Below are 56217 nucleotides of genomic sequence, written 5' to 3'. Positions count from 1 at the left end.
TCTACCGTAGGCCTTCTTGTCTATTGCACCGCTTAGGAGCTTCCCATTGAGGATGTAGGTGAAGCCGTCGTAGGCGAGCTTTCTGACTTCTTCCTCATCTGGGATGAGCTTCTCCTCGATGAGCTTTTCAAGAGCCTCACAGCGCTCGGGGTCGTCGCAGAGCTTGTTCCTGTACCAGATGGTCAAGTCTTCAGGCAGTATAAGCGAGAATATGGTCTTCCCACTCCAGAGCTCAACGCCGTTCTCAATCTTGTCTGGTTCTGGGAGCTTGTCTATGTCCACCCCTGCGAACATGAGCATCTGCTCAACCTCTGAGCGGGTGAAGTATGCCCCCTCGCGCGTCAGGAGGTAGCCGCCGGAGATGTGGTCCTGTATTCCAGCGATGAGCGGCCCACCGTACCTCGGCGAGATGATGTGGTTCTGGACCTCCATGAGTATCTTAGCTTCTGCCTGGGCCTCCTCGGTCTGCGGCACGTGGAGGTTCATCTCGTCACCGTCGAAGTCAGCGTTGTAGGGCGGACAGACGGCCAGGTTGAGCCTGAAGGTTCTGTAGGGCATCACCCTAACGCGGTGGGCCATAATGGACATCCTGTGAAGGGACGGCTGCCTGTTGAAGAGAACTATATCTCCATCGAGGAGGTGCCTCTCAACCGTCCAGCCTATATCGAGTTTCTCAGCGATGAGCTCGAGGTTGTTCTCCATGAGCCTGATTCTTCTTCCTTCGGGGTCTATGACGTAGTTAGCTCCCGGATACTTCTCGGGCCCGTTGAGGACCATCTTCTTGAGCTTCTCGTAGTTGAACTCCGTAACCTTCTCAGGAACGGTGAGCTCCATAGCTATGGCTATTGGAACGCCGACCTCGTTGATGCTTATCATTGGGTCGGGACTGATGACCGTACGGGCTGAGAAGTTGACACGCTTACCGCTGAGGTTGCCCCTGAATCTTCCTTCCTTACCCTTCAAACGCTGGGCGAGGGTCTTGAGGGGCCTTCCGCTCTTGTGCTTGGCCGGCGGAATTCCGGAGGTCTCGTTGTTGATGTAGGTCGTTACGTGGTACTGGAGGAGATCCCAGAGGTCTTCGATGATGAGCTGCGGTGCACCGGCCTCGATGTTGCTCTTGAGCCTGTTGTTGATCCTGATGATGTCAACGAGCTTGTGGGTGAGGTCGTCCTCTGCCCTTATGCCGCTCTCGAGGGTGATGGACGGTCTCATGGTAACCGGCGGAACCGGAAGGACTGTGAGGACCATCCACTCTGGTCTAGCCTTCTCGGGGTGGAGTCCAAGGAGCGGGAGGTCTTTGTCGGGTATCTTTTCAAGCCTGTCCCTGACTTCGCTCGGCATCATTCTGTGCTTATACTCGTTGCCCTCCTCGTCCTTCCTGAGCTCCCAGTAAATGGTTGGCCTCTCGAACTTGATCGGGAACTGCGGGGCACCACAGTGCGGGCAGACCATCCTTTCTTTGGCCTTCTTGTGTATCTCCTTGATGAGCCTGTCCTTGGCCTTCTTCCTGTCGTTCATGACCTCGAACTTTCTCAAGTACTCCTCTATTTCTTCGTCGGTGAGCTTTATCCTACCACACTCGCGGCAGGTACTTTCCAGCACGCGGTGGATAGTCTTAGCAAAGCCGACGTGGATTATCGGCCTGGCGAGCTCAACGTGGCCAAAGTGGCCCGGACAGTCTCCTGCCCTGGCTCCACAGGTCTCACATCTCAGTCCCGGGTCAATGACACCAAGTCTTTTGTCCATTAGACCTCCTTCGATCGGATAACCGTCATCGTCGTAGGTATCTGGGACGGTGATCTCGGCCGCACTCATCTTTCTGATTTCCTGTGGTGAGAGGATACCGAACTCGATACTTCCGATAACTTTCTTCATGGACTGCATGGTTCTCACACCCTGTCAACGATATTGAGAGATGGCCTTATTCCCATCGCCTTCAGCTCGTCCAGCAGCAGCTTGAAGGCGTAGCTCATCTCCACCTTGCTTATTCTCTCCTCCTCTCCACAGACCGGGCAGTAGACCTTACCGCGACGCTTGTCTTCCAGCGCTAAGTGACCACAGTTTTCACAGACCCAGACCTCAGTCTTGTCGCTCTCCTCGAGGAGACGCTCTATGAGCAGCATTGCAGCGCCGTGACCGATGAGGACGTCACGCTCCATCTCACCGAACCTGAGACCACCTTCTCTGGCCCTACCCTCGGTCGGCTGCTTGGTGAGAACCTGCACTGGACCCCTGCTCCTCGCGTGCATCTTGTCGGCGACCATGTGGTGGAGCCTCTGGTAGTAGATGACACCGACGAATATGTCAGCCTCTAATCTTCTTCCGGTTATGCCGTCGTACATGACTTCTCTTCCGCTGTGCTTGAAGCCGAGCTCCTCCAGCTCCTTCCTGAGTCTCTCTTCGGGCTCTCCAATGAATGCGGTACCGTCAACGCGCCTGCCCTTGAGCGAAGCCACCTTTCCGCCTATGGCCTCTATGAGCTGTCCAACGGTCATACGGGATGGGATACCGTGCGGGTTGACTATGAGGTCGGGAACTATTCCGCTCTCGGTCCAGGGCATGTCCTCCTGCGGGACGATGAGGCCTATAACACCCTTCTGACCGTGCCTTGAGGCGAACTTGTCTCCGAACTCCGGAATCCTAAGGTCCCTGACGGTGACCTTGACGAGCTTGGTTCCGTCGCCGGTCTCGGTGATTATGACTTTATCAACGATACCCTTCTCGCTCGGCCTCACGGCAACGCTGGTTTCTCTCCTCTCCTGGAGGATTATGCCACCAAGGCCGCTCTGCTCCTCAAGGAACCTCGGCGGGGAAGTCCTTCCAACGAGAACGTCCTTACCTTCGACCTTTGACTCTGGGAAGATTATACCGTCCTCATCGAGGTGCCTGTAGTACTTCTCGCCGAGATAGCCCTGTATGGTCGGGTCCGGAACCTCGAAGCGGTCGGTCTGTCCACCGAGGTAACGCTTCTCCTCTGCCTCGTAGGTTCTGAAGAAAGTGCTCCTCGCGAGTCCCCTCTCAATGGAGGCCTTGTTCATTATGACTGCATCCTCCATGTTGTATCCCTGGTAGCTGAGCACAGCAACGACGAAGTTCTGACCGGCTGGCCTCTCCTCGAAACCGACTGCCTTCATTATCCTTGAGTTGACGAGCGGGACCTGTGGGTAGTGCATGAGGTGACCGCGGGTGTCAACACGAATCCTGAAGTTGGCCCAGCCAAGACCGAGGCTCTGCTTGGCCATACCGGCACCGTAAGTGTTACGCGGTGCGGCGTTGTGCTCAGGGTAGGGAACAAGCGACGCTGGGATACCGAGTATCGCTGCCGGCATCAGCTCGAGGTGGGTGTGCTCCTCGGTAACCTCCCACGGCCAGGTTGCGACGTAGGCGTTCTCTTCTTCCTCGGCGTCGAGGTACTCTATGACGCCCATCTTGATGAGGTCGCTCCAGGTGAGCGTTCCGTTCTTTATGCCCTCCACATGCTCGCGGGTGAGCTTTGGCTGGCCGTTCTCGACTATGATGAGCGGCCTCCTAACCCTACCGTCGTCGCTGTTGACGTAGATTTCCTTGACCTCCTCGTCCTGGTAGATGGCCACGTTGATAACGTCGCTTATCCTTCCGCTCCTTCTGTCGGTCCTTATCCTCTTGACAAGGCTCTCTCCATCCTCGGCAGTTCCGATGAGAACGCCATTGAGGTATACACGCCAGAGCTCGGGACTTGGCCTCCTCTCCTCTATCGGAACAACTCCGAGTTTGCTCAGGTACTCCCTAACTTCCTCTTCAGGAATGCCCGTGGTTATCTGGGCCATCAGGGCAAGGTTCTTGACGAGACCACAGTTCGGACCTTCTGGCGTTTCCGTTGGACAGATCCTACCCCAGTGGGTTCCATGCAGATCACGGGCCTCGAAGTGTGGCTGATCCCTGCTGAGCGGAGAAGTGACACGTCTGAGGTGAGAAAGGGTGGACATATAGTTGGTTCTGTCGAGAAGCTGGCTCACACCGGTTCTTCCTCCCGGCCATGCACCGGTCGCGAGGGCATGCTCAATTCTCTCGCTGAGGACGTCGGGTCTTATCGAGTTTCTCACGAACCTCTGTATGTTCTCGAAGGTGTAGCGCTCGCCCTTCCTCTGGTAGGTCTTGGTCATCTGGTACTGCATGTCCTTGACGAGCTGGCCGAAGGCAACGCGGAACAGATCCTTAAGGAGGTCTCCAGCAAGCTTGAGCCTCTTGTTGGCGTAGTGGTCCTTGTCGTCCTCGCCACGGAGGCCGAGGGAAAGCTCGAGAACCTTGAGGGCCATCATGCCGAGGTAGTATGCTTTTGCTTTCCTGTCCTTCTCCTCGACGCCCATGTGCGGCAGGAGGTTGTTGTCGATGATGTGCTCGGCCCTGCGAAGCCTGTACTCCTTAGGTTGGCCAGGCAGAGCGAGCTTACCGATGTAGTCGAGCGCTTCCTCCCTTCTCTGGATGTCGCTCGCATCCTCAAGGTTGTCGAAGAGAACCTGCTGTATCCTCGGGTCGTCGCTGACTGCTTCAACTATCTCCTTATCGCTCTCCAGACCAAGGGCGCGCATGACGTAGACGAACTTGACAGGCCTCGGAACGTTGGGGATGTTTACATAAAGAATACCATCCTTTCTTCTCTCAACGGTAATGAGCGCTCTATAACCGTGCCTGTAGGAGAAACACTTGGCAATAATCCTGTTCTGTCTCTCATCTTTCTCGACGAGTGTCTTGTTAGGTGCCAGATCCTCGATAGAAACGATAACCCTCTCGGATCCATTGATGATGAAGTATCCTCCAGGGTCTTTCGGGTCTTCGCCGAGCTTGATGAGCTCCTCGTCACTGAGGCCGTAGAGCCTGCAGGCCTTCGATTTAAGCATTATTGGGAGCTCTCCAATTCTGACCTCGACTGGCTCCTGCTCGATGCCGTTTATAACCGGAATGAGCTCGAGGTAGAGCGGTGCGGAGTACGTCAAGTTTCTAATCCTTGCGTCCATGGGGTAGAGGGGCTTCCTCTGTCCCTGGGCTTCTTGGAACTCAGGCTCACCAAGGCGAACCTTCCCAAACTTCACCTCAAAATCTGGTATGTCGGGCTTTATGCCGCCGAACTCGTCGATGACCTTCTGCATTCCGTAGTCAATAAATGCATTGTAAGAGTCAAGGTGCTGTCTGACGAGCCCCTTCTCCTTCCAGTAAGCCTCCATAACGAGCCAAAGATCGTCGGGAGTAACATCTACAACGGTCGGTCCTCTCATGCTCTCACCTCAAGAATCAGTCCTCCACCACAAGGCGGTAGTAGTAATAGTAGCCCGCCGTTGGACTCTTCCTTTTGATTTCAAGAACGTCTCCAGGCTTTGCGCCGAGCGCAACGACCACAGGGTCTGAAGCCTTGATCTGAGGAAGCTGTGAAAGCCTAATCCGGTACTTCTTGAGAAGCTCCTCTTTCTCTTCCTCGCTGAGGATTCTGTGCTCGGGAACCAGCTCATGAGCAAATATATCAAACTCTTTTTTCGCCGCCACCGAGAATTGCCCCCTTAACGTTTTTATAGAATGATTACCACTACCTCCCCACTGTGGGTTTCGGTATATAAGCTTTTCGAGTGATAACTCGACCGTAGGGGTTTATATCGCTTACGAAAAGTTTAAGAACCGTTTTTCGCGCCGAAAATCGGCTTTGGTGTACTAGTATGTTCACCAATACTGAGAAAAGCTTAAAAAGTCTCAGCGTGGGTTCGGAATTCGAACCTGGCAGAAAATCAGAAGTTCTCGCAAATTGGATGTAATTATGACATATAAACTCCATGCATATTGTCATAATGTCAGAACCGAACCGGAATGTTTGCAAGATTTAACAGATATATGGGCCAAAAATCCGTCAGAATTCGGACAAAAAAGACGCCTGTATTGAACGTAGATTCGGATGTTCGGCGATTTTGAGGCTTTTTCCGCGGCAACCTTTGCCGTAAACAAACTTTGCTGGGCAAAGTTTGATCAGAGAGTAACTTTCTTCAAAAAAGCCAGAATGAGTTCGTATGTCTTCGCGAGTAGAGTCAGCACTCTTGAAGAAGTTTCCTAATTTTTTGGTGCTCGAAGAGCGTCTGGGAAGTAAAACCCCATAACACTGCAGTTGACAATGAGGAACCCTAAAACAGCGAGTTTTAGAAGGGACATACGAACCTTGATCAAATTTCGCGAGGTGAAGTTTATAGAACTGGTGGGCCCGGGGGGCTTTGAACCCCCGACCACGCGGTTATGAGCCGCGCGCTCTGACCAGGCTGAGCTACGGGCCCATTACTGGCGCCGCCGCCCGGATTCGAACCGGGGACCACTGGATTAACAGTCCAGCGCTCTACCGTCTAAGCTACGGCGGCACGACCCAATGTAGGGAATACAGGGTGGATTTATAAAGATTACGGTGGCCCCTCCAGGCATTCTGGGTTAATGCCCTCACAAGATTTCGGGAATTTCCACCGGTTATTTTGCCCATCTGGCCAAAAGAAATCCAGAATTGGCAAAATATGGTCTTTTTGCCTATCGTTAACTCAGACGAGCTCTTACATCAGATATTGTGTATTGGATCGATTATCACTTGTGAATTCAACCGCCAATGGAATTTGTATAAAAGGCTCCAATACTCCCGTGAGATTCGATGTCGAAAACTTTATATTCCTCTCTTACAGCCATTAAACCGTGCCCCGGTAGCCTAGCCTGGCGGGGCGGCGGACTTGTAATCCGCCGGTCGCGGGTTCAAATCCCGCCCGGGGCTCCACAACTCTCAGCTTGGCTCTTCAAAATCCACCTCGTGAATTGGCCATACCCTATAGCCGTCCTGGATGTAGACCTCAATTGTTCCTTTGCCTTTGTACCTGACTTCCCTTATGAGGAGCTTTTTCTGTGCCTTTCCCCTTAATACAGCTTCGTTAATGTCCTTTGGCAGCTCTACCGTCACGGGAATTATGCCGCCTTTGATATAGACACCCTCAAGCTTTCCACCCTTGAAGAGGAACCCCCTGACCGGGACTTCAAACTCCTCAACAACCTCACCATAGTGGACGAGTCCAGACTTTTCTACAGCCTCCGCCATCTTCATCCCCACGTGTAAGTTTTTTGTTACATATTTATTAGGACTCTTGTGGAACGAACGTTCCAGGGAAATCAGGGCTTACATAGAACTGTGCTAAGGACGAAAAGCTCCAAGAACCTATAATCCAAACCGAGAAACGCATTGAACCGCCTAACAGAAAAACAGACAGATTTGAAGCTCGGAAAAGAGAGTAAAAAGGGTTCAAATATCTACCTCTCCCCTCTCCTTCAGCTCCCTGTACATGCGCCAGGTAATTATTGGTCTCTTCGCAGCGAGGACGTCATCAACGCGCTTAACTGCGGTGTTATGTGGTGCTTCCTTGACAACCTCGGGGTTGTTGTATGCTTCCTCACTTATCCGCTTGAGCGCCTCAACGTAGGCGTCGAGCTCCTCCTTGCTGACGGTTTCCGTTGGCTCTATCATCAGGGCCTCATGGACAATCAGCGGGAAGTATATCGTCGGTGCGTGCAGGCCGAAGTCGAGCAGGCGCTTGGCAATGTCGAGAGCCTTAACTCCAGTCTCCTTCTTCATCGGCTCGGCACTGAAGACGACCTCATGCTTCCTGAGCTCCTTGTGCGGTAATTCATAGCCCCTTGTTCCCTTGAGCTTCTGTGTGAGGTAGTTGGCGTTGAGAACCGCTATTTCGCTGGCTTCCTTCAGCCCGTCCCTGCCCATTATCTTAAGGTAGGTCAGCGCCCTGACGATGACTGCGAAATTGCCGTAAAGCTCCTTGACCTTGCCTATGCTCTTGGGCACGTCGTAGTCGAGGTAGTACCTTCCAGTCTTCTCGTCGTAGCCAACCAACGGAACGGGCAGGTAGTCCTTCAGGAAGTCCTTAACACCAACTGGGCCACTTCCGGGCCCGCCGCCGCCGTGTGGCGTCGAAAAGGTCTTGTGGAGGTTTAGGTGCACCACGTCGAAGCCCATATCACCGGGTCTTATCTTTCCGAGAACCGCATTGAGGTTGGCTCCATCGTAGTAGAGCAGGCCTCCGGCCTTGTGGACTATCTTCGCTATCTCAACAATCTCGTCTTCGAAGATTCCGAGGGTGTTGGGGTTGGTGAGCATTAATCCAGCTGTTTTCTCGCTCACGGCGTTTTCGAGGGCCTCCAAATCCACAGTTCCGTTCTCATTGGATGGAATCTCGATGACTTTGAAACCCGCCATGGCGGCTGAGGCAGGATTGGTTCCGTGAGCCGAGTCTGGAACAAGCATCTCCGTCCTCTGGGTCTCACCGCGGTCGAGGTGGTAGGCCCTGATGATCATGACTCCAGTAAACTCGCCGTTGGCTCCGGCGGCCGGCTGGAGGGTGAAGCGATCCATTCCAGTGATTTCCTTTAACCACTGCTCCAACTCCCACATGATTTTTAGCGCTCCCTGCACAGTCCTTTCGTCCTGATATGGGTGAATGTAGGCGACTCCAGGATGTCCGGCAACTTCCTCGTTTATCTTTGGATTATACTTCATCGTGCACGAGCCGAGAGGGTAGATACCGCTGTCAACGCCGTAGTTCATCTCACTTAGTCTGGTGTAGTGCTTGACCACCTCAGGCTCGCTCAGCTCTGGAAGGTCGAGCCTTTTTCTCCTGAGCTTTTCAGGGATTTGAACTTCAATATCCTCTATCGGTTTTGGAAGCGTGTAGCCAATCCTACCCGGACGGGAGAGCTCGAAGATGAGCGGTTCATTCCATTTAGCCTGCCTGAACATTCAGGCCACCTCCCTCAGGGCCTCGATGAGGGCATCAACCCACTCCTTTCTCGTCGTCTCGGTTACCGCAAACAGCGCGCTCTCGCCGAGCTCCTGGAAGTGGGGCTTGAGATAATAGCCGCCGTGAATGTTCTTAGCGAGCAGGGCCTCGTGTATCTCCGGATAGGGTCTCTCAAAGCGAACGGGTACGTCCTTGAAGTTTATTCCCTCGAAGACTACCTCGGCAACTTCGCCTATGCGCTTCTTGAAGTAGGCTGTGTTCTTGAGTATCGTTTCGCCGAGCTCCCTAAGGCCCTTCGGCCCCAGGGTTGCCAGGTGTATCGCGGCAGCAACGGCCACTAATGCCTCGTTTGAACAGATGTTGGAGGTCGCCTTTGCCCTTCTGATGTGCTGTTCCCTCGTCTGGAGGGTCATCACGAAGGCCCTCTTCCCGTCTGCATCCTTTGTCATTCCGATTATCCTTCCCGGCATCTGGCGAATGAGCTTTCTGTCATCTCTAATGGCGAATATGCCTGCCCTTGGCCCGCCGAAGTTCATTGGGTTTCCGAAGTAAGCTGCCTCACCCACCACTATATCGGCGCCGAGCTCTCCCGGGGCCTCTACTATTCCGAGTATCGTTGGGTCAACGCCGACGACAAAGAGGGCCTTGGCATCGTGGGCTATCTCTCCCACCGCCTGGATTTCCTCCTCTATGAGTCCGAAGAAGTTGGGCATCTCGACGTAAACTCCGGCCGCTCCCTCGACCTTTTCTTTGAGCTCCTCAAGGTCGAGCTGGCCGTTCTCGTTCCAATCGACGTACTCTATCTCTATGCCCGCACCGGATACGTATGTATGGAGAACCATCTTCTTCTCTGGGCTTATATTCCTCGGAACGACGAATTTGTTCCTCTTTGTAACCCTCGCACTCATTAGAGCCGCCTCTGCCATAGCCGTTCCCCAGTCGTACATCGAGGAGTTAACTATCGGAAGGCCGACAAGTTCTCCGATAAGGCTCTGGTATTCGAAGAGCGCCTGGAGCATGCCCTGGCTTATCTCCGGCTGGTAGGGAGTATAAGCTGTCAGAAACTCGCTCCTCTCGATGAGGTATTTTACGTGGGCCGGGATGTAGTGGAAATACGTTCCCGCTCCAAGAAAGCTTGGCATCTCAAGGACGGTCTTATTCTTTGAGAGAGCTTCATTCATCTCAAAGAAGACCTCGTACTCGCTCTTGCCTTCTGGAAGGTTGAACTTCTTGACCATGCCCTTAGGAACATCCGAGAAGAGGTCTTCGATTGACGTGAAGCCCATCTCCTTGAGCATTTCATCTCTGTGGGCCGAGTTCGGCAGGTAGTGCCTTCCCATGCCTACCACCTTCTGAGCTTTAAGACAGTCGTGGAAAATAGGTTCGGCGGATTATATGCTTTGTGTTTCAAACGGGAGGCAGAATAAAGAAATATCCACTGACGATTGGAGATTAAACCGAAAACTTTGAGGTTGCCCTTTGAATTTATACTCTAAACCCCGGTTAATGAAGCATTCGATGTTGTAAAAAATGGGGGCTAAAAAAGACGGGAGCATCACGAAAGACCAACATCCTCAAAGAACTTCTCCATGAGGCCTGCGACGAGCCTGATGTTGTACTGCATGCTCTCGTAGACGGCCCACTGGACGTTGCTGTAGGTTCTGCCGTCGAGGGCCGCTTGGGGCATTCACATCGAAGTCAGCGTGGAGCTCGATGAAGTACCAATATGAGAAAAAGCTTAAAGGCCGTGAGGCCTTCATTCCGGCGGGGGGAGAATGGTGATAATTGCCTTTGATTTCGACGGAACGCTCGCGGATACTTACTCGTGCATTGAGGAGGCCTTTAAGCGTGCACTGGAGAAGCGCTACCGTTGGCTTCCATTCAAAGGATTCTGGGCAAAGGTGCTCACCAGAATCGAGATGTACTTTGAGAGACCCACCTTTGGGAGTCATAAAAAGAAATCAAAGCCTCCCTTCTTCCTTAGGACGAAGTTCATGGAGACGTGGTTTGAGGAGAGAGCTAAGCTGACTAGACCGCTGGATGATTCTCCTGAGCTACTCAGAAAGCTCAAGGAGGAGGGCCACATTGTAATCTCCTTCTCGGCGGAGGACTTCATAGACGGGATGAAGGTGAAGAGGCTGAAGACCCTCGGAATATACGACCTCTTTGACGATGTTATTGTATTTGGAAGGGAACTGACGATAGACGAGGCCTTTAAACTGGTTCGGAAAAAATATGGAGATGAAATTTTCATCTGGGTCGATGACAAGCCTTGGCGCTTCATTGGACACGGGGACACCAACACCGAATACGTATGGTACTACTTCCCACCCACGGCGAAGTTCGTGGAAAAAGACCGGGCGAAGCTTGTGCTGATCCCTCATCTTCACGTGATAAGGGATCTCTGGAGTCTGTTTGACGTGATAGAACGGGTAAAACAAGAACGCAGCCTGGAGTAGCTCAGTCGCCGCTGAGGTACTCCATGGTGTCTTCCACGAACTCGTCTACGTCCTCCTTCTGCACCTCTTCAAGCCTAAGCTCGAAGACCTTTCCGAGATTCCACCTGATGGCAACCTCTCCCCTGTTCGTCTCCGCGATGACGAGGCCGAATGGCGCATCTCCCATCCAGTGGTGCTTGGAAAACCTCACCTCAAAGCCCCTCCTTTGCAGTTCATCTAGTATCCTCTTATACGTCTCGGCCGGCCCGTAATTGCTCTTCGCAAACCCAATGAACGGCATGCTCTCACCAATATACGCTTCGGGTTGGAACTTAAAACTTTTTTGGTTCGTCTAACAATATTCGTTAGTTTTAAAAGCGTTAGCTTCATAATTTCCCACCATGAGGCCAGAGCCCCTCCCGGACAAGGCGCTGAAGCTTGGGGATGCCGTCATAGTTGCCGACATCCACCTCGGCTATGAGGTCAGCATGGCTAGAGAAGGATTTTACCTGCCGAGGATATTCCACGAAGTCGTGGGAAGGCTGAGATCCCTGCTTGAGAGGGAAAGACCAAAAAGGCTCATCATCAACGGGGATTTGAAGCACTCATTCATTCCAGAGTGGCGCGAACGTGAAGAGCTTGAGGCCTTCGTGGAGGAGGTAGCACCTCTCGTTGATGAGATAATCCTCATAAAGGGCAACCACGACGTAGGAACCCTGTGGCTAAGGGAGCTGGGGGTTGAAATCCTCGATGAGCTTGAGCTCCACGGCTGGATGCTTGCTCACGGGCACAAGCTCGTTGAAGGCGAGCGCTTCATAATCGGCCACGAACACCCGTCGATAAGGCTCCGCGACGAGGTCGGGGCAATTGTTAAGGTTCCTGCTTTCCTTCTCAGCAAGGACTTGGTAGTTCTCCCGGCTTTCAGTCCGTGGGCCTACGGCAACGACGTCCTGAGGGAGATAGTCTCCCCATTCCTCAGGGCCCATGACGTGAGCACCTCGAGGGTTCTCGTGCCCCTTGGGGATGAGCTCCTTGACTTCGGAACCCTGGGGAAATTGGTGGAGATTCTCGGGAGGATGTAGTGATACTAACCTTTTAATACTCCGAGCGGAACCTATCCTAGGTGATGGAATGAGGAAGTTCTACCTCGGAATTCTCCTTGCTCTAATGGTACTGAGTGCGGGGTGTATCTCCTCTGAAGGAACGAGCACAACTACTACATCCACTACTACGGCACCCCCGAACCTCCCGTTCACTGCTCAGGACCTGGAGAACGCCGTGAAGAGTTTGAAAAGCTACGAATACACAATGACTGTGGACAGCTACAACGGCACTAAGCTGGCGTTTCAGCTTAAGACCACCGGAGCGATTGATTTCGAGAGGGAGATCAAATCAACGGTTACGGTATCCAACGGCACCCTGAAGGGGCCGGTTTACTACAAGACCTACTACTACACCACCGCCACTGGCTATGCAACCCTAACCGACAGGAACGGGACCGTTGTGTGGGGGGCAAGCTGCTATGGGCCGGGGCAGGGGCCGAACCTTACCACCTCGATACTCGACAACGTCTGGAAAGTCCTGACCCTTCCTGGAGTGCAGGTGGAGGACGAAGGGGACTACTACATTATCAGCGCAAACTTAACTGGAGGAACCTTTGAGGTTGGCACCGAAAATATGGACGTTTACAGGGGTCAAATAGAGGTCAAAGTAACCAAGGAGCTCATACCCGTCGAGATCAAGCAGACTGCCTACTACACCAGAGGCGACGAGAAATGGGTCGATGTGATAACCATCGAGATTATGAACGTCAACAGCGCCAATGTGGAGCCCCCGGAGGGTCTCGTTCAGTATCTCAAAGAACAGGGGATAGACCTTGAAAAGCTTCTCGCTCAATGCTAACCTTTAAATTTTCAAATTTCCCACTTCTTTCTGGTGAGCCCTGCTATGGACGTGTTGAGTATACTAGTGTTCTTCGCATATGCCCCGGCCCTTGTGATGCTGTGGTACTTCTATCACGCGGACAAGTTTGAGCCAGAGCCTAAAAAATACGTTATAGGCACATTTATCCTTGGGGGAACTCTCTCCGTTGGAATAGCGTACATCCTGGAGATGTTTCTTACTATCGGCGGCAGGGTGGAGCCAATACTCCCAACGACTGCCTTCTATGTAGCCCTCGTCGCAGGCATCGTGGAAGAGCCTGCCAAGGCTCTCGCGATAAGATGGCCATTCAAGGCTGGCCAGATGGACGGCATAATGGACGGGTTAGTTTATGGCGTCGCTGCAGGTTTAGGTTTCGCTGCCACGGAGAACTTCCTGTACGGGCTTGGATACGGTGTCGCAGTGACCATTACGAGGGCCTTTCTAACCCCAATCGCCCACGGGGCATGGAGCGCTATAATCGGCGTCGGCTACGGCATGAAAGCCGAGGGCAGAACCTCTTCGGTGGCTCCATTCTTCCTCCTCGCTATCATCATGCACTTCATCTGGGACTATTACGCCTTCTTGAGCGCCTCGGTTCCCCAGTACAACGTGATGCTGATCCTCTTCCTCCTTATAAACCTCGCAATACTGCGTTACTTCCTCATAACGGGGCAAGCGGAGGATGCGAGCAAGAGATGGTACTACTGGTTCAGGAGGGGTAACTATGAGTAGCAAACTTGAGAAGGCCCTCTTCGAGGTGAGACCGTACGTTGAATACTACGACAGGCTCAAAGAACTCGTTGAAAAGCTCTGGGAGGAGGCAACCACCGAGGAAAATTTCATTGAACTCTTGAACGCGGAGATAAACCGCGCTGAAGAACCCTTCAAGACCGACCTCAGGATATTCCTACAGAAGTTCGAGGTGCTTTGATTTTTCTCTTCTCCCTTCTAGAGCTGGGCACCTAAAGCTTTGGCAACGGGCAGATAAGCGAAAAGAGAAGAAAGTTAAGCTTCCCTCGTGGCCACTATTTTTATTCCTTCGAACTCCGCTATAGTCTGTCCAACGCGAATCGGTCCCTCGACCTCGAGCTTTGCCAGAAACTTCATCAGCTCAGGTATTCTGGCCTTTGGAACTGGCTCGGCGGTCTTAACGCTTACCGTTGGCAGTTTGCCGTTCCTGACTTTGACAACGCTCATAACGACCCTCTTGGGGTTCATAACTTCCTCAATGGCCCATTCCCTTCCCCTGGGACAGGTGTACCCTTTGACCTCTTTGATTTTGTCTCCGTCCATTTCGACCTCGAGGGTACATCCGAGGGGGCAAACAATGCACGTGAAGCGGTAGACCCTGCTCGTCATAGCGGCACCACCTCCATGGTGATGCCGTCCTTGGCTTTGGCGATATCTTCCTTCCTGAGCTTGAGCCTGAGCATCTCGGCGGGCTTAACAACCGGCAGCCTGAGCCTCTTGCCTATCTCCGGGAACCTGACCTCCACGTTTTCCATCGGCCGTTTAACGCGGGCGTAGATGAAAACGTCCCTCTCGCCGCTGAGGTAGTGTGGGATGAGAAGCCTGACATTTTCACCCTTTCTCAGCCTGATCCAGTGCTTTGTGGGTATCCCGCCGTTCTCTATGAAGAGCTTTGCACCATAGGCTGCCAGTTCTCCCTGCTCTGCGACATAGTCGACAAGATCGTTGATGAGGACCGTGTTGCCTGCGGCAAATATTCCCGGGATGGTGGTCTCGAAGAGGTCGTTGACGATAGGTCCACCCGTTGCCGGGTCGATTTCGGCCCCGATGTTCGTGAGGAGTTTTACGCTCGGGATCAGGCCGGCTGAGATCACCACCGTGTCGCATTCGATCCAGAACTCCGTCCCGGGTATCTCATTCAGGTTCTCATCGACTTTGATGACCTTGACGCGCTCCACCCTGTTCTTCCCCTTAACCTCGACGACTTTGTGGCTCAGGTAGAGGGGTATATCGAAGTCCTTGAGTATCATGATGTTCCTGGCGAGTCCACCCGGGTAGGGCATCAGTTCAATGACGGCTTTTACCTTGGCCCCCTCAAGGGCGAAGCGGCGCGCCATTATCAGGCCAACATCGCCTGAACCGACTATAACAATCTCCCTGCCGGGCATGATGCCGTAGATGTCCATTAGAGTCTGAGCCTCTCCCGCGGTGTAGATTCCTGCGCCCCTGTCTCCCACAATCCCAATTTCAAAGGCGTGCCTCTCCCTCGCTCCAGCGGCGTAGATTATCGTCTTCGTCCAGACCTCAAAGGCCCCTTTGGGTGAGCTGAATATAACGACCTTCTCAAGGTCGGAGTAGTTTTTGATCTCCAGAACTCTGGCGGCGGTGTAATAGTCCACGCCGAGCTCAAGGGCCCTCTTGGTGAGGCGGTATGCAAACTCGGGTCCGGTCAGCTCTTCCTTGAAGTAGTGGATCCCAAAGCCTGGATGGATGCACTGGGGGAGTATTCCGCCGAGGTACTCATTGTCGTCGAGGAGAAGAACATTTAACCCGAGTTCTTTGGCCTTAACGGCCGCGGCCATGCCCGCCGGCCCACCGCCGATAACCACAACGTCGTACTGGATCATGGGAAGTCCTGACATCACGCCTCATCCCCCCTCACGAGGACCTTGACGTCTCCTATTCCAATCTCGCTGCCGCTTCCTTTCAGTGTAACCTTCCACGGCGGGATGTTGTACTCCTTTGCGAGGAGCTGGATTATCCTGGGCCTGCAGAAGCTTCCCTGACAGGTTCCGGTTGTGGCCTTCGTGCGGAACTTGACGGAATCGACGCTCGGCGTCTTCACGCCTATGAACTTCATCCTTTCTATGGCCTCGAGGACGTCACCTTCGCTCACACGGTTGCATCTGCAGATCACCTTTCCGTAGGCGGGGTTCCTCTTGACGAGCTCGTTTATTTGAGCCGGCGAGAGCATGAAGAAGTGGGTGATTTCCTTCCTGTAGGGATTCCACTTAGTCTTCTCCACCAAGCCTACTCCGAGGTCGCGTTGAATTATCTCGGCCACCTCGTAGGCGATGGCTGGGGCGCTGGTTAATCCCGGAGAGCGTATTCCGGCCACGTTGATGAAGCCCCAGACCTCCTCTTCGGCCTTTATTATGAAGTCCCCACCCGTTGGCTCTGGCCTGAGGCCGGCGAATGTTCTGATGACCTTCCACTTCGGCGGAAGGTTGGGCCAGAGCTTTTTAGCTCCTTCCCAGACCTGCTCAAGACCCTCCCTCGTCGTTGCGAGGTTCTCTTTTTCCTCGGGCGGCAGGTCTTGGGCGTTAGGCCCTATCATCAGATGACCGCTTATCTCGGTTGTGACCACTATGCCCTTGCTTATCGGTGTTGGAGTTGGGAAGAGAACGCGCTTTGGTCCGGGTATGGCTTCATCAAAGAGGAAGTATTCGCCCTTCCTTGGATGTATCTCAAAGTAATCTATCCCAGCCATGCGCGCTATTTCATCGGCATAAAGTCCAGCGGCGTTGATGACTATATCCGCCTCGATGAACCCGTTATTGGTTTCGACACCCTTAACTTCCCCATTCTCGACTTTTATTCCTCTCACTTCAGTCTCAAGGTGTGTTTTAACCCCGTTGGCAACGGCGTTCTCCACAATGGCTATGACCGCTGGAATAGGGCCTATCTGTCCGACTATCGGCACCCAGAGGGCTCCAATTGCTTCCCTCGTCAGGCCGGGTTCAAGGTGAAACAGCTCATCTCTATCAACCATCCTCATCTCTGGAACACCGTTCTCCCTTCCACGCTCGAGGAGCTTCTCGAGCTCGTCAAAATCTTCCTCTTCGGTGGCGACTATCAAAGCTCCGTTCCAGATGTGAGGTATCTGGAGCTCCTTAACCCACTCGTGCCACAAGCGGTTGCCTTTGATGCACAGCTTGGCTCTCATGGGATATTTCTTTGGGTCATCGTCGTAGCCCCCGTGTATCAGAGCGGTGTTAGCTTTACTGACTCCCCAACCCACATCAGGGGCTTTTTCGATCAGATGCACTTCGAGGTTCTCGTATCTGCTGAGAACGCGCGCTATGCTTGCTCCGCTTATACCGGCGCCGATAATGGCGACCTTCGTCTTCATCATGATTCCTCCTCCCTGTATATTCCGAATGGAAGAAAATCCTAAGATTTAAGGTTTTCCCAAACCTAAAGTTGGACAACCTTTGCCCACCCTATCGAACGTCTGACGGCCTCTTTCCACCCAGCGTATAGCCTTTTTCTCGTTTCTTCGTCCATATTCGGTTCAAAAATCCTCTCGGCCTTCCAGAGCTCCCTTATCTCCTTTAGCCCTTCCCAGTAGTCCACGGCAAGACCGGCCAAATATGCCGCACCTAGGGCCGTCGTTTCTTGTACAAAGGGTCTAATGACACGCTTGTTGAGGATGTCCGCCTGGAACCTCATGAGGAAGTTGTTCCTCGTGGCTCCTCCGTCAACGCGAAGCTCTTTAATCTGCACCAGCTTTTCCATTTCATCAACGACATCGCGCGTGAGATAGGCTATCGCCTCGAGCGTGGCCCTCGCGAGGTGCTCCCTTCCCGTTCCCCGCGTTATTCCGATTATCAGTCCCCTCGCGAACTGGTCCCAGTACGGTGCCCCAAGACCCACAAAAGCGGGGACAAAGTAGACTCCCTCGTTCGAGGCCAGCTTTTCGGCCATCTCCTCTGTCTCGGCGGCATCTTTGATGATTTTAATCCCGTCACGGAGCCATTGAACTGCCGCTCCAGTTATGAACACGCTTCCTTCGAGGGCGTAGGTGACCCTTCCATCAAGCCCCCAGGCTATTGTCGTCAGAAGGTTGTCTGAGTAGAGGAGCATCCTTCCAGTGTTGGCCAGGATGAAGTTGCCCGTCCCGTAGGTGGCTTTAACCATACCCTCCTCAAAGCATGCCTGACCAAATAAAGCAGCCTGCTGGTCTCCAGCGTCTCCACTTACCGGAACCTCCGCGCCTAAGAGCTCTCTCTTCGTGTAGCCATAAATCTCACTCGACTCTTTAACCTCCGGGAGGATGGCCTCGGGAATATCGAAGATTTCGAGGAGCTCGTCATCCCATTCGAGCCTCTTGATGTTGAAGAGCATCGTCCTTGAGGCATTGGAGTAATCGGTGACGTGCTCGCCCGTGAGTTTGTAGATGAGAAAAGTATCGACTGTTCCGAAGAGAACCTCCCCTTTCTCGGCCTTTTCCCTTAGCCCGGGAACGTTGTCGAGGAGCCACTTGAGCTTTGAGGCGGAGAAGTAGGCATCCGGGACGAGGCCAGTCTTCTCCTTGATTACATCCCCGTGTTCCCTCTTTATCTCCTCAACCATCTCTGCCGTTCTTCTGCACTGCCACACTATGGCGTTGTAGAGGGGCTTTCCGCTCTTGTCCCACACGATCGTAGTCTCGCGCTGGTTGGTTATGCCTATTGCAGCTATCTGCTCTGGGGTAATTTTGGCGTTCTTAAGGGCGGTTTTTATCGCCTTAAGCTGGGCCTCCCATATCTCCTCGGGGTTGTGCTCCACCCAGCCGGGCTTTGGGTAGTGCTGGGGGAACTCGTACTGGCCAACGCCGAGGACGTTGCTCTCCCTGTCGAAAACTATGGCTCTAGCTGAGGTTGTCCCCTCGTCGAGCGAGAGTATGAACTTATCCATCACTGACCACCTCAGCGTATTATGGCACTGGAATATAAAACTTTGCCGCGCTTATCTGTATGGTAGAGTATATTCTCACGCGGAGAACTATCGAAAAGAATTCTTTGGGGGGCCATGGATAAAAATCGACGCAATGCGTAAAAGACCGAGAAGGAAGTTCTTGAGGTGTTGTTCACTTCAGCCCCAAGCCCCTCAGATATTCAATCATCCTCTCGACATCGTTCGCTATGACGATCTCGAAGAGACCCTTTAGCTTGGCCAGGTTATCGTCTTTGTAGAAGAGAACGTCGTTCTCCGTCCAGAGGGCAACCTTGAGGCCGAGCGAGCGGGCCCAGCCGAGCGCTTGTAGGGTCTTCTCAAGGCCGATTATTGGGATGGCCTCCATCGGGACGTTTATCGACCAGAGGTCGAGTTCCTCCTTGAGCTTCGGTATGAGCGGCACAACTTCTTCCCTGTCTATGAGGAGGCCCATGGTGGTCTCTCTGTCGTATTTGCGGTACTCCCTCAGGGCGTCGATTTCGAAGGAGGAAACCATAACCCTCTCGGGGTTGTTCTCCAGGACTATGCGGGCGGTTTCTTTGGCGGCATCAACGTCCTTGAGCTCGACGTTTATCAGGGCATCTTTCGGAAGAACCTCAAAAACCTCTTCCAGCGTGGGTATCTTCTCTCCCATACCTATGTCGGCCTTTTTTAGCTCTTCCAGCGTCATCTCCTTCTGCTTCCCGCTTAAGTTGCTCGTCCTGTTTATGCTCTCGTCGTGCATGACTATGACTTTTCCGTCCTGGGTGAGCCATACATCGAGCTCGATTCCATCGGCCCCTGCCTCGATTGCCTCCTTGAAGGCCAGGAGGCTGTTTTCGGGGTACTTACTCATATATCCCCTGTGTCCAAGGACGATTACTCCTTTCCGTTCCCATGGCATGAACATCGCCCCGAACTGATAAGCCCAGTCACTAAAAAACTTTCCTCAGCTTTGCCGGATCGTCGGAGATGATAACGTCTACGAGGCTCTTTAGCCTCGGAACCCAGAGAAGCTCGTCCATTTGGTAGTTCCAGAGGTAGACCCGCAGTCTCCTCTTCCGAAGTGTCATGAGTAGGGTAATGAGATTTCTGTATCCAATATATCCCACTGCATCTACCGGCACGTGGATAGAATAAAGGCCTCTCAACCTTGCGAGATGGCCGATAGAGGAATAGCCGACTATTGAAAAGCCAACCCTGCAGGATGGGCATTCCTTCATGAGACGTCCCGCGATTTCTCTGCTCTCGGTTGAAAAGACAGTGTTTTCAAGGACTCCAAACCTCTCGGCGAGGGTCACAACATCCTCCACGGCTTCTATCTCCTTCACGTCGGCGTTGAGGGGAACGTCCCTGAATTTCTTGAAAACGCTCCCGACTGTTGGAATGAGCTTTCCATTGGGGTGGAGCCTTCTCAGCTCCCTAAGGCTCAGCTCCCGCAGATAGTGATAGGAACCATCGGCTTGGAAGCCCCTGTCGTGATGGGTCACGAGCTTTCCATCGCCCGTAACCCTCACGTCGAACTCTATACCGTCGGCGTATCGGAGTACCCGCCTAAAGGCAGGAAGGGTGTTCTCGAGCCTCCCTCTGAAGCCTCTGTGGCCAAGGATTACGATCCTCATCCTTACTACCACTCTTTACGGACATTAAAAATCCTTAAAAACCCAGCGTTTTAGTTCATTGAGGACTAAAATAGTCGGGTGATGAACATGAAGGACTTCAAGTACAGCAGGATATTCATCCTTGGCTTTGGCTTCTTTGGGATAAGTATAATTTGGGCGCTCTACAACGCTTACGTGCCTATTTTCCTGCAGGACACGTTCAACCTCAGCAAGACTGTCACCGGCTTCATCATGACGATAGACAACCTCTTCGCAGTCGTCCTCCTTCCATTCCTCGGGGCCCTGAGCGATATGACCAGAACGCGCCTCGGGAGGAGGAAGCCGTACATACTCTTGGGCGCTCCTTTGGCGGCTCTTATGTTTGCACTCATACCCGTGGCCAGGGAGTACGAAAACTTAGCTCTCTTCATGGGGACCATCATCCTGATGAACTTCTTCATGGCCCTCTTCCGCTCGCCGGTCATAGCCTTCATGCCCGACATAACGCCGAGTGAGAAGAGGAGCCAGGCCAACGGGATAATCAACTTTATGGGTGGTCTTGGAGCGCTCTTTGCCTACTTCGGAGGCAAAATGCTCTACGACGTCAATTATGCGCTTCCTTTCTACGTTGGCGCCGCGATAATGCTTCTCGCCAGCCTCTTCGTGGTGCTTTTCGTGCCTGAGCCTGAGAGGTACAGGAAAGCGGGCGAGGCCAGGGTCAAACTGAGCCAGCTTCTCAGGGAGACCAGCCGGAAGAGCTTCGGTGAGCTGAGGGAAAACCTTAAGGATGTCTTTGCCAGCAGGGAAAAGAGTCTGCTTGCGATACTGCTGGCGATATTCTTCTGGTTCATAGCATTCAACTCCTTAGAGACATTCTTTACGAGCTACGCCAAATACCATCTCGGAATCGAGGAGAGCACCGGTGCCTTTATGCTGGGCGTGTTCTCCCTTAGCTTCATGATATTCGCTATTCCAGCGGGCTTCCTCGGCGGCAGGGTTGGAAGAAAGAGAACCATAACCCTTGGCCTGCTCGTGGTTGTGGCAATAATGCTCGCGGCCTATCAGGTCGGTGAAACCTCAAAACCAGCGAGCAGCTCCCTCGGAGACCCCGTTGTGATGACCTTTATGGGGCTCTTCTTCGTGGGTGGTATAGGCTGGGCGATGGTGAACGTTAACTCCCTGCCAATGGTTGTGGACATGACCACCGAAGAAAAGCTCGGCGGCTACACTGGCCTCTACTACTTCTTCAGCCAGGCGGCAAACCTCGTTGCACCGCCCCTCTCTGGAGCCTTCATAGACGTTGCGGGCTACAAGACGCTGCTGCCATTTGCGACGGTCTTTTTCGTGCTGGCCCTCATAACGATGCAGTTCGTCAGGAGAGGCGACATCGTGAAGAGCAAGGGGGATGTGTACGACTACGTGCCCGAGATGGACTGATCCTTTTCTCTTTTATAATCTTAAAAGTCCTGCCTTCCGGAATATAGGAAACTTCATTCTTCAAACCAAAAACGTAAAAACAGATTTTTCCAGAAACCTATCTCAGCAACTGACTATGGGGGGTAAAACCATGAACAAGAAAAAGTTCAGCTGGAGTGTCGTTCTCAGCCTGGCGTTGCTCGGATTCAGCAGGAGCGTCGGCTGGGCACTGAACAAGGGGCTTTCATTCCCGCTGCTCTCGAGCTACACCCAATCGGCATTCGTGAAAGGAACCATACTGGCTGTTGAGGGTTTTATCGGTCTGTTCATTCCAGTTCTTCTCGGATATTACAGCGATACACTCAAATCAAGGCACGGAAGGAGAAGGCCTTTCATCATGATAGGCGGCATTCTCGCTGGAATCGCAGCGATGATGATGTACACGGCCTACGCTATGGGTGTTCCGCTCTGGGGCTTCGCCCTAACGTTAGCGTTCTTCTACCTGTCGATGCACCTCTATACTGCCCAGTTTAGAGCTCTGATGCCCGACACAATAGAGAGCGGCCAGAGAGGGAAGGCCAGTGGGGTCATCACACTTCTCGAGTGGGCTGGAAACCTCTTCCTTTTCGGCTTGGCTGGTTACCTGATAGCCAAAGCAGTGGCAGAGACCGGCGAGAGCGAGGGAATCAAGGCACTCGCCCAGACCCCCTATCTCAAGATACCGTACATCATCACAGCTGCATTCCTCATCGGAGCGGCGCTCTTCGTTTACTTCATTGTAAGAGAGCCAGAGGCACCGGAGATAGAGGAGAATGAGAGCCTTACCGCATACCTGAAGAGCATCGTCGAGAACAGAGACTTCCTCAAGTTCTACGCGGCTCAAACACTCTGGTGGATGAGCTTCGAGTTCATAGCGATATTCCTTTACGGCATACTGGCCTACATCCTTCACGGATCAGCGAGCGAGGAGAACGTCAAGGCAGTGACCTCTCTCGGCCTTTACCTTATGGCACTCTTCAACATTACTGTTCTCCTCGGTGCCCTTCCTGGTGGCCTCATCTATGACAAGCTCGGCAGAAGGCTTAGCATAATCCTCGGCGGTCTCATATTTGCCCTCCCGCAGCTCTGGGGATGGTTTATCGACACCCAGACCGAAATAGTGATTGCCCTTGGAATAGCGGGAATCGGCTGGGGAATCCTCATGGCGGCTTCTTATCCGGTCATCGGCGACCTGTTGACTCGCTACGAGAAGGAGGCCTTCACGGGCCGTTATTATGGTTTCTTTGAGGCCACCCGCTCCCTTCCAGTGCTCTTGGCGGGAATAGTCGGCGGTGCAATAGTTGACCTGGCAGGGGAGAACTACCGCGTCCTGTTCCCCATCGGGGCGATACTGGTTCTCCTGGCGATGCCGATGATATGGCACATGAAGAACCTTGAGGTCCATACGACGGAGCTGGAGTGAGGTGATAAAATGGGATGGCTTATAGTTATTGCCCTTCTCGCCTTTCTGTTTTTGGCTTTTGTCGCTTTCGTGGGCTACAAGATGGTGAAGCCGCCGAGGCTTATCGAGGACTGGACGCCTAAGGATTTTGGCCACGACTATGAGGATGTCACGATAGAAACGCGCGATGGGCTCAAGCTGAGCGGCTGGTGGATCGACAACGGGAGCGATAAGACAGTGATACCGCTCCACGGCTACACTTCCAGCAGGTGGTATTCCCTCTACATGAAGCCCACAGTCGAGTTCCTGCTCAAGGAGGGCTACAACGTGCTTGTCTTCGACTTCCGCGCCCACGGGAGGAGCGAAGGTAAATACACAACGGTGAGCGATAAGGAATTAACCGACGTCTTATCTGCCATCGACTGGCTGAAGAAGGAGCACCCGGACAAGGCGGAGAAGATAGGCCTAATCGGCTTCTCGATGGGCGCAATGGTGACCATAAGGGCACTTGCAGAGGACGAAAGGATTTGCTGTGGTGTGGCAGATTCGCCGCCGATGGATCTCGACAAAACTGGAGCTAGGGGGCTCAGGTACTTTGCCAACCTGCCGGATTGGCTCTACACCTTTGTCAAGCCATTCACCAAGCTCTTCAGTGGCGGAAGGGAAATCCACCCGATAGAGTACGCCGACAGAGTCAGAAAGCCCCTCCTCATCATAGCCGGTGAAAAGGACCCGCTCGTCAAGGTCGAGGAAGTCAGAGCTTTCTACGAGCGGAACAAGAAAATCAATCCGAACGTTGAGCTGTGGGTTACCGATGCCACCCATGTCAGGACGCTCAAGTCCCATCCCGAGGAGTGGAAAGCGAAGGTCGGGGAGTTTCTGAGGAAGTGGATGGCTTGAGAAGCTTTTGGCTCCCTTTTACCTTTTCCTCGTGAAAAGTGGCCTCGGCTAACCCTCTTTTCCTCACCGCTCAGTGTGGCTAACGCTCGTCATCGGCCAAAAGAACTTCTCCCCAACCTTTAAAAAGAATCCGCCGAAGAAAAGCGGGGGATGAGGAGCGTTTACCGGTCTGAACTCGCGCTCCGTGCGGCACGTGATGACATCGGCACTGGCTGACCCCATCACTTCTTGAGGAGTTCGTGCTCAACCAGGGCGACGATGTCGTTGTGTATGTCCTCGACGCTGGCGAGGGCGTTCACTATCTTCATCTCCGGAAACCTCTCTGCGAGCTTGAGGTAGTTCTCCCTGACCTTCTTCTGGAGCTCCGCTATCTTGTCGAACTCTGTCTTTATGCTTCGCCCGTTTATGCGCTTCATACTTTCCTTGACGGGCAAATCGAGGAGGATTACGAGATCCGGCCTAATGGCGAAGCGGTTCAGGTCAATGAGCCAATCCAAATCGAGACCCCTCGCCCATTGATATGCCAGGGACGAGTAGAAGTAGCGGTCGGAGATGACGATCTTTCCAGCCTCTATAGATGGTTTTATCAGCTTGTGGACGTGCTCCGCTCTATCTGCTGCGAAGAGAAGCGCCTCAGCCTCGTGACTTATTCGAGCGCCGTCTATTATGCCCTCCTTGCCGCCGGTAAGGACGAGCCTTCTGATGAGCTTTCCGAAGGCTGTATCTGTTGGCTCTTTGGTTAGAACCACGTCGTAGCCTCTTTCCTCGAACCACTTCGCCAGAAGCTTTGCTTGAGTTGATTTACCAGCACCATCGATGCCCTCGATAACAATGAACATTCCCACAGATGTCACCCCCAAAATGAACAGAGGGGGTTATCAAGGGCTCCCCTTTTAACGCTTTTCTTTCAGGATTTTTGAGCCGATTTAAAAGGAAAGTAAAAAATCTTAGAGGTTCTTCTTCATGTGGTCGAAGAGCTTCCACATGCTTCCAAACTCGAGTTCTTCCCCATCTTTGTAGAACTCCACCACGCCTTCTGGCCTGAAGCGAAGACCGAAGTCGTAGTCACCCTTGCTCAGCTTGTGGAGGAAGACCTCCTTTGGCTTTGGTGGCAGGTAACTCGTCATCATGTCGTTTATAAGCTCGGCCTCAAAGCCGAAGTGCTCACTCATCCTCGGGAAGAAGAGAACCGCTGGAGTGTTCATGGCATCCACGAGGGCCTTACCCTCGATGCGGAAGTTGTAGTGCTTGAAGATCTCATGCAGAAAGTCGTCGAGCGCGTTCGGATAGTAGACCGTTGCACCTATGTCGTTGGGCTGGGCCTCGATGAAGCTCTTGCTATCCAGGATGGCCTTTATCTCCTCGCCGTCTATTCCGCTGACGTAGACACGAATGCCGCCGTAGTAGTAGACGTAGGCCAAGGGAAGGCCCTTCCTGTAGGCGAAGTCCTTGAGGGCTATGAGGGGTATCAGCCTGACGTCCATTATCGTCGAGCCCGTGCTGACTATGCCGACTACCATTGCCCTTTTCCCGTAGCGCGAGATGGCTCTGCCGTCCCTTCCGACTATTATCGTGCCGTGGGATATCGTTCCTATTGCCCTTCCAAGCAGGGCGAGCTCCTCTGGATTGAACCTCTGGGAGTAATACACCTCCACCTTCACCACCTCAATCTGGCACTATTATACTCTCCTTACCAATCCTCGACTCCACCCAAATCTTGACGTTGGAGCCTATCTTGCTGAAGTCCTCGATGACCGTGCTGTCGCCTATGACGCTCCCGGGCTGGATGATGACCCCCTTCCCAATGTAGACGTTCTCGCCGATTATCGCTTCCCTAATCTCAGCCCCTTCCTCGATGGTAACGTTTGAGAATATCACAGAACGCTCTATTTTAACGTTTCTGCCTATCTCCACATCGTCGCCGAGAACAGCGAAGCCCTGTATTTCTGGCTTTCTGAGCCTGCATCGTTGCCCTGTAATCAAACTGCCTCCGTGTTCGAGGTTTCCCTTCAGGCTCTCTGCCCTGAGCTGTGGAAGTATCAGCCTGCCGTGAAAGATGTCCTCGGTAGCCTGCAGATAGCTGGACGGCCTGCCAACGTCGTTCCAGTACCCCCTGAAGGGGAAGCCGTAGAGGGGCAAGCCGTTCTCGAGCATCCTCGGGAACAGGTCCTTGGAGAAGTCAAAGTTCTTACTCTTGGGAACGAGGTCAAAGGCCTCCGGCTCGAAGACGTAGATGCCTGCATTGACTAAGTCGCTGAAGGCTTCTTCCGGCTTGGGCTTTTCCTTGAAGCGGAGAATCCTTCCATCGTTGTTTATTATGGCTATGCCATACTGCGTGGGGTCTTCGACCCTCGAGAGCGCTATCGTTGCCAGCGCCTTTTTCCTCAGGTGGTATTCGTAGAGCGCCCTGAGGTCGAGGTTTGTGAGCACGTCGCTCGAGACGACAAAGAATGCCTCGTCCATGTTTTTGACGAGCTTTCTCGTGGCCCCACTTGTTCCTAACTTAGCGTTCTCGCTGTTGGAGTAGTGTATCTCTATCCCATAGTCGCTCCCATCGCCGAAGTACTCCATAATGCGCTCTTCGAGGTAGCCAACCAGGACGTAAACTTCCTCAACCCCGGCCCTCAGGAGGTTTTGGAGGGCGTACTCCATGAGGGGCCTGTTGAAGAAGGGTATCATCGGCTTGGGTCTGTAGACTGTGAGCGGTAGCAGCCGCGTCCCCCTACCCCCTGCCAAAATCACCGCCTTCATTCCACGCACCGCTATGTTGTGCTACTAAGGGTTAATATGTTTTGCGCATGGCTGAACTTATAAGTCCACCGGGGCACTTAAATTTCCGACAAACTATTTTAAGGCATTACTCTACTATTCTTGGAGGCGGTAGTATGAACGCTCTCGAAAGGCTTGAGAAACTCCTTGATAAAGAGCAGTTTGAGAAAATTAAGGCAATAGACAACCCAGAACTACACGAGTTTTTGGCCGAGTGGATTGAGTGGCTCGAACCGAGCAAAGTTTTCGTCTGCACCGATAGCGAAGAGGATGAATGGTATGTCCGCTGGAAAGCTCTCTATTATGGCGAAGAGAAGATGCTCGAAACTCCCAATCATACGGTTCATTACGACAACTACTATGACCAGGCCCGCGATAAGGCCAACACGAAGCTTCTCGTTTCCGGCCGGAAGAGCTTACCGTTTCTCAACACCCTTGACCGTGAGGAGGGCCTTAAGGAGATACGCGAGCTGATGAAGGGAGTAATGCGCGGTAAGGAGCTTTTCGTGTGCTTCTTCGTCCTCGGGCCGAAAAACTCGGTCTTCACGATTCCTGCTGTTCAGCTCACGGATTCTGCCTACGTGGCCCACTCGGAGTTCATCCTCTACCGTAAAGGTTATGAAGAATTCAAGCGCCTCGGAAGAAGCGCGCGCTTCTTCAGGTTCGTCCACAGCGCTGGAGAGCTCGACGAGAGGAAGACCAGCAAGAACCTCGATAAGAGGAGGATATACATAGACCTTGAGGGCGAGACGGTCTACTCCGTCAACACCCAGTATGGCGGCAACACGATAGGCCTCAAGAAGCTCGCCTTCAGGCTCACCATCCAGCGCGCCGTTAGAGAGGGCTGGCTCAGCGAGCACATGTTCCTGATGAGGATAAACGGCCCCAACGGCAGGAAGACCTACTTCACCGGCGCCTATCCGAGCATGTGCGGCAAAACCTCCACAGCTATGATTCCATGGGAGAACATCGTCGGCGACGATTTGGCGTTCATCGTGCCCATGAACGGAATAGCACGTGGAGCGAACGTCGAGAAAGGCGTTTTCGGCATAATCCAGGGCGTAAATCCAGAGGACGACCCAATAATATGGCAGGTTCTCCACTCGCCCGTCGAGATAATCTTCTCCAACGTGCTCGTCAAGGACGGAAAGCCCTACTGGAACGATATGGGGACAGAGATTCCTGACGAGGGAGAGAACCACAGCGGTCAGTGGTGGCGCGGAAAGAAGGATGAAGAGGGCAACGAGATACCGCCGAGCCACAAGAACGCGCGCTTCACGGTTTCACTCGAACACTTCCCGAACGTTGACATGGACGCCCTGGAAGCCCCGTGCGGCGTTGAAGTGGGCGGTATGATATTCGGCGGCAGGGATAAGGACACATGGCCTCCCGTTCGTGAGGCCTTCGACTGGAGGCACGGCGTCGTAACTATGGGAGCAGCTCTTGAGAGCGAGACTACCGCCGCTACCCTCGGTAAGGAAGGGGTCAGGGCCTTCAATCCAATGGCCATACTGGACTTCATGAGCGTCCACATAGGGGACTACCTGAGGAACTACCTGGAGTTTGAGAGGAAGCTCAGGAAGGCTCCCAAGATATTCGCGGTTAACTACTTCCTCAGGGACAAGGAGGGCAACTGGCTCAACCACAAGCTCGACAAAGCTGTGTGGCTCAAGTGGATGGAGCTCCGCGTTCACGGCGACGTCGATGCCATAGAAACACCGATAGGATACATACCCAAGTACGAGGACCTGGCGAGGCTCTTCCGTGAGGTTCTCAACAAGGACTACAGTAGGGATGACTACGAAAAACAATTCACAATAAGGGTTCCAGAGCTGTTGGCCAAGATAGAGCGCATCGAAAAAATCTACCGCGAGATTGGAAACGTTCCGGAGGAGCTCTTTGAAGTTCTGGCTCAGGAGCGCGAGAGGCTGCTGAAGGCGAGAGGGGAGTACGGCGACTACATCAGCCCCTTCCAGCTGGAGAAGGCCTGAGCCCTTCTCTTCTTTCCCTTCTCTGAGTGCACTTTTCTGGGCACTCCCAAAACCCTTTTTAACTCTCCTTCCAAATAGTATCACTGAAAATGATACATAGGTGGTTGCCATGGCTGACGTTGAAACCCCCACCCACGATTTAATCAGGGAGAAGCTTCCCCATCCCATAAAGGATTTGGCTGATCTGGCCTACAACTATTGGTGGAGCTGGAACAGGAGGGCAACGAGGCTCTGGGAGTATATTGACCCGGAACACTGGGAGGAACACAATAATCCTGTTAAGCTCCTTCTCGACGTTTCTGAGGAGCGTCTGGAGGAACTTCTGAAGGACGACGACTTCATGAACCTCTACGAGCTTGTTATGGAACAGTTCCGGGATTATATGGATCCAGATTCGACTTGGTTCTTAACCAACTATCCCAAGTGGGACAAGCCCATAGTGTATCTCTGCATGGAGTACGGCATAAGCAGGACTCTGCCCATATACTCCGGCGGTCTGGGAATACTCGCTGGTGACCACGTGAAGACCGCCAGTGACCTTGGTCTGCCTTTCATAGCAATAGGTCTGCTCTATAAGCACGGCTACTTCAAACAGGAGATAGACAGAGACGGAAGACAGATCGAGATTTTCCCAGAGTACAGGCCAGAGGAGATGCCGATAAAACCGGTTCTCGGGAAGGATGGAAAGCCACTCCTTATAGAGGTCCCCATAGAGGACAGAATCGTTTACGCAAGGGCCTCAGAGGTTGAGGTTGGAAGGGTGAAGATATATCTCCTGGACACCGACGTTCCCGAGAACAGCGCGGACGACAGAACCATATGCGACTATCTTTATAACGCCGAGATAGACAAGCGCATAAAGCAGGAGATACTCCTGGGAATCGGTGGAATGCGCCTTTTGAAAGCTCTTGGCATAGAGCCGAGTGTCGTTCATCTCAACGAGGGGCATCCAGCCTTTGCCAACCTCCAGAGGATAGCCTGGTACATGGATGAAGGATTGACCTTTACCGAGGCGTTGAGTATTGTCAGGGGGACTACGGTTTTCACCACGCACACCCCAGTTCCAGCGGGCCATGACCGCTTCCCAATTGAGGAGGTCAGGAAGAGGCTCGCCAAGTTCCTTGAGGGTAAGGACGAGAGGCTCCTGGAGCTCGGCCGCGAGGGGAATGAAATCAACATGACCCTACTGGCCATAAGAACTTCCAGTTATGTCAACGGCGTCAGCAAGCTCCATGCCGAGGTAAGCAAGCGCATGTGGCAGAATCTTTGGCCCGGAGTTCCGCTGGATGAGATACCTATCGACGGTATCACCAACGGCGTGCACACCATGACCTGGGTTCACAGCGAGATGAGAAAGCTCTTCGACCGCTATATCGGAAAGGCATGGCGCGAGCACACGAACATCGAGGGTCTGTGGTACGCCATCGAGAGAATTCCCGATGAAGAGCTCTGGGAGGCCCACCTTAAGGCCAAGAGGGAGTTCATAGAGCTACTGAAGAGGAAGATTAAGGCGAGGAACGAGAGGCTTGGAATAGATGAGCCCCTGCCTGAGATCGACGAAAACGCGCTCATCATAGGCTTCGCCAGGCGCTTCGCGACCTACAAGCGCGCCACCCTACTCTTCACGGACATCGAGAGGCTCAAGAGGATCCTGAACGACCCAGAGAGGCCAGTCTACATAGTCTTTGGTGGAAAGGCCCATCCAATGGACGAGGCCGGCAAGGAGTTCCTAAAGAAGGTCTACGAGGTTTCCCAGATGCCCGAGTTCAAGGGCAAGATATTCGTCCTTGAGAACTACGACATGCGCAGTGCAAGGCTCATGGTGGCTGGAGTTGACCTCTGGCTCAACACCCCGCGCAGGCCGATGGAAGCGAGCGGAACGAGTGGAATGAAGGCTGGGCTGAACGGAGTGCTCAACGCGAGCATCTACGAGGGCTGGTGGGTGGAAGGCTACAACGGCAGGAACGGGTGGATCATTGGAGAGGAGAGCACGGAGCCCGAAACCGAGGCCGACGACATAAAGGACGCAGAGAGCCTCTACAACCTGCTGGAGAGGGAGATAATCCCGACCTACTACGGCAACCGCAAGAGATGGATTTACATGATGAAGGAGAGCATCAAGAGCATAGCCCCGCGCTTCAGCACCCACAGGATGGTCAAGGAGTACATGGATCGCTTCTATTCCAAGGCTATGAGCAACTACATCTGGCTCACAAGGGACAACTACGTCGGTGCCAAAGAGATAGCCACATGGAAAGACCGCGTTATCGGTACATGGGACAACGTGAGCATCGAAAACGTAGTCATAACAGACGGAAGCAGACTTCAGGTCATCATCCACCTCGACGGACTTAAGCCCGAAGACGTTCGCCTCGAGCTCTACTGCGGCGTCCATGCCGAGGAGCATCGCATAGAGAAACCGCATATCTTTGAGCTGAGGCATCCAAAGGAGCTCGGGGATGGAAGGTGGCTCTACACCTATGAGGGAAGCGCTCTGAGGCACCTCGGTGACCCCTGCTGGCACTATGCGATAAGGATCTACCCCCACCACGAAAAGCTGTCCCACCGGTTCCTGCTTGGATTGGTGAAGTGGAGGGGTCTCTTCGAGTGATTTTTATTCCCTTTGTTCCATTTCCAACAAAATTCAATCCACAAAACTTTGTATAAGAACTTTCCAACGTTCTTTGTGTGGAGGCATATTTTTAACTACCAATGTCGACTTTTTTGATTAGAATTCCTGGGGGTGGAATCATGGACGAAGTCAAAAAATGGACAATATATCTGATATTCCTCGTTGCCGGATTTGCCACGGGAATCGGAAGCATAGGGCTCTTCCCGCAGTTCTGGCTCCAGTACGGGATTACGGGAATCATAGTGCACGTAGTATTCCTGGCCATACTGACCTATGTGGCAATCCTAGAGGCAGAGACCGTCATGAAGTCCGGTTACTACTTCGTGGAGCTGTACCAGAAGGTTGCCAAGAGGCCCTCAATGATTATGGCAATATTTGCGGCTATAGTGATGTTTCTCTCCTACTATGCAGCCAACGTGATGCTGACTCTGGTCTCACCGCTGCTCGGTACTGGAGCCGTTGCGAGGTTAATAGCAAAGGTACTGATGTTCGTGATAGTCTTCGTGATCCTTACCAGGGCCAAGGAGAAGACCTTCGCCATAATGGCCATTGGTTCGGTTATCTTCGTCATTGCGGTGGCCATAACGGCGGTTGCCTTCAAGCTCCAGATACCGGAGAATGCCACTTTCCTTGGAATGGCCAAGCACATGCTCATTGCTAGGCACGCCATCACTCTTGACCTCATTAAAGACGCTGCACTTAGGGCAATCTATGGTGTCGGACTTGGATTCGCGTTCTACCTGATGCTCGGGAGCTTCATCAACGAGCGTTTCAACGCTAAGCTCATTATAGGAACTGGAATCTTCATTCAGCTCCTTGTCGGAGTGCTCTCCACGATAATCGTTGTCTACGGCCTTGGTCCAACCACCCCAGAGAGGCTCCTTCAGTACGTCTATGGCGGCGATGAAGGGGCGATCCAGCTCATGGGTGAGCTACCGGACATACTCTCAGGCTATCCTGCGCTTATAGCACTCATCGGAATCTCAGCGTTCTTTGCTGGGGTCACGAGCCTGTTGCCTACCGCTGAGGTAGGCCTCCAGATAGTAGAATCGACACTGAGAGTGGGCAGAAACAGGGCTGCCACGTATCTTATTGGCGCGGCCCTCGCCATAGGGCTGGTAGACTCTCCCCCGTCAATAGCGGATATGGTTCTCAAGGCAGTGATCATAATAACTTTCTTCACGGCCATATTTGAGCTGTATCCAGTGATAACGTCCAAGGAGAAGCTCTCAACTCCCGGGCTCGTGGTGGCAGGAACAGCCGCACTGCTCTTCCTTGTGGGAGGTCTTTATGCCCTCGTCACCGTGTTCAGATCAGGAGGCGTCTACGTGGCCTCGGGAATCCTCGCTGTGGTAGTTATTGCCTTCGGGCTCTTTGGCGACAAGCTTGTGCCCGGGACGCCCTCAGAGTGAGGGCTTTTCCATTTTTGTTTGTGATGCAATAAGCAAAAAAGAAGAAGGGCTCATTTGTGAGCAAATATTGCAACGACCTTTTCTGGAGTCACTTCGTCTATCCTCACAAAGCCAAAGCGCTCGAACTGGACGATGTCATCGACCTTAACGTCAGCATCGGCTTCGAGCAGACCTTTCCTGGTGATGAGTTCGTCTCCCTGTGGAACGAGAACCTCACAGGGCCTGCCCTCGGTTACCCAGTGTATCATCCTCCAGCGGTTTTCCCTCGCTATCTCGTAGTCGATGCTGTGGAACCTGGCCTTAATTCCGTCCTCGCTTACCTCGACTATCTCCACGTTGAAGAGATCCTTCAGGCGGACAAAGTTGCCAGGCTTGAGCAGGTTCATGTCGTCCTTTGATACATAAACAGGCTTTCCGGGCTCGAACTTGAGCTTTCTAACTCCTCTGTCGGGGTGGTCCGGATGTAGGGGAATCTCCGCAATGAACTCCTCCCCGTAACCTTCAATGTACATCGGTATCGGGTCAGCAACGAAGAAGTAGCGGTTAGCTATCGGTTCGATTATTCTCCTGTTTATCGCCGCGAGGTTGTCCCAGCTCACCGTTGTGTCACTTCTCTTCAACCCAACCTCGATGATGAGCTCCCTTATGGCCTCCGGTCTTATGCCGCGCCTCTTCAGGGCCCTTATGGTTCCTAACCTCGGGTCGTCCCAGCCGAGGTATTTTCCTTCCTCGATGCCCTTCCTCGTCTTGGACTTGCTAAGAATCACTCCCTCTATGCTGAGCCTTCCGTGGTGGACGGTAACTGGGTATTCCCAGCCGAAGTAGTCGTAGACGTAGCGCTGCCTCGTCTCGTTTTCCGCGTGCTCCTGGCCGCGGAAGATGTGTGTAACGCCGAGCTCGTGGTCGTCTATGGCGGAGGCGAAGTTGTAGAGCGGCCAGACACGGTATTTGTTGCCCGTCCTCGGGTGGTTTGGATCGTCGATTATTCTCAAGGCTGGCCAGTCCCTAACCGCTGGGTTCGGATGGCTGAGGTCGGTCTTGATTCTAACGACAGCTTCTCCCTCTTTATACTCTCCGTTGAGCATTTTCCTCCAGCGTTCGAGCTGAACCTCTACCGGCTCTTCCCTGTGTGGACAGGCCTTTCCTTCATCGCGGAGCTTTCTGAACTCCTCTGGCTTGCAGGTACAGACATAGGCCTTGCCCATTCTGATGAGCTCCTCCGCGTACTTGTAATAAATCTCAAGTCTGTCGCTGGCAATGTGGATTTCGTCGATCTGGAAGCCGAGCCACTTCAGGTCTTCGATAATCCAGTCGTAGAACTTAGGTTCGGGTCTCTTGACCTTCGGGTCTGTGTCATCAAAGCGGAGGATAAACTTTCCACCGTACATGCGAGCGTACTCGTGGCTGAGTATCGCCGCCCTGGCGTTGCCGAGGTGGAATGCTCCGTCGGGGTTTGGGGCGAAGCGGGTAACCACTTTGCCTTTCTCGGCCTTGGGGAGTGGAGGGAGGCCCTTCTTTTCCTCCTTCTTTTCTTTCTTAGCCTCAAAGAACTCGGGATAAATCTCCTTCAGCTTAGCCTCCTGCTCCTTGATGCTCATCCCGTTTACCTGCTCGACTATCTCGTTGACGAGAGGGATTATTTCCTTCGCCTTAGGCCTTAGCTCGGGGTTCTCGCCGAGGACCTTTCCTATGACTGCCTTCGGGTTAGCTTTTCCCTTGTGGCTAATCGCGTTGATGAGCGCGTACTTCATAATCAGCTCTTCCACGTTCATTTTCCCCACCGGGGGAAGAAGGGAGGGAGGAGTTATAAAGTTACTCCCCTTCGCAATGTGGTTCTTCCTTCCGTTTCTTCTGCGGTAGGAGTATCTCCAGGAACACCAGGACTAAACCGAGGATTCCGAAGAACATGCCTCCGTTATTGCCCATCAGTATCCCAAAGAGAATGAACGAAATTCCCAGGAGCATCAGCTCAAGACCCTCATCCATAGAACCACCAGAAGATTCTACCCAAAGAAGTTAAAAGTTTTGTGATGGAAAATAAGAAGGTGCGGAGCTCACTCCGCAAAGGTCACTATCTTGAGATTGACCGGCCTTCTGACGACGTTGTACTTCCTCGCTCCGACGAGGTACTTTACCCCGCTCTCACTGACGGTGTCGATGAGCCTCTGGGTTATGACGCCGTTGAAGACGACCGCGTAAACGTCCTTGCGCTCCTTGAGCTGGTTGGTGAGCTCTCTGACGGGTATCTCAGCGATGACGTTTTTGTCCTTATCCAGGAGGAGCGCCACCGATTCCTTGGAGCTCTTGACCTTCTCGATGAACTCACCGAACTCGTCGAGCTCACTCGGTCTGGGTTGCTGGATTGGCTTGACTATCTTCTCCTCCCTCTCCTTGGGTTCGGGCCTTTCTGGGGGCTTTGGTACTGGAGCTGGTGCTGGGGGTTTGACTTCCCTGTGCTTTTCCTCCTTGGCTTTGGCCTTTTCTTTCTCCTTTATAACATCGTAGAAGTTCCTGCCCTTATAGAATATCTCAGTTATGACCTGCTCCGCTGGAACCTTGCTCCTCAGGGCTTTGACTATCTCTTTCTTTGTGAGCTCTTCAACTTCTTTGCCCTCGGGTGCCCTGGCGACGTAGTCAATATCTGCAACCTGAAGGAGCTCCTTGAGGATGAGCTCTCCACCGCGGTCGCCGTCGGTAAAGGCGGTAACGATGCGCTCCTTGCTGAGCTTTATGATGGTCTCTGGGACTGAGGTTCCCTCGACGGCTATGGCGTTCTTTATGCCGTGCTTGAGCAAGTTGAGCACATCTGCCCTTCCTTCAACGACAATGATTGAGTCAGAGAACGGCACATGCGGTCCGGCAGGAAGCTTCTCCGGGCCGTACTCTATGAGCTCCTTAGCACGGACGGCCTTCTTGACCTCCTCGGTGAGCTCCTGGGTCTCCGGGATCTCCTGCTCCATCAGGGTCTCGAGGATCTCCTTGGCCCTCTCGATAATGTACTTCCTCTTGGTGGCGCGAACGTCCTCTATGCGGAGAACCTTTATTTTGGCCTCGGCCGGGCCGACCCTGTCGATGGTCTCAAGGGCAGCTGCTAGAATGGCTGTTTCAACCCTGTCGAGGCTCGATGGGACGGTTATCGTTCCGTAGGTCTTTCCTGCCTTCGTGTGAACTTCAACCCTTATCCTTCCAATCCTGCCGGTCTTCTGGAGTTCCCTTAAGTCCAGGTCATCACCGAGAAGGCCCTCAGTTTGACCAAAAATAGCACCAACAACGTCAGGCCTTTCGACGATTCCGTTTGCTTCGAACTCAGCGTAGATTACGTATTTAGTCGTTCCGAATTCATCTTTGGCTGACATACCATCACCCTCTTTTCTTTTTTCAAACTTCTGCTTTTCAGCTAAAATGTGGTGAAGCACTGTCTTTTTCCTTTTCATTAAATCCCCTCCATTCGGGGGTCAGAAACGGAGACGACTTTAAGGTAAAGGCCGTAAAGGTCCTCGATACCCTTTATGTCCTTCTTTGATATCCTCTTGAGCTCCTTTCTCGTCTCTGAGTCCACCCTGCAGGAATACCCCTCCAAATACTGGAGGAGCTTCCTTGCGAGTTCTTCGCCCTTTCTGTCAAAGTCCGTAAGTATCATGACCTCATCATACGATGATGCGATGAGCGCAATTTCTGACAGTGGAAGGCGGGAGAGTCTTATTATCTCCGCCCTGACCCCCAAATTTCTCAAAGCCACCTCGTCTCGCGGGCCCTCAACTATGATGGCCCCCTCAAACTCTCGCAGTTTGTCTATAAGCTCCTCGAATCTTTTATAGTTTTCGGCGTACATATTGCCGTCGTACTGGTAACGAAAGAATGGGGTTATAAGCTTATTGGCGCAGGTTTAGAGCCGGTACCTGAAGCCGAAAAGGGGCCACCAGGTATAGTCGCTTTTCTTGCCGTAGTAAAGCGCTAGGATCAATCCAGTGAGCGGCAAAGCCGCCATCATGATGTCCCTGACCGTTTCTGGAAGGGGCAAGGTCATCCCAAGGATCAGGGTGAGTGCGAATCCTCCGAGAAACCCCAAGAGAGCATAGAAGATAGCCCCACCAACCCTTGGTTTCACCGCGGCGAGGTAAACTATCCCGAGGACAAAGGCCCACGAGAGCGTCCATTCTACGTCCTCGCTGAGCAGATAAAACACCATCAAAAAGCCGAGTATGAAGCCCAGCAGGTCTATGCGCTTCATGCTATCCACCGGTATAACTTTTCAAGAGAATCCATAAAAGCATTGCTAACACACGTTTCTAACCGGCACCGTGTGGCTCATGGGTTCCTCATAGAACTCCTCTATAAGCCTCTGGAGCTTTCTTGAGAGCTCAACCTGCTTGCCCCACGACCCTTCTATCTTGCCCTTCGCTGCCATCCTGCCCAAAAAGCGCTTCATCTCCTCACTCAGGGGGGAAGGTTTACACCTTGCATAGGGCGTCCCCGGCAGGGGCATGAAATAGTGGGCGCGAACTTTTCCTCCCTTTTTCATAACCCACTCCATCAGCTCGATGCTCTTCCTCTGGCTCTCTTCGCTCTCGTTCGGAAGACCAACTATGAAATCCACCACCGGCTCAAAGCCGTACTCGAGCATATACTCTACAGCTCGCTTGACGTGTTCGACCTTATGAATCCTGTGCATCGCTTTGAGCATCGCATCGTCGCCGCTCTGGGCGCCTATGGCCAAGCGCCTGTTGTCGGCGTAGTCTATGAGGAGCTCGAGGGTCTCCGGCAGGACGAACTCTGGCCGAACTTCGCTCGGAAACGTTCCGTAGAAGAGCCGCCGTCCCTCTTTTCTGAGCGGTTGAAGGGCCTTCAGTAAAGCCTCAAGCTTGTTTAACTTAAGTATCGCCCCAGGTGAGCCGTAGGCAAAAGCGTTGGGAGTTATGTAGCGTATGTCCTTCATTCTCCTTGAATATCTCACTATCTGATCTATGGGCCTGTGCCTCATGCGGAGTCCCTTGATGTAGGGTGTTTGGCAATAGTAGCAGCCGAAGGGGCAGCCTCTGCTTATCTCAATGGGGGAGATTAGTCTTAGCGACTCGGGATAGGGCGGAAAACGCCAGAAGTCCTCCACTTTAGCGAAGCCCGTGAAGGTGAACTCGCCGTCCAGGTAAAAGGCGAGCCCCCTGATGTTGAGAAGCTCCTTTGTGATTTTATAGCCCGTCTTTTTGAGGGTCGTTAAAAGCTGATAGAGAACCTCCTCTCCCTCGCCTATGACAGCTATGTCGAAACCGAGCTGGTTTAGGGTGTGTTTGGGCATGGCTATCGCGTGATAGCCGCCGGCTATCAGCAAAGCTCCCCTCTCCTTGAGAAGCTTGACCTCGCGGGGAAGGTCACCCCATATCTCCTCCGTGAAGAAGGAGTAGAGAACGACCTTCGGCCGAGCTTTTAGAATCTCGTTGAAGTCTTTGGTTACCAACAGCTCTCCGAGATCAAATCCCTGACTCTCCAGGGCGCCGAGAAGATGAACAAAGGCATTGTGGTTGCGTTTTGTCATTCTGACCGCTATCTCTGGCATGGGGAAACCTCCAGAAGAGCGGTTTAAAAAGTTGACTTTCAGGGAGTGACAAAAGCAAGGAAGAGAAAGAAAGGCCTTCAGGCCTTGATAGCGAGCTTGATGTCCTCGGCCTTGACGGTCTTTCTGCCAGCGTGCCTGGCGTACTCGACGGCCTTCTTGGCAAGCTCGATGGCGTACTCCTCGAGGTACTCAGCGAGAACCTTAGCGGCCTCCTCGCTAACCCTCTCGGCACCGGCCTTCCTAATCAACCTGTCAATTGGGGCAATTGGCAACTCAGCCATTCACAACACCTCCAGGAAGGGTTTTTCACTATTTTTTTAGGCGATTGGAGATATATAAACCTTTCGGTAAACGGAGCCATCTACGTCGATTAGATGGCCACTACGCCCTTGGATACAACCAACTTAGCGAGATGGATTTTCTCGTGAACCTTGAGGGAAATAGATAACCGGTCGAGAGCACAGTGCCCAATAGAAGGCATTACCCAGATGGTGCCTTTGGGGAGCGATAGTTCCCCAGTACACTTTTTAATTAAGTCTAATGTTCTCGGGAAGAATTCATTTGTTCACTAATCGTGCTTGGATGGCCTAAGAAATAGAATGGAGTTGGGTATCGAGGCAAATTTCATAGTCTCATTTCTTTCTCCTCTTCGATAGCGCAAGGTGCTGGCTTCCCTGATAACTGCCCCGGTAGGGATTCTTTGCCGGGCCTTCAAGCCTGATGAATGCTATCTGAACGAACCTTTCTCCGTAGGCAAGCTCGATAGGTTCATCTGAGGCGTTGAATATTCCAAGGGTGAGGTTGCCGTCCCATCCCGGGTCGACCCAGGCGAAGGAACCCATTAGTCCCTCTCTTGCCAAGCTGCTCCTCAGCTTCATGTCCCCCATAACGTCGTCAGGTAGCTTAATGCGTTCGAGGGTGAGAATCAGGGCATAGCCCTTTGCGGGGATTACAACCTTCCCTTCCTTCTCAACGTCTATGAACTCTCCGTTAACCATTGCCTCCTTTCCAACCCTCAAGTCGTAGCCGGCCGGCTGAAGGGATTTCTCGTTAAATGGCTCGATTAGAATCTCCTTCCTGATTTTCCAGTCTGGAAGCATCATGTTGACCACCCCAAGGTTAAACGAGGAGGTGCTTAAAAAGCTGACCTACAACCTCTGCAGAACGAGGTTTACCAAAAGTAATGCCTGTGAAAATTAGTTCTCCGTGTGTTGGAGCGGAGTTCCAACATCACTTGGCATCAAGCTTTTGAAAAAAAGCTTGACCAAAAGAGCTCCTTTCTCCCACGAGGGGCGGGAATTAAAGCGTGCACTCTGGAAATGCCTTATGAATATGGGGTTTAACTCCAAAAACAGGCCTTTGAGAATAGTTTCATTTTTTATTCTGGCGTCCTTTGGACGCCTTGTGGAGAGTGGAACACTGTAAAAAAGCCAATTTGAAAGTAAACCCGCTTGAGAATTGACAATTTGGACTCGCACGCAATTTTTCCGTCAACGCTTTGCGAAGCAAAGGGTTGTTATGGCGGGCCCGGCGGGATTCGAACCCGCGACTACCGGCTCCGAAGGCCGGCGCCATATCCCCTAGGCCACGGGCCCACGATGGTGGTTCATAACGGCCAAAGATAAACCTTGCGGTCTTTTTCGAAAATCTTTTAGGTTACCATGCCCGATGTTAATCTGGTGGGAGGACATGAGGAAGAGCGTAGCACTGCTCGCGGTAAGCGCCCTGGCGATAGTGGGGTTCTTTGCCCTCGCTCCGGCGTTTTCGCTTTATCCAGTTCTCGCGGACAGGTATGGGGCAGAGACAATTGACGCGGTGACGGTGATACTCGGCATTGTAGGGCTCTTTTCCCTGATGGCTGGCATCGCCCTCTGGAAGATGGAGATCCTGCCCAGAAAAGTTGCCATTTATGAGATTATCGAGTTCCTGACGATGTGGTTCGGTGGGATGGTGTGGATAAACGTCGTTACAAGCCTCAATGGCTTCACCGAAAAGGCCCTCGTCACGGTCGCGTTTTTCCTGGTCTTGGTGGTGTTCCTTGAGATGCTCAGGAGAAAGCTCGACCCAGGTAGATACAGACGGATATGGGTTGCATTCTGGGGCGTCAGGGACCGCGAAGAAAAGTTTTGAGGGTGTCCGCCCGAGGGCGGACAAAAGAGGAAGGGAGTTCAGCCGAAGAGGGCACCGAGTCCAGCGAGGGCCTCCTCCTCGCTGGCCTCCTCCTCTTCCTCCTCCTCTTCCTCCTCAGCCGGAGCGGCCTCGGCGCCAGCGGCCGGAGCGGCGGCAACGGCGACCGGGGCAGCAACCGGCATGGCGGCCTTCTCGATGACCTCGTCGATGTTGACGCCCTCAAGGGCGGCAACGAGAGCCTTTATCCTGGCCTCGTCCGGGCTAACTCCGGCAGCCTCAAGGACGGCCTTGAGGTTCTCCTCGGTTATCTCCTTACCAGCGGCGTGGAGCAGCAGAGCGGCATACACGTACTCCATTTTTCACACCTCCAATCATCTTCATTTTTCACACGGTTTTATTCAGGGATACGAGGGAAATGGAAAGTTCAGCCGAAGAGCGCCCCAAGTCCAGCAAGGGCGTCCTCTTCGGAGGCTTCCTCTTCTTCCTCCTCTTCCTCAGCCTCCTCAACCTTCTCCTCCTGCTGAGGCTGAGCGGCAACGGCTATTTGTGCCTGTTGGTTTAAAAGCTCTTTGGTCTTCTCGTCGAGCAGGTCCTCAGGCAGGTTCTGGGCTATGAGCAGGACGGCACGCAGAGCCCTGCCAAAGATGTCCTCGACGGTATCCTTGGTGACGTAGCCAGCCTCGACTGCAACATTCTTGGCTCCAAGGTAGGCCTTCTGGATGATGGCCTCGATGGTCTGGCTGGTTGGATAGGCAGTGTTGACGGACAGGTTGAACGCGTGCATGTAGGCCTGCTGGAGCAGGTTGATGTACTCCTCCTCGTCGATGGCGAGAACCTCTGGAGTGTAGACGATTCCGTCCTCGTAGGCCGCGAGGAGGTTGAGACCTACCTCAAGCGGCTCGATACCGAGGGCATTGAGGATCCTCGCAAGCTGCTCGGTTATGACCTCACCGGCCTTGAGCACGGTATAGTCCTTCTGGATGCTGACCTTACCCTTCTCGATTCTCGCAGGTATGCCAAGAGCCTGCATCTCACCGACGAGCGGACCCGGTGAGATTGAGGTCGGACCGGCTGGTATGACGACGTCCTTGGGAACCGGCACGCCTGGCTTGGCCGGAGCAGGAGTCTTGCTCTCCTCAAGGAGCTTGTAGAGCTTGAATGGGTTCATCTCGGTGGCGAGGATTCCGGCTCCACCCTGTATGTGGTCGATGAGCTTCTCGAGCTCTGGCTTTCCAAGCTCCTGAGCGGCCCTCTTTATGGCGAGCTCAATGAGGGTGTTCCTCGAGACCCTGAGGAGTGCCTTGCCCCTGAGCTTCTCACGCATCTTTGAGAGCGGGTAAGCCGGGACATTGGCAACGTCAACGAGTGCTATCACTGGGTAGCTCTTGATGATGTTGGTGAGCTCTTCAACTTCCTTCTTCTTCCACTCAGCGACGTGGGCCATCTCCCTCACCTCTCCACCTTAACGGCCGGTCCCATAGTGGTCTTGACGTACACTGACTTCACTTGGTTCTCTCCGCGCTCGAGCTTGTTGATGATGGCGTTGAGCACTGCTTCAGCGTTCTCGGCGAGCTTCTCGTCGTCCATGTCCTCGGTTCCAATCGGGGCGTGCACAACCGGGTTGTTCTTAAGCTGTATCCTGACGGTCTTCTTGAGCCTTGCGATTATTGGCTCTAGGTTGGTCATGGTCGGTGGAACGACCTGCGGCATCTTGTTCCTTGGACCGAGGTACCTACCGAGGTACCTACCGATCTTCGGCATCAGCGGAGCCGCCGCAATGAAGAAGTCGTAGCTCTTCGCCAGCTTCCTTGCCTGCCTTGGGCTCTTGGCGAGTTCCTCAAGCTGCTCTCCACTAATCACATCCAGCCCGAGCTTTTTAGCCGCCTCGGCAACGGCACCATCAGCGATGACCGCGATCTTGGGCTCCTTCCCACGACCGTGGGGCAGCACAACCTCAAGCTTAAACCTGTTCTCCGGCTTGCGGAGGTCTATATCCTTGAGGTTGACTGCCACTTCGACGGTCTGTGTGAAGTTGCGCGGCTTAGCCCGGGCCTTCGCCTCCTTCACCGCTTCCACGATTTTCTGCCTGTCAAAGGCCATCTACAGCCCTCCCTTCATTTTTGATTTAAGCACCGAAAAGTCAAAAATGCGTAAAAAGAGGGATTTTTAAACTTTTCCCTCACTCCTCGGCGTTTGCAAAAATCTCGTCGTAAACGCCTTCGTCAATCTCCTTCTGGACTTCCCTCGGGTCCTTGCCCTCGACGGTAACGCCCATGCTGAGCGCTGTACCGATGACCTCCTTGGCTGCAGCCTTGAGGTCAGCGGCAAGCATCTGGTCCATCTTGGCCTTGGCTATCCTGATGACCTGCTCCATGGTCAGGTTTCCGACCGGGCTGTGGCCAGCCTCGCTGGAGCCCTTTGGTATACCAAGCTCCTTCTTGATGAGCTGGCTGACCGGAGGAACACCAACCTCAATGCGGAAGGTCTTCTTCTTGGGGTCCTCCACGATGATCTTGACTGGAACCTGCATTCCCTCGAAGTCCTTGGTAGCCTTGTTTATCTCGTCAACGACCTGCTTAACGTTAAGTCCGAGCGGACCGATAGCGGGACCGAGTGGTGGACCTGGTGAAGCCTTTCCTCCCTCAACGAGCACCTCAACAACCTGCGGCATCTTTCTCACCTCTAGTTATCTGAGTCCGTTCACTCCTTCTGGCGTTTGCTTATAAGTCTAACGTATTCGCCCCTCACCGTAACCGGAATCGGGACGATTGAACCGATGAGCTCGACGACTATTTCATCCTTGGCTTCGTCAACCCTGACGACCTTTGCTTTCTCGCCCTTGAACGGGCCGGCGATGAGCTCAACTATGTCACCAGGCTCGAAGCCGCTCACGGCTGGTTTCTCCTCGAGGAAGTGTTCAATCTCTTCAAACCTAATCTCGCCGGGAAGAGTTCCCTTGGCGTGTCTTATGCCCTTAATTGCTTCATCCACGGCGCTCTTGCTTGGGGCCTCGACGAATATGTAGCCCTTGACTTTCGATGGTGTCAGTATGGCGTAGACTGGGAGTTTGTAAGTCTTAATCTTGCTGTATATCAGCTTTGCCGTGGTCTCTTCCTGACCAACGGTGACGCGCACTGTGAATATCCTGCCATCGCTCATGCCTATCACCCGCTACTAACTCAAGCGCCAGTGATTATGTATCCAATCATGCGGATTATGAGGCCTATAAGGCCAATTAAAGTCATTCCAATGCCGGTAATCTTGGCAGCCATCTTAAACTCTTTCCAGCCCGGCTTTTTTGTTACCAGCAAAACCCTCCGCGACTCCGCGAAGAAGTTTTTAAGCTTTTCCGTGGTTGTTGCCACCCTCGTCACCCCTCTAAATTTTGGAAAATGAAAGGGTTATCAAAGCTCCTCAAGGTCGAGTTTAATAACTTTTCTCTCGGGTTCCTCACCGTAGTAAGTGGGCTCCTCCTCGGCGACAGCGTATGGGGAGCTGACTCCAGTAACCACGATGAGGATCCTTATCATCTTTCCGAGCTCTTCGTCAAGCTGTATTCCCCAGATGACCTGTGCCTCAGGGTCGAGCTTGCTCGTGACGAGCTCTATTATCTGCTGAGCCTCCTCGAGCTTGACGTCGCTTCCGCTTATGCTTATGAGCGCTCCCTTGGCACCGCTTATGTCAACGTCGAGGAGCGGGCTGTTGAGTGCCTGCTGGGCAGCTTCGAGGGCCCTCTTCTCGCTGTCGCTCTCGCCGATACCTATCATCGCAACGCCGCCGTCCTTCATGACTGCCCTGACGTCGTTGAAGTCGAGGTTAACGAGTCCCGGCTTGGTGATGAGCTCGGTGATGCCCTTGACGGCCTGGACGAGTATCTCGTCAGCGACCTTGAATGCCATGTGTATGGGCAGGTTGGGAGCGACCTCCATGAGCTTGTCGTTCGGTATAACGATAACCGTGTCGCTGTTCTTCCTGAGCCTCTCGAGACCATATTCGGCGTTCTTTATCCTCCTGATGCCCTCAACGGTGAACGGGAGGGTGACGACGGAAACTGTGAGGGCACCCATCTTCTTTGCTATCTCGGCAACGACTGGGGCGGCACCAGTGCCGGTTCCACCACCGAGACCGCAGGTTATAAAGACCATGTCAGCACCTTCGAGAGCATCGCGGATTTCCCTCTCGCTCTCCTTGGCAGCTTCCTCTCCCATCTTGGGGTTGTTTCCTGCGCCGAGACCACGGGTAAGTTCCTTACCGATGAGTATCTTTTTGTGAGCCCTAACTTTGAGGAGATCCTGAGCATCAGTGTTGATGGCGATAACCTTCGCACCCTGGATGCCGACCTGCATCATTCTGTTTATAGTGTTGCAGCCGGCACCACCGACACCGACGACATAAATCTTGGCCTGTATCTGCTCTAGAATCCTCCTAAGCTCCTCATCTATGTCAGTCTGCGGAGCCTGGGCCTCCGGAACCTTGTTAAGGTCGGAGGAGGTTCTTTCGATAGCGTCTTCAATCAGCTTCAGCATCTTTTCACCCTCCGGGCAATTTAACATCTGTTTCACTTTGTAGGCAGGTAGTATATAAATTTAGCTAAGGCCGGTGCTGATTTTAAAATCCCGCTTAACATCTTTAAAGATTTCGATTATCAGTCCCGTATGAACTCCAAGCCGAGCTCCTCAGCTAGAGCTTTCGCCGTCTGTCTTGTCTCGCCCTTACTGCCCTTCCAATCGACGTATATGGCGTCCACCCCACCGTCTGTTCTCTCAATGGCCTTGAGGAGGAGTTCCTTCTTGAGCGGATGGGTGTACTTCGGGGCTATGTGGCCGAAAGCCAGGTCCGTTTCGAGTGCCCTCTTCGTCTGCTTCGGCGCGTAGTGGCCTCCTCCGATTCCAATGGCAACTGGGAATTTTGAGTTCTCGTAGTTCTTCAGCACGTATATTATTGTCTCCGCTAATATCTCCCCCGCCCTGTCGTTCACCCACTCCTCCTCGCTCGAGCCTATTTCGATGAACAGACTCGGGACGTTCAGCTCGCTCGGGCCGTGGTGGGTCGCCTCGTAGCAGACGGTCCAGTCTAAATCGTTGAGTTCGTTCATCTTGAGGAGTGCAAGCTTCATTGCGCTCGGCTGTGCTATAGCTAGACTCTCGTCCTTTCCGCCGTACATTGCGTTGCCCCAGTTGCCGGTCACGTGAGTGGTGAGTGCAGGTAGCTTCTGCTTGCTGGCGTGTCTCGAGGCAAAGACGATTATCTCGGGCGTGAAGCCGAGTTGCTCCCCTATTGCTCCATCAAGGTTGTCGTAGTAGATCATCTCGTTGTTGGTCGTCAGGATTAGTATATCGCCCTTTGAGTAGACTGGATTTCCGTCGAAGCTTTTCTCCGTTTCTTTGAAGCCAAAGTTCTCCACCAGTTTTTCCATTATGTTCATGGAAGCTAGGTCTATCTTCGTCGTCATTATGACCTTCATTTTTCAACCCCCTTGATGCTTGGCTTGGGAATTAAAAGGCTTTGCCCAGGTTCGAACTTCTACGTTTGTCCACTAGATTTCGATGGTGCTGTGTTCTATTCCCCAATCTCACGTAAAGATTTACGAAAAAGTAACACAAACTATATAACCGCAAATGTACTTCAATATCCTAATATGGTCGTTCAGACCATACACTCACAATTGGGTTTGGAGGTGTGCAAGGCATGAAAAGGTTTATGTCGATTGGCCTTGTGGTCGTTTTGCTTTTTGCAGTGGTTATGGCGGGCTGTATCAGCAGCGGCACTGAAACCGGAACATACTCCATAACTATATACACTGGTTCAACCTCCGGTGTCTACTATCCGCTCGGCTCAACCTACGCCAATATACTCCAGAAGTACAGCAAGGATGAAACTGGAATCCAAATTGACGCGAAGGCCGTTACCAGCGGTGCGAGCGTCTCCAACGCCCAGGCCATCGGTGACGGAAGGGCTCAGGCCGCCATCATGCAGAACGATGTCGCTTATTACGCCTACAATGGAGTTATACTCGACGCGTTCAAGGACAACGCCGTTAAGAACCTTCGCGGAATAGCTGCCCTCTATCCCGAAACCATCCAGTTCGTCGTTAAAGCCGACAGTGACATAAAGACCCTCCAGGATCTCGCCGGTAAGAAGGTCGCGGTCGGTGCCGCCGGAAGCGGAACGGCCGTTGCCGCCCAGCAGATACTCGAGGCCGCTGGAGTTTGGGACCAGGTGGACAAGGTCTACCTCTCCTTCACCGAAGCAACCCAGCAGCTCAAGCTCGGCCAGATCGATGCTGCAGTCATAGTTTCAGGTGCTCCGACTCCTGCCGTTGACCAGATAGCCGTCCAGACTCCAGTAAGGATTCTCCCGATCGGGGAGGACATCCTTCAGAAGCTCCATGACAAGGGCTACATATTCTACGTCAGCCAGACCCTCCCGAAGGACACCTACAACGGAATGACCCAAGACACCCCGACCCTTGCCGTTAAGGCCGTTCTCGTCGTCAGCGCCGACGTTCCTGACGAAGTCGTCTACGCAATGACCAAGCTCCTCTTCCTGCACGTTGACGAGCTCAGGCAGGTTCACGCCAAGGCCCAGTACATAAGCCTTGACACCGCCCTCGACGGTATGAGCATCCCGCTCCACCCAGGGGCCATCAAGTACTACGAGGAGCAGGGCAAGACCATCCCCGACAACCTGAAACCATGAGGGGGTATCTTTGAGCCGCAGAACCCTTTCCTTTTTTGTTATCGCTATGTTCATCATTCTGTTCATTCCGGTAAAGGCTGTTGAGATAAGTTTTGATGGTGATGTCCACTTTTATCCCCTCGGTTCAACGATTGAGATAACTTACATTCACAGCGTTGAACGCAGCACTGTTGTGGAGGTGCTCGTGGCAAACAAGAGCGGGTTTTACGCCGTTGAAATGAAGTGGAAAGACTTCGGAGCAGGTCTCCCCGAGGACATTCAAGGAACTGTGGGGGACTATTACGTTAAGCACGTCAGCGATTACCTCGGAGAGGACTTCAGCTACTGGTTCATCCCGCTGAACCACGTGAACATAACCGTAAACGGGTCCCCCGTTCTCAACAGCCCTGAAAAGGCGCTGCTGGTTGATTTTAGGATTAAGCGAGTTCCCCTGATTCTGACTCTAATAGGGAGGTGGTGAAGATGGGAGAGGGTCTTCAAGGAATGGACAGGATGGAATATGAGGAGGTAGTTATAGAGCGGACGAGAACCCTTCCGCCCAGGCTGGAGCTGGTCGTTAAGATTGCTGCGATACTTATAGGCCTTTACGAAATCCTGTTCATATTCAACTTCAACTACACACTCTACGATCTCTTCTCCAGACTGGGCCTTAAGTTAGAATTCCTCAGGATTACCTTCCAGCCGAAGCAGGGGGAAGCATTTGTTCTGGCCATGCTCATGGTTATAACCTTCTTGCTCTACCCGATTCGGAAGAAGGAGAAGTATTTCAAGAAGGTTTTTGCCTACGACTACGTCATGGGTGCCGTTGGAGTAATCTCGATGATATACCTGTTCGCGGTCTATCAGCGCTATATACTGACGTCGACCCTTAACGACACCGATGTCATCTTCGGACTCCTGGCCATAATAATGGTCATTGAGGCAACGAGACGTGTTCTCGGCTGGGTTCTGCCCCTGATAGTAACCCTTTTCCTCGCCTACGGAATCTACGCAATAAACTTCGACTGGGTGCGCTTCGTCCAGCAGCTCTACTTCGACGAGGGAATCTTCGGAATTCCGTTCTTCGTTATGACCATCTACGTCTTCGCCTTCATATTCTTCGGTGCATTCCTGCTGAGGATAGGCGTCAGCGACTACATAACCGAGTTCATGATAAGCCTCTTCGGAAAGAGGCCAGGTGGTCCAGCCAAATCCGCAGTCATCTCAAGCGCCCTCATGGGAACTGTCAGCGGTTCTAGCGTCGCAAACGTCCTGACGACGGGAACGTTCACCATTCCGCTGATGAAGAAGGCAGGCTATCCACCTGAGATAGCCGGTGCCGTGGAGCCAGTGGCATCAACGGGCGGTCAGCTCATGCCTCCAATCATGGGAGCGGCGGCCTTCATCATGGCGGAGTTCCTCAACCTGCCGTATAACAAAATCATCATAGCTGCCGTTTTGCCTGCCCTCGTTTACTACGGCGGTGTCTACCTCTTCATTGACCTTGAGACCAAGAGGCTTGGCCTTAAGGGCATGGCGACTAACCACTTCAAGACGATGACTTACTTCCTCAGGAAGCTCTACATTCTCCTGCCAATAATCGTCATCACGGTGGCACTTGTCTGGGGAATAGCGCCTCAAATAGCAGCTATATCATCCCTCGGCGTAGCCATCTGGGTCGCGTGGATTTCGAGGGACGAGATTTACGGAAACGAGAAGCTCTACGTTGCCGTAGCCATCATTGCCACCCTGCTAATGTTCCTCGGCAAAGACATCGGTACACAGACCGCGATGATGCTATTGGCGATGTTCATCCTCCTCGTGGTTCTCGGCGTGATGAAGAAGGGCGTTGCCTTCAACGAGAAGTTCTACATAACCGCGATGTTCCTGCTTTTCATAGCCCTCACCAAGTACCTTGGCATGACCAAAGAGCAGATAGTCCTCATGACGGGCGTCTTCGGAATAGTCTTCTCGATCCTTGTCGGCTACCGCTCACCCCACGACAGCGGCAGGATGATGTACCGCGCCACTTACGAGGCCATGATAGACGCAGGAAAAACTAGCGTCAGCGTTATGCTCGCCGCCGCCAGTGCTGGCCTCATCCAGGGCGTTCTTACCATGACCGGCGAGCTCACCAACATAGGCTACCGCCTCATATCCCTCACGGGAGGACACCTCTGGCTGCTCCTCATATTGACCATGGTGTTCAGCCTCATTCTCGGTATGGGTGTTCCGACGACGGCAAACTATATCATAACCTCCCTCGTTGCTGCACCTGCAATATACATGCTCGTCAGGAGCATAGAGCCCTACAACCAGCCGGTTCCAGGCTACACAGTGCTCATAGCAATGCTCTCGGCCCACTTCTTCGTGTTCTACTTCGGAATCTTGGCGGACGTTACCCCACCAGTGGCGCTTGCGAGCTACGCTGGTTCTGCAATAGCTGGCGGAGACTTCTGGAAGACGGCGATGAACGCGGTGAAGTACGCTTTGGCGGGTTACATAGGGCCGTACATATACTTCACTCACCCAGAGATGTTTCTCATAACCGTGGCCGAGTGGAACCTCATGATGGTGCTTAGAGTAGCATATTATCTGGCGGCGACCCTGTTCGTGATGTACCTGCTGGCGATAGCCTTAACAGGGTTCTACAGCACCAACCTGAAGAAGTGGATCAGGGCTGTCTTCGGGGTCATTGGGCTGGCGGGAGTAACGCTGAACCCAATAGTCATCGGGGCCGGTGTGGTGGCTTGGCTCGGCCTGAAGCTTTATGGAAAAAAAGCACTGTCCGGGGCCTGAGCCCCTTTAGTTGTCTATCATTTCGCTCATAGTTTTTATTATTTCTTCTGAAGTTCTTGTAACTTGGTTGCTGGCGTTACTGGCAGTTCTCTGGAGCGTTCTGATGGTAAATAAGACCACAGCTAAGGCCATTGCCATCATCATTAGGTATTCTATTGCGGCCTGGGCTCGCCTCATACGACTTACCCCCTGCCACTTCTCAATACATATTAAGTAACTTAAGGTTAATAAATTTTTGGCCAAGATCATTAGGAGTATAGAGGATAAAGAGAAGTTAAAGACAAATGTATGGACGTTAATACAGCATAACCTCGAAGCCAAGCTCGCTGAGCAGATCCGCCAGCTCCTCACTGTCCACGTAAACGAGGAGATGGTGGTTTCCGAGTGTGCCGTCTATGAAGTCCCTTGCCTCCTCGATGCGGAGCTTCATCTGGGTCCTGCAGCGATGCTCGCTGCGCTCCCTACCAACGACTTCGACACTGGCCACTACCGCTTTTCTGCCCCTTATCTTGAGGAGTGAAGCCTTCCCCTTGGGGAGCTCGACCTCAACGCCAACTCCCATTCCGCTCTCGAAGTGCGACCTTATGATGTATCCTCCTATGAGCGGGGCGGTACAGTGGGCAAGGATGATGTAATCGTCGCCGTAATCTGCTATGTTGCCCATGAAGGCTGGCTTGTTGAAGAAGCGCCTCACTATTGCCATCCCGAGGAGCGCGTTCAGCTCTCCCTCGCATGCAGCCGGGATTCCCTCGGCATTGAACATCGCAAGGGCAAGGCAGGGTGTGGCCTTTATCTTCATTATGAGGTCAAAGCAGCCTATTGTGAAACCATCTAGGTGATAGTCCTCTAGGATGCGCTTGATGGCGATGTAAATCCTTCCAGCCTTGACGAGGTCCTCTCTCTGGGGCTCTTTTATTTCCCTCGCCTTGGCGACTATTTCCTCGACGACCTTCCAGCCCTCGGCGTCGGTTGTTGCCTCGTAGTATTCGTAGAACTTCTTGAGGCTTATGCTCGTGTAGGGAAGCTCGAACTTCTCATTTATGAGCCACGGTGAGATCCTACCGATGATGCCGAGACGCATCTTGAGGGACTTGTCAAGGGTCTCGCCCATGTCCTCGTAGCCGAGGAGGGCTGCTTTGAGTTCGTTGAAGTCTTTAACCAGGGTCGAGGGGACGAGCCTGTCCCTGAAGTACTCTCTGAGCTCTATTCCAGCCGCTATTGAGTTGTTAAAAGTATCGCCGTAGATGATTATCGGCCTTCTATATACCGCGAACTCCTTCAGGGCGTTTTCTGTTCCACCGGTGAGCGGGTAGAGGACGATGGCATCAACCCCGTTGAAGTCCACTTCCCCCTTGGCTTCCCTGAAATCCCTCCTGCTCGAAACGAAGAAACCCCCAACGACGTCGAACTCCTTTGCTAGCTCGGTTATGAACTTCGATGCCTTTTTCTCAAAATCCTTTGGATTGGCCAGCTCGCTGATCCCAAAAACAACCCCGACCTTCATGCTTTCACCTAAGGTGTTTTAAACCTCGGTGATTAAATAAGCTTGTGGTCGCGATGAGATTCGTGCTCGATACGAGCATCTTCGTCAATCCTGAGATAAGGCGCAAGTTCGGGGACAACCCAACCGAGGCTATGAGGACTTTCCTTGACTACGCCGAGAGGCTCTTCGGCAGGGTGGAGTTCTACATGCCCCCTGGAATCTACCGCGAGGTTATGCACTTTGTTGATGAGGAAGAGCTTTTGCCTGAAATTGAGCTCTACATCATAAAGAAGCCGCCCAACGTGCACGACATCAAAATCCCCGCCTTCGTCGTTTACGAGCTGATTGATGACATAAGGAGAAGAATAGACAAAGGCCTCCGCGTTGCGGAGAAGGCCGTCCGCGAGAGCGTCATAGAGACCGACAACGTGGACAGAATAATCCAGAAGCTGAGGCGGAACTACCGCAAAGCTCTTCGTGAGGGCATAGTGGACAGCAAGGAGGACTTTGAGCTGATTCTCCTTGCAAAAGAGCTCGATGCAACGATAGTATCAGCCGACGTTGGAATATTAACGTGGGCCCAGAAGATGGGCATAAAGTGGATAGACGCCGCTAACTTCAGGGAGGTCTTGGAAGGCCTCGTGGCGAAGCTGGGTGAAGAGAAAAATTTATAAAGGCTCCCCTGCATCGTATCATCGGTGCCCCGGTGGCTCAGCCTGGTGGAGCGGCCGCTTGGTAAGCGGCAGGTCGCGGGTTCAAACCCCGCCCGGGGCTCCAAAACTTCTTGAAACCTATTCTGGGCAGGGGGCCGTGGGGTAGCTTGGTCTATCCTGCGGGCTTTGGGAGCCCGTGACCCGGGTTCAAATCCCGGCGGCCCCACCAGAAAACAAACTTTTGCCAAGCAAAAGTTTGATCAAAGTTCGTATGCCCTTTTGAACTTCCAGTTCTCTAAGTGGTTTCTACGAGTAAAAGACCATTTTACAGTGTTTCACTTCAACACGACGCCCTACGGGCGTTAAAAGGAAAGTGAACTCAAATTGTAGTGCTAAGTTTAGGGTGAATTCCTAACTAAGAAAGCTCCTTCATGAGGAATGCACTCCAAAACTGGCCATTTTCACGGTATCTTACTTTGGTCGAGCTTTGCACTAGCAAAGGTTGCTATGTAAGGTTTTTATACTGCCCCTGCCTAGGCCTTTAAGGTGTCGCCATGGTCACGCTCATCATCGCCGAGAAGCCGAACGTCGCCAGGAAGATCGCCTACGCTTTGGCAGAGGGTAAGCCGATCCGGAAGACCATAGGGAAGGTGGCCTACTACGAGTTCACCCGGGATGGGAAGAAGGTAATCGTCGCCCCGGCAGTCGGCCACCTCTTCTCGCTCGCCCCAAAGCAGAAGACCTACGGCTATCCAGTCTTTGACATAGAGTGGGTGCCTGTTTACGTGGCCGAGAAGGGGAAGAGCTATGCGAAAGACTACATAAAGGCCCTAGCGAAGCTCGCCAAGCAGGCGGACGAGTTTATTGTAGCTTGCGACTACGACACCGAGGGAGAGGTTATAGGCTATACTGCCCTTAAGTACGCCTGCGGTGTTGATCCCTCTAAGGCTAAGCGCATGAAGTTCTCGGCGTTGACGAAGAAAGACCTCCTCAAGGCCTGGTACAACCTCGAGCCGACGATAAACTTCGGTATGGCCGATGCTGGAATAGCGAGGCATGTTTTAGATTGGTACTGGGGCGTGAACCTATCGCGTGCCTTAACTTCGGCCATAAAGCGCGCGAGCGGCAAGTGGATGGTTCTTTCGACGGGCCGCGTTCAGGGCCCTACGCTCAAGTTCCTCGTCGATAGGGAGAAGGAAATCCAGAACTTCAAGCCCACCCCTTACTGGGTCATAAAAATGCTCCTCGAGAAGAACGGGGAGAAATACACTGCAACATACGAAAAGGAGCGCATCCTCGACGAAGATGAGGCGAAGCGCATAGTCGAGGAGGCCAAAAAGGGGCCTGCTTTCGTGGAAAAGGTCGAGGTGAGACAGCAGAAGAGACACCCGCCAGTTCCCTTTGACCTCGGAACTCTCCAGAGGGAGGCCTATTCTGCCTTCGGCTACTCTCCTAAGAAAACTTTAGAGATTGCGCAGAAGCTTTATGAGAAAGGTTTACAATCGTACCCCCGTACCTCCTCACAAAAGCTCCCCAAGAACCTCAACTTCCGCTCGATTATCCAGAACATAGCCAAGCTCCCGGAGTACAAACCCTTCGCCCACGAGCTCCTCGGGAAGGAGAGCCTCAAGCCCGTCGAAGGAAAAAAGGATGACCCGGCTCACCCAGCCATCTATCCGACGGGCGAACTTCCAAAGCCTGGTGAGCTGACGAAGGACGAGCAGAACATCTATGATCTGGTAGTCAGGCGTTTTCTGGCCCTCTTTATGGAACCGGCCGTAAGGGAGACGATGAAGGTCATCATCAACTCCAACAACCACCGCTTCATCCTGAGCGGTGCGAGGACCGTAAAGGAGGGCTGGCTCAAGGTTTATGGGAAGTATGTCAAGTTCGACGAGGTCATCCTGCCCGCCTTTAAGGAGGGCGAGCCTGTTAAGGTCATCCAGATAAAGCGCGAGAAGAAGAAAACGAAGCCTCCGGCGAGATATTCTCCCGCAGCCGTAATCAAGAGGATGGAGGATCTGGGCATAGGAACGAAAGCCACGCGCGCCCAGATACTTGAAACGCTCTACGCGAGGGGCTACATCGAGGGTAAGAAGAAGATAAAGGTCACCCCTCTTGGCATGCGCGTCGTCGAGGCCTTGGAGCGGAACGTTCCTGACATAGTCAGCGTCGAGCTGACGAGGGCCTTTGAGGAGAAGATGGAGGAGATAATGGCCGGCAAGGCCAGGAAGGATGAGGTCATTGAGGATAGCAAGGAGCAGCTCGTCAAAATCCTCCAGGAGTTCAGAGAGAAGGAGATGGACATAGGGAAGGCCCTGCTTGAGACCACTGGAACGGGAGTGATCACAGGCAAAGAAAGCACCAAGCGCTCTGGGGCCGTGAAGGAGCTTAGTGAGGCCGAGGGGAGGGAAGCCAAGAAGGCAGTGGAAAAAGAAGAGAAAAAGCCCCTTGTAGTTGGCAAGTGCCCCAAGTGCGGCGGCGATCTGGTCGTCAGATACAACAGGAAGACTGGAAAGCGCTTCGTTGGCTGCTCCAACTGGCCGAAGTGCAACGTTACCTACCCCCTCCTTCAGCGCGGCGAGATAATACCCACGAACAAGACCTGCTGCAACGGTGCTCCAGTGGTCAAAATCCGCGAGAAGGGAAGGGAATACGAAATCTGCCTCGACATGAACTGCAAGGATTGGAGATACAAGAAGGAAAAGAAGTGATCAGAGAAGCTCCTTCAGGAGGCTCAGCCTCCTCTTGCTCATGAGCACCTTGGGGTGCTTGAGGAGGGCCTTGATGACCTCGACGTAGTCTCCGCCCGCTATCTTTTCGGCATCCGCACCACTGAGCAGCTGGATGAAGAGGTCGAGATCCTCATCGGTGAGTTTTTCAGTGACGCGCCTGACCTTCAGAACCCTCTCAAGCCTCTTTCCGTCGGTCTCCCACCACTCAGTCGTGTAGTTCTTGAGCAGCTCCAGGTTTTCCTCCTCGAGTGCCTTCACTATCCACTTGGCTGCTATCGTGCCAGCTTCCATGGCCTCTGCCATTCCGCCACCGTGCATCGGGTTGACCTGCCTGGCGGCATCGCCTACAACGACGACGTTGTCCTTGGCGAGCTCTTTGACGAAGCCGCCAACCGGAACGACGCCGACGTTTACCTCCAGGAGCTTTTTGGCGGGGATATTATTCTCCTTGAGCCACTTGTCGAGGTAGTACTTGGCCGTCTGGGGATTGTCGGAGTTTATACCTATTCCGACGTTAGCCCTGTCCTCATCCTTGGGGAAGACCCAGACGTAACCACGGGGAGCTATCTCGTTGCCGAACCAGAGGTGGATTAGGTCGGGGTCAAAGCCTTCGATGAGCATCTCGTACTCATAGCTTGAGTCGAACTCGTGTGGTGGAGCGTAGGTGTTTATGCCCGCCCACCTGGCGACCATGCTCTCAACGCCATCGGCAGCAACGATTATATCGGCGTAAATCTCAACGGGCTCGTCCTCGTGCTTGGCCTTTATTCCCGCTATCTTTCCGTCCTTCCTTATGACGTCCATTGCCTCGGTTCTGGCCAGAACGTCGGCCCCAGCTTTGGCGGCGTAATAAGCAAGCATCTTGTCGAAGACCTTCCTCTCGAGGATTACACCGCTGACTTCCTTGTATCTGAGCTCGAGTTCGTAGCCGCTTGGGGAGTAGAGTTTGGCACCGTAAATTTCGCGGTTGATGAAGCGCCTGTCGTAGGGTATGTCGTACTTCTCAAAGACCGTCTTGCTTATTCCCTCGGCGCACTGCTTTGGAGTGCCTATCGCGGACTTCTTATCGATGAGCAGAACGGAAAAGCCGGCTTTAGCAACGTTTCTCGCGACGATTGGGCCGGCGATTCCTGCGCCGACAACTACTACATCGTACTTCATCTCGGTCATTCGGACACCCCCAGGGGTTCAGCGGTTAGGGCTCCAACG

Annotated in this window: 54 protein-coding genes and 6 tRNA genes (2 of these 60 running past the window's edge); 20 read left to right on the top strand and 40 right to left on the bottom strand. The window is 53.1% G+C overall.

All coding sequences use genetic code 11. The annotated features are described in order from the left end of the window. From E3E23_RS03035 to E3E23_RS03015, 5 genes are all read right to left on the bottom strand, one after another. Positions 1-1884 carry the 5' portion of a DNA-directed RNA polymerase subunit A' gene (locus E3E23_RS03035; protein ID WP_167906212.1) on the bottom strand. It extends 834 nt beyond the left edge of the window, so 1884 of the gene's 2718 nt are visible here — the first part of the coding sequence; its start codon is at positions 1882-1884; its stop codon lies off the left edge, out of view. Positions 1885-1889: 5 nt separating this feature from the next. After that, positions 1890-5252: a DNA-directed RNA polymerase subunit B gene (locus E3E23_RS03030; protein ID WP_167906210.1), complete on the bottom strand. Its 3363-nt coding sequence runs from the start codon at positions 5250-5252 to the stop codon at positions 1890-1892. A 16-nt stretch (positions 5253-5268) separates the two neighbouring features. Further along, complete coding sequence (locus tag E3E23_RS03025) at positions 5269-5517, bottom strand: DNA-directed RNA polymerase subunit H (protein ID WP_068666223.1); 249 nt, start codon at positions 5515-5517, stop codon at positions 5269-5271. A gap of 692 nt (positions 5518-6209) precedes the next feature. Continuing rightward, a tRNA-Ile gene (locus E3E23_RS03020) sits at positions 6210-6287 on the bottom strand. A 5-nt stretch (positions 6288-6292) separates the two neighbouring features. After that, positions 6293-6368: transfer RNA gene (locus tag E3E23_RS03015), tRNA-Asn, on the bottom strand. A 321-nt stretch (positions 6369-6689) separates the two neighbouring features. Here E3E23_RS03015 and E3E23_RS03010 point away from each other — a divergent pair. Continuing rightward, positions 6690-6766, top strand: a tRNA-Thr gene (locus E3E23_RS03010). Positions 6767-6772: 6 nt separating this feature from the next. Here the strand turns inward: E3E23_RS03010 and E3E23_RS03005 are convergent. The 4 genes from E3E23_RS03005 to E3E23_RS10055 form a co-directional block, all read right to left on the bottom strand. Further along, entirely contained in the window at positions 6773-7087 is a 315-nt protein-coding gene (locus E3E23_RS03005; RefSeq protein ID WP_167906208.1) for a hypothetical protein, read from the bottom strand. Between the two features lie 195 nt (positions 7088-7282). Beyond that, positions 7283-8788: an aminomethyl-transferring glycine dehydrogenase subunit GcvPB gene (gcvPB, locus tag E3E23_RS03000; protein ID WP_167906206.1), complete on the bottom strand. Its 1506-nt coding sequence runs from the start codon at positions 8786-8788 to the stop codon at positions 7283-7285. Continuing rightward, complete coding sequence (gcvPA, locus tag E3E23_RS02995) at positions 8789-10129, bottom strand: aminomethyl-transferring glycine dehydrogenase subunit GcvPA (RefSeq protein WP_167906204.1); 1341 nt, start codon at positions 10127-10129, stop codon at positions 8789-8791. A 215-nt stretch (positions 10130-10344) separates the two neighbouring features. Then, on the bottom strand, positions 10345-10476 hold the full coding sequence (locus E3E23_RS10055) for a hypothetical protein (RefSeq protein ID WP_256366223.1): 132 nt from the start codon (positions 10474-10476) through the stop codon (positions 10345-10347). Positions 10477-10567: 91 nt separating this feature from the next. Here E3E23_RS10055 and E3E23_RS02985 point away from each other — a divergent pair, with 91 nt between their 5' ends. Further along, positions 10568-11248 (top strand): HAD family hydrolase, encoded by a 681-nt coding sequence (locus E3E23_RS02985; RefSeq protein WP_167906657.1) that lies wholly within the window; start codon positions 10568-10570, stop codon positions 11246-11248. 1 nt (position 11249) lies between these two features. On the opposite strand, the gene E3E23_RS02980 is transcribed toward E3E23_RS02985, so the two are convergent. Beyond that, positions 11250-11528, bottom strand: a complete 279-nt coding sequence (locus E3E23_RS02980) for a hypothetical protein (RefSeq protein WP_167906202.1) — start codon at positions 11526-11528, stop codon at positions 11250-11252. Between the two features lie 100 nt (positions 11529-11628). Between E3E23_RS02980 and E3E23_RS02975 the strand changes: the two genes are divergently transcribed. From E3E23_RS02975 to E3E23_RS02960, 4 genes are read left to right on the top strand one after another with little or no spacing between them, the layout of a single operon-like run. Then, the gene (locus E3E23_RS02975; protein ID WP_167906200.1) at positions 11629-12309 is read left to right on the top strand and encodes a metallophosphoesterase; all 681 of its coding nucleotides are present in this window, start codon (positions 11629-11631) and stop codon (positions 12307-12309) included. A 49-nt stretch (positions 12310-12358) separates the two neighbouring features. Beyond that, positions 12359-13129 (top strand): hypothetical protein, encoded by a 771-nt coding sequence (locus tag E3E23_RS02970; RefSeq protein WP_167906198.1) that lies wholly within the window; start codon positions 12359-12361, stop codon positions 13127-13129. A gap of 45 nt (positions 13130-13174) precedes the next feature. Then, on the top strand, positions 13175-13882 hold the full coding sequence (locus tag E3E23_RS02965; protein ID WP_167906656.1) for a PrsW family intramembrane metalloprotease: 708 nt from the start codon (positions 13175-13177) through the stop codon (positions 13880-13882). Further along, positions 13875-14081: a hypothetical protein gene (locus E3E23_RS02960; protein WP_167906196.1), complete on the top strand. Its 207-nt coding sequence runs from the start codon at positions 13875-13877 to the stop codon at positions 14079-14081. Before E3E23_RS02965 ends, E3E23_RS02960 begins: the two co-directional genes overlap by 8 nt. Positions 14082-14155: 74 nt before the next feature. Here E3E23_RS02960 and E3E23_RS02955 read toward each other — a convergent pair whose 3' ends face one another. The 6 genes from E3E23_RS02955 to E3E23_RS02930 all read right to left on the bottom strand — a co-directional run bounded on the left by E3E23_RS02955 (position 14156) and on the right by E3E23_RS02930 (position 20439). Further along, the gene (locus E3E23_RS02955) at positions 14156-14509 is read right to left on the bottom strand and encodes a DUF1667 domain-containing protein (RefSeq protein ID WP_167906194.1); all 354 of its coding nucleotides are present in this window, start codon (positions 14507-14509) and stop codon (positions 14156-14158) included. Continuing rightward, complete coding sequence (locus E3E23_RS02950) at positions 14506-15762, bottom strand: NAD(P)/FAD-dependent oxidoreductase (protein WP_206205607.1); 1257 nt, start codon at positions 15760-15762, stop codon at positions 14506-14508. The genes E3E23_RS02955 and E3E23_RS02950 overlap by 4 nt, the downstream gene beginning before the upstream one ends. Continuing rightward, positions 15762-17252, bottom strand: coding sequence for an NAD(P)/FAD-dependent oxidoreductase (locus E3E23_RS02945; RefSeq protein ID WP_167906655.1), 1491 nt, complete (start codon positions 17250-17252; stop codon positions 15762-15764). Before E3E23_RS02945 ends, E3E23_RS02950 begins: the two co-directional genes overlap by 1 nt. A gap of 65 nt (positions 17253-17317) precedes the next feature. Then, the gene (glpK, locus tag E3E23_RS02940; RefSeq protein ID WP_167906190.1) at positions 17318-18799 is read right to left on the bottom strand and encodes a glycerol kinase GlpK; all 1482 of its coding nucleotides are present in this window, start codon (positions 18797-18799) and stop codon (positions 17318-17320) included. Positions 18800-18971: 172 nt separating this feature from the next. Beyond that, a complete protein-coding gene (locus E3E23_RS02935; protein ID WP_167906654.1) occupies positions 18972-19721 on the bottom strand; it encodes a glycerophosphodiester phosphodiesterase family protein in 750 nt (249 codons plus the stop codon). 31 nt (positions 19722-19752) lie between these two features. Next, positions 19753-20439, bottom strand: a complete 687-nt coding sequence (locus E3E23_RS02930; RefSeq protein ID WP_167906188.1) for a glycerophosphodiester phosphodiesterase family protein — start codon at positions 20437-20439, stop codon at positions 19753-19755. A gap of 87 nt (positions 20440-20526) precedes the next feature. Between E3E23_RS02930 and E3E23_RS02925 the strand changes: the two genes are divergently transcribed. The 3 genes from E3E23_RS02925 (at position 20527) to E3E23_RS02915 (ending at position 24175) form a co-directional block, all read left to right on the top strand. After that, positions 20527-21855, top strand: a complete 1329-nt coding sequence (locus E3E23_RS02925) for an SLC45 family MFS transporter (RefSeq protein WP_167906653.1) — start codon at positions 20527-20529, stop codon at positions 21853-21855. 130 nt (positions 21856-21985) lie between these two features. Then, entirely contained in the window at positions 21986-23296 is a 1311-nt protein-coding gene (locus tag E3E23_RS02920) for an MFS transporter (RefSeq protein ID WP_167906186.1), read from the top strand. Positions 23297-23305: 9 nt separating this feature from the next. Further along, positions 23306-24175, top strand: a complete 870-nt coding sequence (locus E3E23_RS02915; RefSeq protein ID WP_167906184.1) for an alpha/beta hydrolase — start codon at positions 23306-23308, stop codon at positions 24173-24175. Positions 24176-24396: 221 nt separating this feature from the next. On the opposite strand, the gene tmk is transcribed toward E3E23_RS02915, so the two are convergent. From tmk to E3E23_RS02900, 3 genes are all read right to left on the bottom strand, one after another. Further along, positions 24397-25014 (bottom strand): dTMP kinase, encoded by a 618-nt coding sequence (gene tmk, locus E3E23_RS02910; protein WP_167906652.1) that lies wholly within the window; start codon positions 25012-25014, stop codon positions 24397-24399. A 108-nt stretch (positions 25015-25122) separates the two neighbouring features. Next, on the bottom strand, positions 25123-25830 hold the full coding sequence (locus E3E23_RS02905; protein ID WP_167906651.1) for a phospho-sugar mutase: 708 nt from the start codon (positions 25828-25830) through the stop codon (positions 25123-25125). A gap of 10 nt (positions 25831-25840) precedes the next feature. Continuing rightward, a complete protein-coding gene (locus E3E23_RS02900) occupies positions 25841-26926 on the bottom strand; it encodes a sugar phosphate nucleotidyltransferase (RefSeq protein ID WP_167906182.1) in 1086 nt (361 codons plus the stop codon). A 134-nt stretch (positions 26927-27060) separates the two neighbouring features. Between E3E23_RS02900 and E3E23_RS02895 the strand changes: the two genes are divergently transcribed. The 3 genes from E3E23_RS02895 (at position 27061) to E3E23_RS02885 (ending at position 32979) form a co-directional block, all read left to right on the top strand. Next, the gene (locus E3E23_RS02895) at positions 27061-28935 is read left to right on the top strand and encodes a phosphoenolpyruvate carboxykinase (GTP) (protein WP_167906180.1); all 1875 of its coding nucleotides are present in this window, start codon (positions 27061-27063) and stop codon (positions 28933-28935) included. Between the two features lie 109 nt (positions 28936-29044). Beyond that, complete coding sequence (malP, locus tag E3E23_RS02890) at positions 29045-31546, top strand: maltodextrin phosphorylase (protein ID WP_167906179.1); 2502 nt, start codon at positions 29045-29047, stop codon at positions 31544-31546. A gap of 140 nt (positions 31547-31686) precedes the next feature. After that, on the top strand, positions 31687-32979 hold the full coding sequence (locus E3E23_RS02885; protein WP_167906178.1) for a sodium-dependent transporter: 1293 nt from the start codon (positions 31687-31689) through the stop codon (positions 32977-32979). A gap of 50 nt (positions 32980-33029) precedes the next feature. Here the strand turns inward: E3E23_RS02885 and E3E23_RS02880 are convergent, their stop codons facing one another. The 9 genes from E3E23_RS02880 to E3E23_RS02840 form a co-directional block, all read right to left on the bottom strand. Further along, positions 33030-34751 (bottom strand): glutamate--tRNA ligase, encoded by a 1722-nt coding sequence (locus E3E23_RS02880; RefSeq protein WP_167906649.1) that lies wholly within the window; start codon positions 34749-34751, stop codon positions 33030-33032. A gap of 40 nt (positions 34752-34791) precedes the next feature. Continuing rightward, complete coding sequence (locus E3E23_RS02875; protein ID WP_167906177.1) at positions 34792-34965, bottom strand: hypothetical protein; 174 nt, start codon at positions 34963-34965, stop codon at positions 34792-34794. 68 nt (positions 34966-35033) lie between these two features. Beyond that, entirely contained in the window at positions 35034-36413 is a 1380-nt protein-coding gene (dnaG, locus tag E3E23_RS02870; protein WP_167906176.1) for a DNA primase DnaG, read from the bottom strand. Beyond that, entirely contained in the window at positions 36413-36811 is a 399-nt protein-coding gene (locus E3E23_RS02865; RefSeq protein WP_167906175.1) for a toprim domain-containing protein, read from the bottom strand. The genes dnaG and E3E23_RS02865 overlap by 1 nt, the downstream gene beginning before the upstream one ends. Positions 36812-36865: 54 nt before the next feature. Next, the gene (locus E3E23_RS02860; protein ID WP_167906174.1) at positions 36866-37219 is read right to left on the bottom strand and encodes a hypothetical protein; all 354 of its coding nucleotides are present in this window, start codon (positions 37217-37219) and stop codon (positions 36866-36868) included. Positions 37220-37255: 36 nt separating this feature from the next. Then, on the bottom strand, positions 37256-38530 hold the full coding sequence (locus E3E23_RS02855) for a TIGR04013 family B12-binding domain/radical SAM domain-containing protein (protein WP_167906173.1): 1275 nt from the start codon (positions 38528-38530) through the stop codon (positions 37256-37258). A gap of 77 nt (positions 38531-38607) precedes the next feature. Next, complete coding sequence (gene hpkA / locus E3E23_RS02850) at positions 38608-38811, bottom strand: archaeal histone HpkA (RefSeq protein WP_068666274.1); 204 nt, start codon at positions 38809-38811, stop codon at positions 38608-38610. A 351-nt stretch (positions 38812-39162) separates the two neighbouring features. Beyond that, a complete protein-coding gene (dcd, locus tag E3E23_RS02845) occupies positions 39163-39633 on the bottom strand; it encodes a dCTP deaminase (RefSeq protein ID WP_167906647.1) in 471 nt (156 codons plus the stop codon). Between the two features lie 416 nt (positions 39634-40049). Beyond that, positions 40050-40125, bottom strand: a tRNA-Arg gene (locus E3E23_RS02840). Positions 40126-40198: 73 nt separating this feature from the next. Between E3E23_RS02840 and E3E23_RS02835 the strand changes: the two genes are divergently transcribed. Beyond that, positions 40199-40660 carry a hypothetical protein gene (locus tag E3E23_RS02835; RefSeq protein WP_240920723.1) on the top strand — a complete coding sequence of 154 codons (462 nt, stop codon included), beginning with the start codon at positions 40199-40201 and terminating at the stop codon, positions 40658-40660. Between the two features lie 38 nt (positions 40661-40698). Here E3E23_RS02835 and rpl12p read toward each other — a convergent pair whose 3' ends face one another. The 8 genes from rpl12p to E3E23_RS02795 all read right to left on the bottom strand — a co-directional run bounded on the left by rpl12p (position 40699) and on the right by E3E23_RS02795 (position 46124). After that, positions 40699-41016, bottom strand: a complete 318-nt coding sequence (gene rpl12p, locus E3E23_RS02830; RefSeq protein WP_012571140.1) for a 50S ribosomal protein P1 — start codon at positions 41014-41016, stop codon at positions 40699-40701. Between the two features lie 68 nt (positions 41017-41084). Continuing rightward, positions 41085-42104, bottom strand: coding sequence for a 50S ribosomal protein L10 (locus E3E23_RS02825; protein WP_167906643.1), 1020 nt, complete (start codon positions 42102-42104; stop codon positions 41085-41087). Between the two features lie 5 nt (positions 42105-42109). Then, the gene (locus E3E23_RS02820; protein WP_068666276.1) at positions 42110-42760 is read right to left on the bottom strand and encodes a 50S ribosomal protein L1; all 651 of its coding nucleotides are present in this window, start codon (positions 42758-42760) and stop codon (positions 42110-42112) included. Between the two features lie 79 nt (positions 42761-42839). Continuing rightward, a complete protein-coding gene (locus E3E23_RS02815; RefSeq protein WP_012571137.1) occupies positions 42840-43331 on the bottom strand; it encodes a 50S ribosomal protein L11 in 492 nt (163 codons plus the stop codon). Positions 43332-43360: 29 nt separating this feature from the next. Then, positions 43361-43819: a transcription elongation factor Spt5 gene (locus E3E23_RS02810; protein WP_167906172.1), complete on the bottom strand. Its 459-nt coding sequence runs from the start codon at positions 43817-43819 to the stop codon at positions 43361-43363. Positions 43820-43839: 20 nt separating this feature from the next. Beyond that, positions 43840-44025 (bottom strand): protein translocase SEC61 complex subunit gamma, encoded by a 186-nt coding sequence (locus E3E23_RS02805; RefSeq protein ID WP_068666282.1) that lies wholly within the window; start codon positions 44023-44025, stop codon positions 43840-43842. Positions 44026-44064: 39 nt separating this feature from the next. Then, a complete protein-coding gene (gene ftsZ / locus E3E23_RS02800; protein WP_068666284.1) occupies positions 44065-45186 on the bottom strand; it encodes a cell division protein FtsZ in 1122 nt (373 codons plus the stop codon). Positions 45187-45305: 119 nt separating this feature from the next. Further along, a complete protein-coding gene (locus E3E23_RS02795; RefSeq protein ID WP_167906171.1) occupies positions 45306-46124 on the bottom strand; it encodes a D-aminoacyl-tRNA deacylase in 819 nt (272 codons plus the stop codon). A 224-nt stretch (positions 46125-46348) separates the two neighbouring features. Here E3E23_RS02795 and E3E23_RS02790 point away from each other — a divergent pair, with 224 nt between their 5' ends. The 3 genes from E3E23_RS02790 to E3E23_RS02780 are packed head-to-tail and all read left to right on the top strand — an operon-like array spanning position 46349 to position 50137. Then, positions 46349-47359: a TAXI family TRAP transporter solute-binding subunit gene (locus E3E23_RS02790; protein WP_167906170.1), complete on the top strand. Its 1011-nt coding sequence runs from the start codon at positions 46349-46351 to the stop codon at positions 47357-47359. A gap of 10 nt (positions 47360-47369) precedes the next feature. Next, complete coding sequence (locus E3E23_RS02785) at positions 47370-47819, top strand: DUF1850 domain-containing protein (protein WP_206205606.1); 450 nt, start codon at positions 47370-47372, stop codon at positions 47817-47819. Between the two features lie 2 nt (positions 47820-47821). Continuing rightward, positions 47822-50137 (top strand): TRAP transporter fused permease subunit, encoded by a 2316-nt coding sequence (locus tag E3E23_RS02780; protein ID WP_206205626.1) that lies wholly within the window; start codon positions 47822-47824, stop codon positions 50135-50137. A 6-nt stretch (positions 50138-50143) separates the two neighbouring features. Here E3E23_RS02780 and E3E23_RS02775 read toward each other — a convergent pair whose 3' ends face one another. Together E3E23_RS02775 and E3E23_RS02770 are read right to left on the bottom strand one after the other, a co-directional pair. Next, a complete protein-coding gene (locus E3E23_RS02775; protein ID WP_167906168.1) occupies positions 50144-50314 on the bottom strand; it encodes a hypothetical protein in 171 nt (56 codons plus the stop codon). Between the two features lie 118 nt (positions 50315-50432). Next, positions 50433-51641 (bottom strand): hypothetical protein, encoded by a 1209-nt coding sequence (locus E3E23_RS02770; protein WP_167906167.1) that lies wholly within the window; start codon positions 51639-51641, stop codon positions 50433-50435. Positions 51642-51694: 53 nt separating this feature from the next. On the opposite strand from E3E23_RS02770, the gene E3E23_RS02765 reads away from it, so the two are divergent. The 4 genes from E3E23_RS02765 (at position 51695) to topA (ending at position 54987) form a co-directional block, all read left to right on the top strand. Further along, positions 51695-52294, top strand: a complete 600-nt coding sequence (locus tag E3E23_RS02765) for an RNA ligase partner protein (protein ID WP_068666296.1) — start codon at positions 51695-51697, stop codon at positions 52292-52294. Positions 52295-52320: 26 nt separating this feature from the next. Further along, positions 52321-52397, top strand: a tRNA-Thr gene (locus E3E23_RS02760). 27 nt (positions 52398-52424) lie between these two features. Further along, positions 52425-52502 (top strand) — tRNA-Pro (locus E3E23_RS02755). A gap of 325 nt (positions 52503-52827) precedes the next feature. Beyond that, positions 52828-54987: a DNA topoisomerase I gene (gene topA, locus E3E23_RS02750; protein WP_167906166.1), complete on the top strand. Its 2160-nt coding sequence runs from the start codon at positions 52828-52830 to the stop codon at positions 54985-54987. On the opposite strand, the gene E3E23_RS02745 is transcribed toward topA, so the two are convergent. Further along, positions 54988-56169 carry a geranylgeranyl reductase family protein gene (locus tag E3E23_RS02745; protein WP_371807519.1) on the bottom strand — a complete coding sequence of 394 codons (1182 nt, stop codon included), beginning with the start codon at positions 56167-56169 and terminating at the stop codon, positions 54988-54990. It lies immediately after the preceding gene. 5 nt (positions 56170-56174) lie between these two features. Further along, positions 56175-56217, bottom strand: the final stretch of a protein-coding gene (locus E3E23_RS02740) for a DUF362 domain-containing protein (protein ID WP_167906164.1). The gene runs 161 nt beyond the window's last position; the window shows 43 of its 204 coding nt (coding positions 162-204); its start codon lies beyond the right edge, outside the window — the gene reads right to left on this strand; its stop codon occupies positions 56175-56177.

It is taken from the genome of Thermococcus sp. CX2, assembly GCF_012027555.1.
Lineage (GTDB): Archaea > Methanobacteriota_B > Thermococci > Thermococcales > Thermococcaceae > Thermococcus.
This window is presented reverse-complemented; position numbering and strand designations above follow the sequence as displayed.

Excerpts from the sequence above, each read along its gene's own strand:
- E3E23_RS02775 (WP_167906168.1), bottom strand. The coding sequence starts at position 50,314 with ATGAGGCGAGCCCAGGCCGCAATAGAATACCTAATGATGATGGCAATG.
- tmk (WP_167906652.1), bottom strand. The coding sequence starts at position 25,014 with ATGTTCATTGTTATCGAGGGCATCGATGGTGCTGGTAAATCAACTCAA.
- E3E23_RS02820 (WP_068666276.1), bottom strand. The coding sequence starts at position 42,760 with ATGGCCTTTGACAGGCAGAAAATCGTGGAAGCGGTGAAGGAGGCGAAG.
- gcvPA (WP_167906204.1), bottom strand. The coding sequence starts at position 10,129 with ATGGGAAGGCACTACCTGCCGAACTCGGCCCACAGAGATGAAATGCTC.
- E3E23_RS02780 (WP_206205626.1), top strand. The coding sequence starts at position 47,822 with ATGGGAGAGGGTCTTCAAGGAATGGACAGGATGGAATATGAGGAGGTA.
- E3E23_RS02965 (WP_167906656.1), top strand. The coding sequence starts at position 13,175 with ATGGACGTGTTGAGTATACTAGTGTTCTTCGCATATGCCCCGGCCCTT.
- E3E23_RS02765 (WP_068666296.1), top strand. The coding sequence starts at position 51,695 with ATGAGATTCGTGCTCGATACGAGCATCTTCGTCAATCCTGAGATAAGG.
- E3E23_RS02770 (WP_167906167.1), bottom strand. The coding sequence starts at position 51,641 with ATGAAGGTCGGGGTTGTTTTTGGGATCAGCGAGCTGGCCAATCCAAAG.
- E3E23_RS02815 (WP_012571137.1), bottom strand. The coding sequence starts at position 43,331 with ATGCCGCAGGTTGTTGAGGTGCTCGTTGAGGGAGGAAAGGCTTCACCA.
- E3E23_RS02880 (WP_167906649.1), bottom strand. The coding sequence starts at position 34,751 with ATGAACGTGGAAGAGCTGATTATGAAGTACGCGCTCATCAACGCGATT.
- E3E23_RS02795 (WP_167906171.1), bottom strand. The coding sequence starts at position 46,124 with ATGAAGGTCATAATGACGACGAAGATAGACCTAGCTTCCATGAACATA.
- E3E23_RS02945 (WP_167906655.1), bottom strand. The coding sequence starts at position 17,252 with ATGAAGACGAAGGTCGCCATTATCGGCGCCGGTATAAGCGGAGCAAGC.
- E3E23_RS02955 (WP_167906194.1), bottom strand. The coding sequence starts at position 14,509 with ATGACGAGCAGGGTCTACCGCTTCACGTGCATTGTTTGCCCCCTCGGA.
- E3E23_RS02960 (WP_167906196.1), top strand. The coding sequence starts at position 13,875 with ATGAGTAGCAAACTTGAGAAGGCCCTCTTCGAGGTGAGACCGTACGTT.
- E3E23_RS02865 (WP_167906175.1), bottom strand. The coding sequence starts at position 36,811 with ATGTACGCCGAAAACTATAAAAGATTCGAGGAGCTTATAGACAAACTG.
- E3E23_RS02790 (WP_167906170.1), top strand. The coding sequence starts at position 46,349 with ATGAAAAGGTTTATGTCGATTGGCCTTGTGGTCGTTTTGCTTTTTGCA.
- E3E23_RS02895 (WP_167906180.1), top strand. The coding sequence starts at position 27,061 with ATGAACGCTCTCGAAAGGCTTGAGAAACTCCTTGATAAAGAGCAGTTT.
- E3E23_RS02930 (WP_167906188.1), bottom strand. The coding sequence starts at position 20,439 with ATGAGGATCGTAATCCTTGGCCACAGAGGCTTCAGAGGGAGGCTCGAG.
- E3E23_RS03005 (WP_167906208.1), bottom strand. The coding sequence starts at position 7,087 with ATGAAGATGGCGGAGGCTGTAGAAAAGTCTGGACTCGTCCACTATGGT.
- E3E23_RS10055 (WP_256366223.1), bottom strand. The coding sequence starts at position 10,476 with ATGCCCCAAGCGGCCCTCGACGGCAGAACCTACAGCAACGTCCAGTGG.
- E3E23_RS02885 (WP_167906178.1), top strand. The coding sequence starts at position 31,687 with ATGGACGAAGTCAAAAAATGGACAATATATCTGATATTCCTCGTTGCC.
- E3E23_RS02900 (WP_167906182.1), bottom strand. The coding sequence starts at position 26,926 with ATGAAGGCGGTGATTTTGGCAGGGGGTAGGGGGACGCGGCTGCTACCG.
- E3E23_RS02835 (WP_240920723.1), top strand. The coding sequence starts at position 40,199 with ATGTTAATCTGGTGGGAGGACATGAGGAAGAGCGTAGCACTGCTCGCG.
- E3E23_RS02950 (WP_206205607.1), bottom strand. The coding sequence starts at position 15,762 with ATGTCAGGACTTCCCATGATCCAGTACGACGTTGTGGTTATCGGCGGT.
- E3E23_RS02980 (WP_167906202.1), bottom strand. The coding sequence starts at position 11,528 with ATGCCGTTCATTGGGTTTGCGAAGAGCAATTACGGGCCGGCCGAGACG.
- E3E23_RS03030 (WP_167906210.1), bottom strand. The coding sequence starts at position 5,252 with ATGAGAGGACCGACCGTTGTAGATGTTACTCCCGACGATCTTTGGCTC.
- malP (WP_167906179.1), top strand. The coding sequence starts at position 29,045 with ATGGCTGACGTTGAAACCCCCACCCACGATTTAATCAGGGAGAAGCTT.
- E3E23_RS02935 (WP_167906654.1), bottom strand. The coding sequence starts at position 19,721 with ATGCCATGGGAACGGAAAGGAGTAATCGTCCTTGGACACAGGGGATAT.
- E3E23_RS02825 (WP_167906643.1), bottom strand. The coding sequence starts at position 42,104 with ATGGCCCACGTCGCTGAGTGGAAGAAGAAGGAAGTTGAAGAGCTCACC.
- gcvPB (WP_167906206.1), bottom strand. The coding sequence starts at position 8,788 with ATGTTCAGGCAGGCTAAATGGAATGAACCGCTCATCTTCGAGCTCTCC.
- dcd (WP_167906647.1), bottom strand. The coding sequence starts at position 39,633 with ATGATGCTTCCAGACTGGAAAATCAGGAAGGAGATTCTAATCGAGCCA.
- hpkA (WP_068666274.1), bottom strand. The coding sequence starts at position 38,811 with ATGGCTGAGTTGCCAATTGCCCCAATTGACAGGTTGATTAGGAAGGCC.
- rpl12p (WP_012571140.1), bottom strand. The coding sequence starts at position 41,016 with ATGGAGTACGTGTATGCCGCTCTGCTGCTCCACGCCGCTGGTAAGGAG.
- E3E23_RS02920 (WP_167906186.1), top strand. The coding sequence starts at position 21,986 with ATGAACAAGAAAAAGTTCAGCTGGAGTGTCGTTCTCAGCCTGGCGTTG.
- topA (WP_167906166.1), top strand. The coding sequence starts at position 52,828 with ATGGTCACGCTCATCATCGCCGAGAAGCCGAACGTCGCCAGGAAGATC.
- E3E23_RS02975 (WP_167906200.1), top strand. The coding sequence starts at position 11,629 with ATGAGGCCAGAGCCCCTCCCGGACAAGGCGCTGAAGCTTGGGGATGCC.
- dnaG (WP_167906176.1), bottom strand. The coding sequence starts at position 36,413 with ATGAAAAGGAAAAAGACAGTGCTTCACCACATTTTAGCTGAAAAGCAG.
- ftsZ (WP_068666284.1), bottom strand. The coding sequence starts at position 45,186 with ATGCTGAAGCTGATTGAAGACGCTATCGAAAGAACCTCCTCCGACCTT.
- E3E23_RS02855 (WP_167906173.1), bottom strand. The coding sequence starts at position 38,530 with ATGCCAGAGATAGCGGTCAGAATGACAAAACGCAACCACAATGCCTTT.
- E3E23_RS02745 (WP_371807519.1), bottom strand. The coding sequence starts at position 56,169 with ATGAAGTACGATGTAGTAGTTGTCGGCGCAGGAATCGCCGGCCCAATC.
- E3E23_RS02915 (WP_167906184.1), top strand. The coding sequence starts at position 23,306 with ATGGGATGGCTTATAGTTATTGCCCTTCTCGCCTTTCTGTTTTTGGCT.
- E3E23_RS02875 (WP_167906177.1), bottom strand. The coding sequence starts at position 34,965 with ATGGATGAGGGTCTTGAGCTGATGCTCCTGGGAATTTCGTTCATTCTC.
- E3E23_RS02810 (WP_167906172.1), bottom strand. The coding sequence starts at position 43,819 with ATGAGCGATGGCAGGATATTCACAGTGCGCGTCACCGTTGGTCAGGAA.
- E3E23_RS02970 (WP_167906198.1), top strand. The coding sequence starts at position 12,359 with ATGAGGAAGTTCTACCTCGGAATTCTCCTTGCTCTAATGGTACTGAGT.
- glpK (WP_167906190.1), bottom strand. The coding sequence starts at position 18,799 with ATGGATAAGTTCATACTCTCGCTCGACGAGGGGACAACCTCAGCTAGA.
- E3E23_RS02925 (WP_167906653.1), top strand. The coding sequence starts at position 20,527 with ATGAAGGACTTCAAGTACAGCAGGATATTCATCCTTGGCTTTGGCTTC.